Origin of the sequence: Neomoorella sulfitireducens (assembly GCF_024733845.1) — a bacterium.
Classification (GTDB): domain Bacteria; phylum Bacillota; class DSM-521; order Neomoorellales; family Neomoorellaceae; genus Neomoorella; species Neomoorella sulfitireducens.
The window spans coordinates 517,289-572,223 of record NZ_JANRHG010000001.1; the positions used below are offsets into that span (position 1 = coordinate 517,289).

Genomic DNA, 54,935 nt, shown 5'->3' on the forward strand with positions numbered 1-54,935 from the left:
AACTGGGACAGCTGGCTGGAACCGAAAAATTCCTTGATGGCCGCCACAACCGGCCGGATGTTAATCAACACCTGGGGTGTAATGACGTCCACATCCTGGATGGTCATTCGCTCCCGCACTACCCGTTCCATACGGGCGAGGCCAATGCGAAACTGGTTCTGGAGGAGCTCGCCGACGGAACGCAGGCGGCGGTTGCCCAGGTGGTCAATGTCGTCAGGCTTAACCTCGCCATCCATAAGTCGCAGCAGGTATTTGACGGCGTGGATAATATCCTCTTTTGTAAGGCAGCGTATATAATCCTGGCGGCCGTTGACTTCCCGGGTCAAAACACCATGACCCAGTTTTTTATTTAGTTTATAGCGGCCAACATTGCCCAGGTCATAGCGTTTGGGATCAAAAAATAAAGCCTCCAGCAGGTTCCTGGCACTCTCGACGGTCGGTGGCTCGCCCGGGCGCAGGCGTTTATAGATCTCCACCAGGGCTTCTTCTTCGGAATCGGTATTGTCTTTTTCCAGGGTATTCTGGATACGCGTATCAAAGTCAAAGAGCTCAAGGATCCTGGCATTGGTCGTATAGCCCAGGGCGCGCAGGAGGACGGTGGCCGGAATCTTACGGGTGCGGTCAATCCGGACATAGATGCTCTCTGTGTTATCGGTTTCAAACTCCAGCCAGGCGCCCCGGTTAGGAATAATGGTAGCACCGTATACTTTCGTGCCGCTGGCATCAATGCTTTCCGTATAATAGGCCCCCGGGGAACGAACTAGCTGGCTGACAATAACCCTTTCGGCACCGTTAATGATAAAGGTGCCCTTTTCCGTCATAATGGGGAAATCCCCCATAAATACTTCCTGTTCTTTGACTTCGCCGGTCTCTTTGTTGATTAGGCGCACTTTTACCCGGAGGGGGGCAGCATAGGTCATATCCCGCTCTTTACATTCTTCCTGGGAATACTTGGGCTCGCCCAGGGAATAATCAATGAACTCCAGGACCAGGTTGCCGGTAAAATCCTGGATCGGCGAAATGTCATGCAATATTTCCCGCAAACCCTCGTCAATGAACCACTGGTAAGAGTTACGTTGAATTTCAATCAGGTTTGGTAACTCCAGGGTTTCCTTAATCTTGGCAAAGGTCCAGCGTTCCCTGGTCCCGACTTTAACCGGATAAGTCAACTTCAGTCCCCCCCACAAGAAATTCAAAAGCAAGGTAATGGCAACCTCGCTTTTGACCTTTAAAGTTCCTGCTACCTATTATTGCCGTCCAAGGAAATCCTTAATCATACGGCGGCAAATTAATGGCATTTAATTATGATAGCATAAAAGACAACCGGCGTCAAGAAAAAATCAAAGCCAGGGGTAATCTTCTCCCTGGCTTTGATAACAGGCAAACTATTTTATTTCTACCGTGGCGCCGGCTTCCTCCAGTTTGGCTTTGATGCTTTCTGCTTCCTCTTTGCTGACCTTTTCTTTAACAGGCTTGGGAGCATTATCTACCAGGTCCTTGGCTTCCTTAAGTCCCAGGGCGGTAATTTCACGTACTACTTTAATGACATTAATCTTTTTGTCACCGGCGGACTTCAGGATGACGTCAAATTCCGTCTGCTCTTCTACCGGTGCTTCGGCCGGGGCAGCTGCTCCCGGAGCTACGGCCATTGCCACCGGTGCAGCAGCGCTAACGCCGAATTCTTCTTCCAGGGCTTTAACCAGTTCGGCGAGCTCCAGCACCGTCAAACCTTTAACGATTTCGATGATTTCCTGAACTTTGCTCATAATTGAGAGTCACTCCTTTAAAAATTGTTTTATGCTGCTTCTTCTTTCTTCTTGCGAATGGCCTCCAGAACATAGGCGAGATTACGGATATTTCCGGCCAGGACGTTGACTAGCCCCGCCAGGGGAGCCTGGAAGCCGCCCACCACTTTAGCCAGGAGCTGTTCGCGGGAGGGCAGGTCGGCCAGGGTTTTGATCTCGTCCGGACTAATGACCCGCCCCTGCAAAACCCCTGCTTTAATCTGGAAGGTTTTGCTGCCCCGCATTACTTCCGATAAGATCTTAGCAGGAGCGGCAGGGTCGTTTAAGCTAAAGGCCGCAGCAGTTGGCCCTTCAAGAAAAGGTTCCAGGCCCTCCAGCCCCAATTCCCGGGCCGCCCTGCGCGTGAGGGTATTTTTCACTACTTTAAACTCCACACCGGCTTCCCGCATTTGCCGGCGTAGCCGGGTCATGTCGGCTACATTCATGCCCCGGTAGTCGGCCAGGATGGTGACGATGGAGTTGCCCAGCTTTTCCTTGACTTCGGCCACTGCTGCCACCTTGGCTTCCCGCTGCTTGTTCATTGCCCCACCTCCATTTCAAAAAATAAAAGCCCCGCAGACATGCGAGGACAAAAGGCTAGAGTAACACAGCCGAATATGCTACCTCGGCAGGAAATATTAAGCCTAAAAGGCACCTGCTGTCTACGGTAAACAGGTTATTAAGTTGCCAGGCAAATGTATTTTACTTTACGGCCCGTACGGGGTTAACTTTTATTCCCGGGCCCATGGTCGTGGAAAGGCTGATGCTCTTTAAATACTGGCCCCTGGCCGCTGCCGGTTTGGCCCTTACCAGGGCTTCTATTAAGGCCTGGAAATTTTCTTTCAGCTTATCTTCCGCAAAACTGGCTTTGCCTATAGGTGCATGGACAATGGCCGTCTTGTCTACCCGGAATTCAATTTTACCGGCTTTTACTTCCTTAACGGCACGGGTCACGTCCATGGTTACCGTCCCCGCCTTGGGATTGGGCATCAATCCCCGCGGTCCTAAAATGCGGCCCAGCTTGCCTACGGTGCCCATCATATCCGGGGTGGCGATAGCCACATCAAAGTCGAGCCAGCCGCCCTGGATTTTTTCCACCAGGTCTTCGGCGCCAACAAAATCGGCCCCGGCTTCCTCTGCTTCCCTGGCTTTTTCTCCCTTGGCAAACACCAGCACCCGCCGGGTTTTGCCGGTACCGTTGGGCAGGACCACCGTCCCGCGCACCTGCTGGTCGGCGTGGCGGGGGTCGACCCCCAGTTTTACTGCCACTTCAACAGTTTCGTCGAATTTGGCGCTGGCCGTTTTCTTAACCAGGGCTATAGCTTCATCGGGTTCGTAAAGCTGATGCCTTTCAACAAGCTTGCCGATTTCGCGATATCTCTTACCATGCTTGGGCATATAATCTTTCCTCCTTGTGGTACAAGCGGATTGCTCCTCCCACCGGCTGCTATTTAAGCCTCTACTTCCACACCCATGCTGCGGGCCGTACCCTCAACCATGCGCATGGCAGCTTCAACGCTGGCGGCATTTAAATCCTTCATCTTTAGTTCGGCTATCTCTCTAACCTTTTCCCGGGAAATCTTACCGACTTTCTTGCGGTTGGGCTCCCCGGAAGCCGTCTCAATACCCAGGGCTTTTTTAATCAGGACGGCGGCCGGCGGCGTTTTGGTAATAAAAGTAAAGGAACGGTCTTCGTAAACAGTTATCTCTACCGGAATGATCAAACCTGCCTGGCCGGCAGTCCGGTCGTTAAACTCTTTAACGAAGGCCATAATGTTAACACCATGTTGGCCAAGGGCCGGTCCTACCGGTGGTGCCGGCGTTGCCTTGCCTGCCGGGACCTGGAGTTTAACAACTGCCGTGACTTTCTTGGCTTTTGGTGGCAACTTTAACACCTCCTTTAAACTATTTTCTCGATCTGGTTGATGTCCAGCTCAATAGGTGTTTCCCGGCCGAACATGGAAACCATAACCTTTATCTTACCCTTGTCGGGCTGGATTTCTTCTATCGAACCAATAAAGTTCTCAAAGGGGCCGCTGGTGACGCGGACGTTTTCGCCCACGGCCACGTCTATCCGCGGCCGCGGCTCTTCGACACCCATTTGCTGCAGTATTTGCTGGGCTTCTTCTTCCCGGAGGGGTATAGGCTTGTTCCCAGTACCCACAAAGCCGGTTACCCCCGGTGTGTTGCGGACCACATACCAGGAATCGTCGGTCAGGATCATTTCTACCATAACATAGCCGGGGTATATTTTCCGTTTTACGATTTTACGTTTGCCGTCCTTAACCTGGATCTCGTCTTCCATGGGCACTACTATCCGGAAGATCTTATCGCCCATGTTCATTGATTCGACGCGCTTTTCCAGGTTGGCTTTGACCTTATTTTCGTAACCGGAATAGGTGTGGATGACAAACCAGGCCTTATCCATAATAACCTCTACCGTAAGATCAGTTTGCCCAGGAGGAAGCTAAAGATAGAGTCAAAAAGCCACAATAAGGCCGCCACAATAAGCACCGAAACCAGTACTACTGCCGTATAAGTTACCAATTCCTTGCGGGTTGGCCAGTGAACCTTTTTTAACTCAGCCCATGCCCCCCGCAAAAATTTGCTTGTCTGCTCTTTGAGACCGGCTTTGTTGCTTACGGTCCTGGCCGCAGTTTTTGTAGCCATAGATAAAACCCGCCCTATTTCGTTTCTTTGTGTACGGTGTGCCTGCCGCAGTTACTGCAGTACTTTTTCAATTCCAGGCGATCGGGGTTATTCTTTTTATTTTTGCTGGTCATATAATTGCGTTGCTTGCACTCGGTACATGCCAGGGTAATTCCCACCCGCACTGACGTCCACCTCCGTCTATGATCAAAGTGGGGAGGGGAAGATCGCCCTCCGGCAAATCCCCCTTCCCACTCTTCCTGATATCTTTACCAGCCGCTATTTTCCCGGTTCGGATAAACACTTTTATTAGTGTGCCATAAATATAAAGCCCTGTCAATATCTATTATTCACTAATCCCGGTGACGACGCCGGCGCCCACGGTGCGGCCGCCCTCACGGATGGCAAACCGCAAGCCTTCTTCTATGGCTATGGGCGTAATGAGCTCGATGCTCATGCGGATGTTGTCCCCGGGCATGACCATCTCTACCCCTTCCGGCAGCTTCACTACCCCGGTCACGTCCGTCGTCCGGAAGTAGAACTGCGGCCGGTACCCGTTGAAGAAGGGTGTATGCCGCCCGCCTTCTTCTTTCGTCAGTACGTATACTTCCGCGTTGAATTTGGTGTGCGGTTTGATGGACCCGGGTTTGGCCAGTACCATTCCCCGCTCTACTTCTTTGCGCTCTACGCCCCGCAACAGCGTGCCGATGTTGTCCCCGGCTACCGCTTCGTCCAGGATCTTCCTGAACATCTCTACCCCGGTTACTACCGTCTTCCTTACCTGCTCCCTTAAGCCTATTATCTCTACTTCGTCGCCTACCTTTACTTTGCCTCGCTCTACCCTGCCAGTCGTCACCGTGCCCCGGCCGGTGATCGTGAATACGTCTTCTATCGGCATCAGGAAGGGTTTGTCGACATCCCGTTCCGGCGTGGGTACATAGTCGTCTACCGCGTCCATCAGTTCCCAGATCTTGCTGCACCATTCGCATTCCCGCTTGCCGCACCCGCATTCCATCGCTTTCAGGGCGCTGCCCTTGATAATCGGTATCTCGTCCCCAGGAAATTCGTATTCGCTTAAGAGTTCCCGTACTTCCATCTCTACCAGTTCAAGCAGCTCGGGGTCGTCGACCTGGTCGACCTTGTTCATGAATACTACAATGTATGGCACCCCTACCTGCCGCGCTAAAAGTATGTGTTCCCGGGTCTGCGGCATGGGGCCGTCCGCTGCCGATACTACTAATATCGCCCCGTCCATCTGCGCCGCCCCGGTGATCATGTTCTTGACGTAGTCGGCGTGACCGGGGCAGTCGACGTGGGCGTAGTGCCTCTTCTCCGTCTCGTACTCGACGTGGGCCGTGGCTATGGTGATGCCCCGTTCCCTCTCTTCCGGCGCTTTGTCGATCTGGTCGTACGCCGTCGGTACCGCTCCCCCAGCTTTCGCCAGGCAGAAGGTGATGGCTGCCGTCAAAGTCGTCTTGCCGTGGTCTACGTGCCCTATCGTCCCTACGTTGACGTGGGGTTTCTTGCGTTCAAATTTTTGCTTGGCCATGGGTCTTTTGCCTCCTCCTAAAGTAACTTTTTTATTAGCTTCTTTGTCCCGCGCCAGTCCACGCAGCCGGGCATGGCTGTTCGCAAGAGATATTTCTACATTGGTCAGCCTTTTCCTGCTTGTACCCTGTATATTATTACCTCGACACTGTAAAATAATTCCGGTGACAGTTTGTTTTTAACAGTAGAAAGGGTATTATAGATTTATATGGCTTGTATTCTATGAAGGGAAAGGTTATCCATGCCCGTTATTTTACTAATCTTTTTATCTGTTCTCCTTGGGGCCGGCGCCCAGGTATTATTTAAAATTGGTGTGCTGCAGCTGGATAACTTCAAGTTTGATTTCCCGGGGATTACCGGCTTGCTCTTTACCCCCTATATCTTAGGCGGCTTGGCGGCTTTTGCTGTTAGCTTTTTCCTCTGGTTAAAAGTCCTGGCTGAAGCCCCTTTAAGTTTTGCTTATCCCATGGCCAGCCTGGGGTATGTCTTTGTCTTCCTGTTCTCCTGGCTCTACCTGGGAGAAAGCCTGCCTGTCTTACGGGTCATTGGTCTGGCCTTGATTATCACTGGTATCTTTTTCATCGCCCACAGTTAAACCCGCCTTTACTCTTTTAACCCGCTCCTGTCCCTTTGTAAAGCAGGAAGCCGGCAAGAATATGTACAGAGGTGAATTTACTTTGCCTGATTTAGTCCCCGATCTCAAAAATATCAAGGCCCGCATCCGGCAACACCAAAGCGGGCTTCTGGATGCCCGCCTTTATGCTCAATCGGCCGTGTTTTTACCCCTGATAAAAGAAAGGGACGATTCCCTCTCCCTGCTTTTTGAAGTACGTTCCCGAAATTTAAAAACCCAGCCGGGGGAAATTTGTTTTCCCGGGGGGCAAATTAAAAAGGACGATTGCAGCCCCCAAGAAGCGGCTGTAAGGGAAACCTGTGAGGAACTGGGGCTGCGTGCAGAGGACCTGGAAATCTGGGGCAAACTCGATGTGCTTGTTACCCCGTTCCAGCAAGTTATCCATCCCATTGCCGGCCTGCTGCGCCGTGCCGCAGCTATAAATCCCAACCCCCAGGAAGTTGCGGAGGTCTTTACCATTCCCCTGATAAGCCTCTTTACCACCACCCCGGCTTATCACGAAGTACAGGTCAAAATACAGCCACCGGAAGACTTCCCTTTTGAAAAAATTCCCCGCGGGCGCAACTATCCCTGGCGCCAGGCAACCTGGCCGGAGCTTTTCTATGAATTTGAAGGCCGCGTCATCTGGGGTATGACGGCAAGGTTGCTGCATCATTTTCTGCAAATTATAAGTTAAGGGCGCCGCCTGGCGCCCTTCGCATTTGCCTGCTAGTTGCCAAAGAAGAGCAGGATGAGGATCAGGAACAGAAGTAAAGCCCAGCTGCCGGAGAAACCCGGTCCGAAAAAGTTACCCACTGTTATTCCTCCTTTCTCTAAAAAACTTACATGGCATCAGTTGCCGAAGAACAGCAAAATGAGGATCAGGAAAAGGATAAATGCCCAGCTGCCGCTGCCGAAAAAGCCGTCTGCCATCTTGTGGTCCTCCTCTCTTTTTTCTCCAGGCTTTACTTTAAATTATGCCATTGCCTGCCAGAAGGTTACATCCATGAAAAAACGCCCGGCATTAAACCCGGGCTAAACAAAGATAAATAAAGCTATTAGCAGGAACAGGAAAAGGAAAACCAGCCCGCCATCGGACAGGATATCCCTTACCTGGACTTCAGGCTGGCTCTGCACCTCAGCCATGGTGCCACCCCCTCGGAAAAAGATGGCCGGTCCCGACACGTTACCCCGGCGTGCAGACCCTTCAACCCCGGTCTTTAGTCCTTCTCTGGTAGTTTATGTTTTTCTTTCACCGGTGGTTACCAATAAAAAATCCCCCGCAAGTCAGGGGGAATGGATTAAAATCATACTCAAACATTAAAACGAAAGTTAATAATATCGCCGTCCTGGACGATGTAGTCCTTGCCTTCCAATCGGGCCAGGCCTTTCTCCTTTACTTTATTCATATCTCCCAGCCTTTCCAGATCGCTGAAATTCACCACTTCGGCGCGGATAAAGCCCCGCTCGATATCGCTATGAATCTTGCCGGCCGCAGCCCGGGCACTGGTTCCCTCTTTAATGGTCCAGGCGCGGACCTCATCTTCTCCGGCGGTGAGGAAGGAGATTAACCCCAGGCGGCGGTAGATGGCCCGCGCCAGGCGGTCGATACCCGGTTCGGTAATGCCCATTTCTTCCAGGAAAACCTCCCGGTCGCCCGGTTCCAGGCGGGCTATTTCGGCTTCGAGTTCGGCACAGAGTTTTAACACCGGTATACCCCGGACGCCGGCATAGGCCTCAACCCCTTCCTGGCCTTCATAACGGCCTGCCCGTAACTGTTCCTCGTCAATATTGACCACAATTATCATGGGCCTGGTTGTTAAAAAGCCCATATGCCTTAAAACCTGCCATTCTTCAGACGTAAGACCGGCTTCCAGCAAGGGCTTCTCAGCTTCCAGGGCTTCCCGGCAGCGCTGCAGTGCCCTTTGTTCGGCCAGCAGGTCGCCTTTTACTTTCTTACCGGAGGCAATGCGTTCCAGCCTGGTTTCAACCAGCTGCAGATCGGCCAGCAGGAGTTCGGTATTGATTGTCTCCAGGTCACGTACAGGATTGAGATTCCCCTCTACATGGAGCACGTCCGCCCGTCGGAAGGCCCGGACAACATGAATCAGGGCGTCTACCTCCCGCACGGCAGCAAGGAAGGCCGCCCCGCTGCCGCGGGTCAATCCCGGTACATCAATAACCTCCAGGGTGGCCGGGGTGACTTTGCGCGGGTGGTAAAGGGAGGCCAGGAAATCGAGGCGGGGGTCAGGAATGGGTGCGGTCCGGATATTGGTTTTCGTACGGCCGGCAAAGGCCGAGGTTTCGGCTCCGGCTTGAGTTAAAAGGTTGAATAACGTGGTTTTGCCTACCAGGGGCAGGCCAATGATACCGCAGGTCAGGGCCAACATTTTTCACCTCGTCCTAAGTATAACAAGTCCTGGAAGAAAATAAAAGGCCGGGACCCCTGATAAATAGGCCAGGAGGCCCGTCCTGTAAAGTGCAATTATTATAACGGGTACGACGGTACGGAGATAAGAGCCGGTCAGTGCGCTGTACCGGCCGGTACCTTAAGATTTACGCCGGCCTGGCTCTGTGGCGCTGTCCTGGTCCAGAACTCAATAAAAAAGGCCAGAAAAACACCTGCCATTAACCCTAGAACACCGGCTATGGCCATGTTAAGCATCTTCCGCGGTTTCACCGGTACCACCGGTTCCACGGCCGGGGCAATCACGCGAATCTGGGTGCTGGTATCGAGGGTGCCTGCAATGCGAGCATCTTCGCTGCGCGCCAGGAGGGCCTGGTAATTTTCCTGGAGGTTCTGCAGGCGCGCCTGGTAGCGCGCATCTATCACCTTTTTCTGGGCCAGTTCGCCCTGGATCGCCTGTAGTTCCTCTTCGGTGATAATTATGGCCTGTTGCAGGGCCGCCAGCTTTTCTTCTAGCCTGGCAACCTCCATATGATACTTGTTAATCTCAGTGGCCAGGGCGAGGTAAACGGGATTCGGCTCCTCGCTCTCCAGGGTTAAACCGGCCACCTCCTGCGCCGGCCGCCCGCTCTGCTCCCGGGCGAGATCCTGTAGCAGAGGTTCATCGGCAACCGCTTTGGTGGTTTTCAACGTGGGCGGTATGCCGTCCAGCTTGGCTTCCGCCGCCTTAAGGGCCTCTCGCGTGCTTCGCAGTTCCACCCGGGTCGTCAGTAAATCGGATTTAAAGGTAGTTAACTGCCGGATTTTATCCTCCTGTTCGGCTTCCAATTCCTTAACATTGTTGGGCTGGAGCAAAAACTGGCGGTATTCCTCGGTAACTGCGTTCAATTTTTCTTCTTCCTGCTTTAATTGCTCCTCAAGGGCCGCCGTAGATTGACCCAGACGCCCTGCCCGCAGGTCTTTGATGAAAGCAACAAATTCATCAGCGAGGGTATTTACCAGTTTACTGGCCTGACCCGGATCTGTATCGCTAATAGTTATCTCCAGCAGGTTAGTTCCTTTAGGATTTTGCACCTTGATGGCCTTTTGCAGCGCCGGAATGGAGTATTTTTCCCTGTCCAGTCCCAATTTCTCCTGGACGCGCTGGAGCAGCATGGGATTGGTTATTTGGTAGAGGTAGGTTTCCATGGAGACCTGCTGGCTGGCAGCAAGGGACTGTAACAGGGCCTCCAGGGGGCTGTTTCCCTGGGGAGGGTTATTTGACGAGAGCAGGCTGATTTGCAGTGTAGCCTTGGCTTCATAAACCGGGGGAAGAATAACAAAGCTTAATATACCGCTGGTGATGAGGGCTATAATAGTCGTGACAGCAACCAGCAATTTCCGTTTCAGCAGGACCTCTATCAATTCGCGTAAAGAGACCTCTTCTTCCATTGCTCAGGCTCCTTTTTATAGCATATATGTTATAAATACTTTCCGCTTAAAATTTTAAACCATACCGCCCCCGTCCTCACATGACTATATTACCATACTCTGGACATAAAAGAAAACCCCGGTTTCACCTCCGGGGATTCTGGAGCCCTAAACTCGGACTGAACCGGTACCTCTAAAACCGCTGCCAATTAACTGAAATGGTATATCCGGTACCATTACTATAGTTGCTTAAAAATCGTCGCTAATTAACTGGAGCGCTTCTGCCACCGAGGTGACACCATTCAAGACCAGCCTCCTGGCATCTTTCTCCAGGGAACACATCCCCCCGGCGCGGGCTGCTTGTAAAATCTCATCCGGACCGGCCTGTGTCTCCACCAGGCGCCTGATGGCCGGCGTGAGTACCAACACTTCGTGGACGGCCTGTCGGCCCCGGTACCCGGTATGGCGGCAGGAAGGACAACCGCGCCCCTGCCACAGCGGCGTTCCGACCGGCAGGCTCAAGGCACGGCCTTCGGGGTGTTCGTCTCCCAGGATGTAGCTCTCCCTGCATTCAGGGCATATTACCCGTACCAGCCGTTGTGAAACCACCCCGGTGACGGCGGCCGCAACCAGGTAGGGGTCCACACCCATGTCCATGAGCCTGGTCAGGGCGCCGGGCGCATCGCTGGTATGCAGGGTGGAAAACACCAGATGGCCGGTAACGGCGGCCCGCACGGCCATAGTGGCGGTTTCCTGGTCGCGGATCTCCCCCACCATGATAACGTTGGGATCCTGGCGCAAAAGCGCCCGTAACCCGCTCGAGAAGGTAAGCCCGGTGCGGGGATTGATGGCCGTCTGGCTGATGCCGGGCAGCAGGTATTCCACCGGCTCTTCCAGGGTGACGATATTGCGGCGGCGGTCGTTAATATGGTTGAGGGCTGCGTAAAGGGTGGTAGTTTTGCCGCTGCCTGTGGGTCCGGTCACCAATAGCAACCCGTGGGGCCGGGAGATGAGCCTTTTAAAGCGCTCCAGGTTGCAGGGCGAGAAACCCAGCTTATCCAGGTCCAGTACACCCTGGCGTGCATCCAGGAGACGGCAAACTACCTTCTCGCCCCAGATCGTCGGCATCGTCGCCACCCGCACGTCGACGGGAATGCCGTCCAGCTTGAGCTGGATCCGTCCGTCCTGGGGCAGGCGGTGCTCGGCAATGTCCAGGCGGGCCATAACCTTGAGGCGGGTTATCACCGGCCCATGGTTGGCCCGGGGAAGTGTTAAATCGTCCTGGAGAATGCCGTCGATGCGGAAACGCACCTCCAGGTTTTTTTCCTGGGGAGTAATGTGGATGTCGCTCGCCCCGGCAGCAATGGCCCGTTCCAGGATAGAATCTACCAGGCGGGCTACCGGTCCCCCGTCCGCCGCCGTTTGTTCGGCATCGCCCGCGGCCGTCCCTGCCTCCTGCGCTGACGGGATTACGGCCACAGTACTGTAGTACTTCTCAATAGCCCGCCGGATCTCTCCCTGCAGGGCCAGGACGGGGCTGGCCATAAGGCCGGTGGAGATAAAAATTTCATCCATAGCTGCCAGGTTCAGGGGATCGGCGGTGGCCACCACCAGGCGGTCGCCCTTCTTTTCCAGGGGTATTACCTGGTAGCGCCTGGCTACCTGGGAAGGCAGGAGGGCCAGGGCTTCCGCCGCCGGTTCTATTTCGGCCAGGGACACCCGCGCCACGCCCAGTTGCTCCTCAAGAAACCGTAACAATTGTTCTTCGCTGATAAGCCCGTGCTGCTGGAGTATTTCCCCCAGGCGCTGGCCCGTCTGCTTCTGCTGCTGCAGGGCTTTCTGTAGCTCGGCGGCACTTAGAATATGCCGTTCAATGAGCATTTCCCCCAGGCGTCGCTGTTCCGGCACCGGTACGCACCTCCTTCGCCCTTGCCGCACCCGTCCAGCGGAAAAGGCTTAACTGCAATTGCTGGGCCGTTGCCGGCCCGAAATCCAGGATGACCCCATCCACCCGCACCAGCCGGGGAAAATCCTCCAGGCGGCGCAGTAACTCCAGGGCGGCGCTGCCACTGCCCTCCAGGACAAAGGACGCCTTGCGGGTAGAATAGGTGGTAGCCATTTCCTCCGCGCCGAAACTGGCCTGGAAGATGCGCAGATCGCTGGCGGCTATGGCCGCAGCCAGTTCGTCAACCAGTATGTCCCAGCCAGGTTCACGGCCGAAGTAGGCATCCATGGCCGCTACCTGGGAGTTGAGATCCGCGGGCGGGACGGCCATGGTTTCCTTTTGTAACCTCGACCGGTATTCTTCCACCTGCAACCTGGTGGCGACAACGGCCGCCCGGGTTGCCTGCAGGGACTTATACGGAGGCCCTATAAGGTATTGCCAGCCCAGGTAAAAGAGCAGGGCTACCGCGGCGGCCGTCAACAGCCAGGCCTGGCGGCCAGCCTCCTGTTTATCCCTAGCCGTCCAGGCCAGGTGTAACCGGCGCATTATCATTACCTCCCGCGCTGCCGGGTCGAATTTCTATCGTCAATTCCAGGTATTCGCCCGGCATTCCCCGGGTGTTTTCCCCGGTAGCCGTTATCTCCACCAAACGGTATTCCCGGAAAGGCTCCTCCCGGCTTAAAGATTGGAGAAAAGGAACCATCGTCTTCAGGTCGGGAACAGCCACCCTGGCGGTCAGTACCTCTTTCTCCAGGGTAATCCCGCGCAGCTCCACCCCTGTTCTTGCCGCTAGCTCGTGCAGCCGGGCTAGATACGGTGACCAGGCTTCCCCTTTTAAGAGGGGTACCAGCTCCTGGCGCCGTCGCAGGTCGGCGGCAATATAGGCGCCAGCCATCCCCGCCTCCAGCTTTTCTTGCAACACCCGGGAGGCTGCCGCCAGGGCTGCTCCCTCGTTCCCGGCAGTTGCCAGGGAACGCAGGGTCATATACCACCCCGAAAGCAGGATGACTACGGCCAGCAGGAGCGCCAGGAACTGCTGCCGGTAGGTTCGCCAGGGGCTGGCCGGCAACAAATCGCGGTGAAAAAGGTTGAATTCAGGAACAGCCATCCCCTCACCTCCGGCGCCGGACCAGGCCCAGGGCTGTAGTCCAGCCGGCAGCCAGCTCCGTCGCAGCGCTGGCCGGCAGGGCAGGAGAAAGTTCTATGCCCTCCACCATAGTTAGATAGACCGGAGGTTCTGCCACCTGGTTCTCTAAGGTAACAGCAATTTCCGGGGGCAGCGGTATCCCGGTAACCAGGACCCGGATGGCCCCGGTCCGGTAAAACTCCTGCCGGCAAAACGCCAGGGAACGCTCCAGCTCAGGGGCTACGCCCGACCAGAACCCTGCCTCCCCGCCGGTAACGCCGTTGCCGGCGGGTAAAAAACGATGAAAACGCAGGATATTATCCAGGAAGAAACTGAACTGGGGTGAATCCCGGTTCAGGGAGAGGATGGCCGTCGCCCTGCGGCCGTCGTCCCGGTGACCGGTGGCCGCCCTGAGCAGGCAATAGGGCTCAATATCAATAACCCGCGGCGCCGTCCCCGCCAGTTTCAGGGCCAGCACCAGCTGCTGCAGGTTGGTACGCCGGGTGGCCACCGCCATAATCGCCTCGCCGGCGCCGGGCGGCAGGCGGTAATCAACCACCAGGTCTTCCAGGGGGATGGGGACTTCAGCAGCTACCTTATAGCGCACCGCCCGGGCCGTATCACGGGGTTTTAAGCCGGCCAGGCTAAAAGAACGCACAAAGAATTGCAGGCCGCTCAGGCATACCGCCACCCTTTCCCGGAAAAACCGTGCCGGCTGCAAAGCCGCCTTCAGGGCGGCGCCCAGGTCGGCCGGGTCGCGGACGATGCCATTTTGCACCGCTCCTGCCGGGGTCGGGCAGGAGCCATAGGAATCCACCCGCAGCCTGTCACCTTTTTTGTGCACCCGTACCCAGGTAGACTCCCGGCTGTCTATCACCAGCCCGATCATACCTCTCCCTCTTTCTCACGGCCCCGGCGGCCAGCTCATCTCCGTCCAGCCGGCTACGGCCAGGGGCCCGGACCCTTCGAAATAGAGGCCCGGGGCTATACTGTTCACTACCCCGGCGTCGTAAACCCCCTGGAGGCCGCCGTCAAGGTCTATAACCCGGGCCACCATGGCCCCTTCGAAACGGCTCAAATTCAGGCCGCTGATGGTGCCCCCCGCCACCCACACGCCCTCAACTTTGCCGCCGAGATTGGTCACCTCAATATTACCCCCCGCCAGGATGGTCAGGCGCCGTGTGCCGGAAAAGGTCAGGTTGGTAAGCTCAACATCTCCCGTGGCCACCAGGAACAGGTTGTTACGCCAGAGGGCATAAACCCGGGCGTTTCCCTCCACAAAGACCAGGCTGTCGCGGCCGGCAACAGTATAGATTTCTCTATAGGCGTCTTGACCCGCATCGTAGTAAGTGCCGAAGTCCCGGGCCGCCTGGCGGTAATAATCCAGGTTCACCAGGGGCCGCGCCACCGCGGCGGCGTCTTCCACCTGCAGGGGGGTGAACCCCCGGAAATCCCCGGGGTTGTTGCCGGTTGTACCGGCCGCCGTTACCTGGGGCGGCCCGCTGATCTCGATCAATCCGGCACCGGCGATTAATTCGGCCAGCGCCCGCAGAAAGGCATCTTCCTCGATCAGGTGCCGCAGGGTAATGGTATTCCCGGCATGGACGCGGCCCTCCAGGTCGATAAAGGAGGGAATATCGATTAACGGCGGCAGGGATACCTTGATTCCCAGCCCCTCCACCGTAATGGTGTCCCCGGCCAGCAGGAGGTAACTGAGGGCCCCGGGCACGGAAGCGGGTTTAAATGCGGCAGTGATGCTGAAAAGGGGCTTTCCGGCCACCAGGCCGGTGCTGGTAAGGCGGAAAACCCGGCTGCCGGCGTCCCACTGCCAGAAATCATAGCGGTACTCCCGGCCGGGAACCACCTCCTGGGCAAGGCCCAGGGGCGGTGTCCAGGTCACGTCCCGGCGCACCTCGGCCACCGCCCGTTCCAGGCCGGCTTCGGCCAGGTAGCGCGCCACCAGCTTATTTTCCTCCCGCTTTCCGGCCAGCCAGCGGTTGTTGGCTACCTGGAGCAGGGAGACGGCCAGGGCGGCCATCAGGGCCATGGCCGTCAGGGCCATGATAAGGGCCGAGCCTCGGTTATCCAGCACCCTGCAGCACGGGGAAACGCCGGTCCCGCGGCTGCCAGGCCCCGGGCCGGCAGCCGCCTCCCCTTCCAGGCGGGGCGGTAGAAACCGCGCGCCGCAAATGCTGTCGCTCCGGCCGGCCGGTGGCGCCGGGAGGTGGCGGCCGCCGGGACGGTAATAGCTCTCCCTCTCGGGAACCCCTGTGGTCATAATCCTGCTGCCAGAACCTCCCCGCCCCTTTTTAAAGACAATCCCCCTGTATATCCACGCCCGGGTGTTGGCCGGGGACACAGCCTTTTTTATCTCCTTTTACCTGCGCCCGCCATCGGTTGCCGTCAGGGTAAGGGTGACCCCTCCCCGCCGGGCGGTGAGGTCCAGGCTGACGCTGCCCCCGTCCCCGCCCCGGAAACCCCCGGCCACCACCTTTTCCAGCCAGACCTCCCGGCCGTTCTCACGCTGGGCCAGGAGCTGCAAGCTCCCGTCCCCGGCTGGGGCCAGGGTGAGGGTCACCGCCAGCCCGTTACCTTCCAGCACCAGGGTGCGGCCCCCGTCCCTTACCGTCGCCAGGGGGTGCTGCCGCACCTCGCGGCCGAAACGGTCCAGGGCCAGGGACATTTGCTCCTGGAGGTAAATGCTGTCCGTCCCGGTGGTAAAGGCTTTCAAACCTTCCTGGAGCAACCCCGTCAAGGGCAGGAGGACCAGGGCCGCGATGGCCAGGGTTACAACTACCTCCAGCAGGGTAAAACCCACCTGCCGCTTCACCGGAGATCACCCCGCTTGGCGAAGAGGGTGTCCAGGGTGAGGGACTGCATCCCCGCGCGTCCCGGCCAACTCACTGTTATCGCCAGCCTTAAAAGGGTGGCCGGCGGGACCCGGGGCGGGTCGCCCCCCGCCAGCCACTGGCCCTTAACCTGGCGGGTGAAGGGCCGCCCCTCCAGTTCGTGGGAAGTCTCTTCCAGGGTGAAAACGTCGCTGCCGGCAACTTCCGGGGGCGGGAGGTAGGGCCGGCCGTCCACCTGCAGCTCCAGCATGCCCTCCACCCCCAGGGCCTTCAGTTCCTCCAGCCGCTCCCGGGCCAGGCCGGCGGCCAGCAGGGAGTCCCTTGCCGCCCCGGTAAGGCGCAGGCCGCTGCCGAAAAGGCCGCTCAGGGCCACCAGGCCCACCGCCAGGATGGCCAGGGCCGCCAGGACCTCCAGGAGGCTGAAGCCGGCCCGGGCCGAAAGCGGCCGCCGCCCGGGAGGGGCGCCCTTACCTGGCCCTGCCTTCGCTGCCGGGCCAAAAACTCTTGCCACCCTAATGCCCATGCTTGCTTATCCCTGTCTCCCAGAAAAGATTATTTAAGGTGTATAGCTTACAACTCCATTTGTTGATAGGATATAATTATCGGAATCTTTGATTTTAGAAGGATTGGTACTGATATAATTTTTATTGTATAATTCGCCAATCCAATCAGTAATACCATCGTTGGGATACTTGCCATTATCAAAATGGTACCTTTCCACCGCCGCCTGCAGCATCTGGACGTTGGCCTCAATTGTCTTCTGGGTTGCTTCGTCCCGGGAGCTGGCAACCCGCGGCACGACCAGGCCGGCCAGGATACCGATGAGGGCGATGACCGCCAGCAGTTCCAGCAGGGTAAAGCCCTTGTTGTTGCCCAGAACCCGGCACCGTAAAAAACGTCGCATCTTCATGAAATATTCCTCCTTTTGCTTTTCCTCACACCAGGGTTACGGCATCGAACATGGGCAGGATTATGGCCGCCACCATCAGGCCCACTACCGCCGCCATCATGAGCACCAGCAGCGGCTCCAGCAACGCCGAGAGCCGGGCCAGGACGGCGTCCGTCTCCTGCTCCAGAAAGGTGGCCATCCGGTCCAGCATTTCCACCAGGTGGCCCGTTTCCTCTCCTACCTGCAGCATCTGGATAAACATGGGTGCAAACAGCCCGGACCGCTCCAGGGGTAAGGCCATGCTCCCGCCCTCGCGCACGGCCTCCCGCGCCGCGGCAACGGCGCGACCCAGATGGCGGTTGCCTACCACCTCCCGCCCTATATCCAGCGCTTCCAGGACCGGTATGCCCCCGGCCACCAGGGTGGCCAGGGTACGGCCAAAGCGCGCCGTAAGCAACTGCAAATTGATGCCGCCCAGCACCGGCAGGCGCAGGGCCAGGAGATCCCGCATCTCCTGGAAGCCCTCCCGGCGGCAAAGAAGGTTTAACAGAACCGGGGCAATCAGGAGCAACATCAGTAAAAGGGTGGCGCGGTTACGGCAAAAGTCGGCCAACCCCAGGAGCAAGCGGGTAGGAGCCGGCAACGTTCCACCCATACTGGCAAAGAGCTCTGCAAAGCGGGGTAAGACCCCCACCACCAGGAAGACGGCGATGCCGGCGGCGGCGCACCCGACCACCAGGGGATAGGCCATCGCCCCTTTAAGGCTCGTGTAGACCTTGTGCTCGCGTTCGTAGTGGTCGGCGAGGCGCTTTAACACCTCTTCCAGAGACCCGCCGGCTTCGCCGGCCCGGATCATACTGCTGTACAGGCGCGGTATAAGGGGCTGGTGCCTGGCCAGGGCCTGCCAGAAAAAGAGACCATGGTGCAGATCCTGCACCACCTGCCTGAGAATACCGGCCAGGGTACGGTTCCTGCTCTGGCGGGCCATGGTCTCCAGGGCGTTGATAATCGGTACCCCGGCTCCGATCATCCCGGCCAGTTGACGGGAGAAGAGGGCCAGTTGCGCCCGCGGCAGGCAGGCGGGTACCAGCCTGCCCAGCCCTGCACCCGGCGCTGTCTTACCCGGTGCCAGCCGCAACACCACCAGGCCGCGGTTATTCAACAGGGCCAGGGCTTCCCTGGCATCGCCGGCCTCCAGTTGTCCCTGCTGCCGTCGCCCGGTACCGTCCCGGGCCTGATAAGAGAAACGCACCAACCTTCACTCCCGCCAGGAACCGGCACTCGTGTTCCCGGATATTTCTATGAAGTCTGCCCCGTTCATAGCCTCTGCGGTTATTTTCATTTTGCCACGGGAAACGTTCATATGACCAGTTACCCTGGTCATATGAACGGTCACTTTTTTAAGCCGGTAGAGCGCAGTAACTCCAGCGCCCTGGCCGCCAGGCCGGCCGCCACCCGCGCCGGCAGGATTACCTCACCCCGGATTACATCCCGTATAGAGGCAACCATCTGCGCCGCCCCGGTATCTTTGAAAAGAAAACCGTCAACGCCTGCGGCCAGGGCATTAAGGACGTAGTCTTCATCCTCAAAGGAACTCAACATGATTATCCTGGTAAGGGGAGATTTTTCCTTCAGGAGCTTCACGCTGGCTAGACCGCCCATCGCCGGCAGGCCCGTGTCCATCAGCACCACGTCGGGCGCCTGCATCCGGACCATGGTCATGGCTTCCCGCCCGTCACGGGCGACACCGACAACTTCCACATCCTCCTCCAGGTCCAGGATGGTCTTCAGGCCATCCCGTATCAGCGCATCACTTTCGGCAACCACTACCCTGATTTTTTTCATGGGCCTTTTCCTCCCTGAAAAAGAGGTGGGAAGCGAGAGGTTGGAGACGGGCGGCATCCGGGAACTGGCAACGCCCGTTCCTGCCTGTTTGCCTCTTATTTCTCCAATTCATCGCTGGTGCGGGCGCGAAGGGGCCCTTCCGGGGCCAGCAGAAAAGGGGCGGGGCAATGACCCCCGACCCCCGGGCTCTTGCCCGGTAAATTACTCCTCCGTACCACACCACAAGAATTAAGAATTATCGCTTTTAGATGGAGGTATTATAAATAAAAAAAGGTCATATGACCAGTTACCCCGGTCACATGACCTGTCATAATGAGGACAGGAAGACTGAAGCCTACCCTAGAGGCAGGATAATCTCCAGGCGACACCCTGCCCCGGGCCGCGCGGAAATAGACATTTCCCCCTCAAGTTCCTTCACCCTTTCCCGCATGGAGGTAAGGCCGAAACCGGGGTGAATTTCCTCCGCCCCTTTACCGTAATCCTGGAGCAGGAAGCGGGCCGTGCCGTTTTCCTCCGTCAGGGAGAAGTAAAAGGAGCGGCTGCCACCGTGCCGGATGCCGTTGGTGAGGCCTTCCTGGAGCGCCCGGTAGAGGACATACCGCCGCACCGGGTCCAGTTGCGGCAGGGGGTCAATGCGGTAGTCGATGGTTACGCCTGTGTTTTTAACTACATCCCGGATAAGGGTTTCCAGGTCCGGGACGCCCCCCGTCACGCCGCTCCCCCGCAACAAGCGCAGGGAACGGCGGATGTCGTCCAGGCCTTTACGGAGCTGTTCCTGGCACTGCTCCAGCTTCGGCTCTACCAGGCTGGCGTCCTTCTGCAATAGCCTCTTGCCGGCTTCGATTTGCACCAGCACGGAGGTCAGGGTATGCCCCACCGTATCGTGGATCTCCCGGGCGATGCGGTTTCTTTCCTCCAGCCTGGACTTCTCCACAAGGGCGTCCAGGGTTTCTTTCTGCAGGCGGGCCAGGCTCTCCGTCCGCTCGCGTACTTTTTCTTCCAGGGTGGCGTTCACCTGCTGCAGGCTGCGGTACAGGGCAGCGTTTTCGACGGCGATGGCGATCTGGGCTGCCAGGAGCTGCAGGGCTTCCACCCGGCCGGGATGAAAGCAGCCGGCGGTGATACTGTTTTCCAGGTAAAGGAGGCCTACCGGCCGTCCCTGACGCACGATGGGCAGGCAAAGTACGGACAGGGGGTCCCGGCCGGCCAGGGCGGGGTCGCTGCCGAACACGGGGTCGCAGGCCGCGTTGTCCAGCACGATAGTCTCGCCGCCGGTAAAGGCCCGGTCGATAATGGACCGGGGCAACATCCCGGCAAGCTCCAGGGGCAGGGACGGCAGGACCTCCACCTCGATCCCTTCCCTGCCGGTCACGGCCCTGGCCTCAAGGTATAACTGTCCTTCCCGCTGCATCAGGAAGGCACCCCGGTTGGCACCGGCGTTCTGCATGGTTATTTCCATCATTTGCGGCAGCAAGTCTTCCAGGACGATTGTTCCGGAGAGGACCTGGGCGGCGCGGTAAACCGCCCGCATATCTACGGTTTCTGCCAGGTTACGGCCTGCTTCCCCGAACCTGCCGCCCGGCTTTTCGTCCGGCGCAGCCCCTTCCCCTGCCAGCCAGGGATAGCGGGAGCGAAGCTGCTCCGTTTTTACCCTCGCCCCCCAGGTGCTATAACCCGCATAGGCGTCGCGTATGTATTTCCGGGCCAGGCCTGTTTTCCCCCTGGCAAAGTAAAAACGGGCCGCGCACTCGCTGGCAATGGCAGCATTCTGGACAAACCCGTTGGCCTGTGCCGACCGGGCGGCCTCCTCGTATAGCTGGGCAGCCCTGTCGTCCTGCCGGCGTATCCGGGCAATCTCCGCTGCGATTAAAAGGTATTTATGCTCGAAATTAGCCGGGCAGCGTCGCGCCCACTGCTGCATTTGCCGTTGTTTACGCATTAATAACAGCCGGTAAACCGCTTTTTCCCTCACCGGGAGGGAATGATATACCGCCGTCACCGTCAGGCAATAATAGAAGGCATGGTCGGCCAGGTAGACTTCGCCAAAGTACAGTTTGGTCAGGCGTTCAGCTTCCTTTAAAAGGGGTAAGGCTTGCTGGTAATACCCGAGAAGATAGTAAACCTGGTTCTTGCAAAGATAGTAATCAAAGAATTCTTTGGCCCTGATCTGGTAACCCGTATCCCCGCGAATAAAACTTTCTTCATCGAAGGTGTTGTCACTGAAGGTATCCGGGCTGCGCGTTAAACCCTGCAGGTTGAGAACCATTTGCCGGTATATGGTCAGGAAGCAGGCAAAATAGGGGTCTTTTACCTTTGCCGCCAGCTGGAAATAATCCCGGATTTGTTTCTCCAGTTCCTCCAGGGGCACACCCCGGAAGTGCCTGGAAACAAGCATAAAGGTCATGGCGTACCCGGCATAAGTAAAGTCGCGGGCATCCAGGCTGCCCTCCCTGGCCTTTTCCAGGAACAATTCCCCCTGCCGGGTGTGTTCCAGCCACGGGAGGAAAAAAGCCCCATATAAAAAATTGACGATATATTTATCGGTAGGGGTGCCGTACCGCTCCGCCAATGCCAGGGCTGTTTTCCCCAGGGCGACTCCGGTGGCAAAATCTTTCAGGCGGATAATACTGACCATAGCCAGGATCATGTAACCGGAGCTGGAGTGGGTAAAATGACCGTGCTGTAAAGAAAGCTGGCAGATCTTCAGGCTGATGGCGAAAAGCAGGTCCTCGTTATTATTGTAGGCATAGGGGGAAAGGGCGAGGAGGAGGTTCAAAACCGCCTGGACTTCCTCGCCCCGGGCCGGTGCCAGGTTAATAATCTGCTCAATCCCTACTTTTTTAATCAGCCTTCTTACTTTGATTAACTCCCGGATTATATAGGGCATCTTCGGTTTGGCGGGCAGGTAACACCCCAGCTCCCTTAAACCTTCTAATCCTACCTCCAGGGCACGGGCATCAAAATCGTTTTTGGTAGCATATAGAATAGCGATCAAACGCAACTGCGTCCTGTCCAACTTGCTCCGGGCTTTGGCCAGCAACTCCCGGTACAGTTCCCCCCCTTCGTTATAATGACCGCAGAGGTACTGGCATTCCAGGTACTCCCGGTACAGCTGGAAAGTCAAAGAATAATGGCTTTCCCAGGAGTTATCCCCCAGCAACGTTAAGCCTGTATGCAAGTAGTTCCGGGCGGAAGTAAAAGCCGAAGCCTGTTTGGCCTTCTGCCCGGCCAGGAGATTATATTCAGCACCGCGTATCCAGGCATTCTCCTGTCGCAATATATCTATACCCAGGTTCAAATGGTTGACAGCCGTAAAAAAGGCTACCGGGTCGGAATCTTCCCCGGCTTGCGGTCGTTCTTCCTCTCCTGCCAGCAGGAAACACCCCAGGCGATAGTGGAGGAACTTTTTTTCCTCCTCGGAATTCATGAGATAGGCCGCCTGGTGCACCCGGTCGTGGACGAAATTATAAGCCTGGCCCCCGGCTTCCTGGATCAACCTCTCCCGGAGGCAGTCACGCAAGCCCCCGGCAACAAGGGCGGCGGGTTGTCCGGCAACTTCCGCCAGCAGGGGTACGGTAAAAGTATTGCCGATACAGGCAGCCCATCGCAGCAGGTCCTTGCTCGTACCGGGCAACCGCCCGATCTTCTCCACCAGGAAACTGATAATGTCGGCAGCAATCTCTGTTTTTTCTATTTGCCTCAGGTCCCACTGCCAGCCGCCACCCGGGCGCGACGTGATTAATCCCTTTTGGTACATGGTCTGGAGCAACTCCCTGACAAATAGGGGGTTGCCGCCGGCCTTTTGGTAGATAAACTCGCCGAGGGGCCGTACTTCTCCGCCGGGGCAGGAAAGACTGGCGGCAATAAAATCTTCCACCTCCCCGGGTACAAGGGGGGATAGCCTGATGGTTGTCAACCGCTTTCCTTTGTGTTCCAGATCCCGGAGGGTAGTCCTGAAGATATGACCCGGGGTTATTTCCTCCTCGCGATAGGTACCTATAAACAGCAGGTGGCGGACCTCGTGTTCCAGGAAAGTTGCTTCCAGGAGTTGTAGCGTTCCGGGGTCAGCCCATTGCAAGTCGTCCAGGAAAAGTACTAAGGGTGCATCTTGGCGGGCGAACACCTGAAGCAATTGAGCAAAGGCATAGAAAAGGCGTTCCCTGGCCTCCAGGCTGGAACCGGGCGTCACTGCAGGCCGCTCCCCTACCAGCCATCCCAGGGACGGCAGTAACGTTGTGATCAGGGAAGCATTGGCCCCCAGCCGGGCGTTGATCTGCTCCTGCCAGCCCCTTAATTCTTCCGGGCTCCGGCCTGCCAACAGCTGCAACAACTCCTCTAAGGATGCTACAACCGGGCTATAGGGGACCTCCTTCGTTAAGGACTGGCATTTCCCGCTGATAAAAAAACCCGGTTTTCCCCGGACCTGGCCTGCCAACTGCCGGACCAGCCTCGTCTTGCCGATTCCTCCCGGACCGGCAATCAAAACGATCTCGCCCGGGCCGCGGCCAACCCTTTCCAGGGCCTCCTGCAGGAGGCCCAGTTCCTTTCCCCGGCCGTAAAATGCGTCTGAAAGTTTAAAGGTGAAGGGGGAATCATATTCGCCAAGCTTAAAGGTAGTAATGGCACCCTTCTCTTCCCATTCTGCCAGGCACCGCCTTAAATCCCTTTCCAGACCCGCGACGCTCTGGTACCTGCGGTCGGGATCCCGGGCCAGGCATCTCATGATTATATCGGAAATCACAGCCGGAACGGTGGCCGGCATTTCCCGGGGGGGCTTAATCTCACCCGCCACCAGGGCATGAAACCATTCCAGAGGGTCCGCGGCGGCAACGGGTAAGCAACCGGTTGCCATTTCATAGAGGATGACCCCCAGGGAGTAGATGTCGGTACGCCGGTCAATGGGGCGGTTGAGACGCCCGGTTTGTTCCGGTGAGAGATAGGCAAAGGACTGCCTGGCGGGGAAAGGATAGGGGGCTTGCTCCCTGGCGGTTGTGCCTGCCATAAAGGCGCGGCTGCAATCAATCAAGTACAGGTCGTTCCGGGCCTTATCCAGAAGCAGGATGTCCCGGTTAAGGTCGCCGTGGATCAGATCCTGCCGGTGCAGGCGGGCGATTATCCCGGCTAGCCTTGCCGCCAGAGGCAGAAAGGTCCCCACAGGTAAACCCCGGGCTGTCGCATACCGCCGCAGGGGGACCAGATCCCCCACAGCGGCTACCAGTCCGGGGCTAGGGGGGCCGGTATGTATCTCTTCAAAACACAGACAGCCGTCCGGGTGCAGCAGGTGGATAATTTCCACTTCCCGCCGCAGGCGTCCCGCGGCTTCTTCCGGAGAGGCTGCACCGGCCAGCATCTTAAGTAAAACCGGCTTCAAAGTCCTGCTGTCCCTAGCCAGGCAAGTGAAACAATATTCGGTCTCGTACAACGTTTCCTGAAGTTCGTAACCCGGTTTAACAACCATCAAGCTTTCACCTGCCCGGTTGATGATTGAGCTTTATATGAGGGAACTGTTTCGCCAGAATGGCAACAGCCGTTTTCCGATCGCTGGTACCGATCTTTTCGTAGATAACGCTGATATAGTTTTTTACCGTTCCCTCGGTCAGTTGCAGTTGCCTGGCAATCTGCCTGTTGTTGAGGCCGGACACCATCAGGGCAGCCACTTCTTGTTCACGGGCGGAAAGGGTAGGGTCGCCTGCTTTTTGTTCCGCTTTTTTCCCCATGTTATTTGCCAGTTCCAGGAACCCGGCCACCCGGGTGGCCAGCTTGCCGGCCACCCGGGCCGGGAGGATTAGCTGGCCCCGGTAGGCGTTGCGTATGGCTGCAAGCAACTGGTCCGCCTGGATGTCTTTTAAAAGGTACCCGTCGGCGCCGTAGGCCAGGGCATTGATTATATAGTCTTCGTCGTCGAAGGTAGTGAGCATAATCACTTTCACGGGCGGGAAATGCTCTTTAATTAACCTGACACATTCCACCCCGTCCATCACCGGCATGCGGACGTCCAGCAACACCACGTCCGGCATTAACTCCTGCACCATAACCCATGTTTCCTGCCCGTTGGCGGTAGCGCCTACCACTTCCATATCTACTTCCAGGTCGATTATCGTTTTCAGGCCGTCGCGCATCAGGGCCTGGTCGTCGGCAACGATTATCCTGATTTTTCCTTTGTCCATAATTGCATACCTCCCGGGCCAGGAGATGCTCTTCCTTGCGGCGGCGACGTCGCCTTTTTACGGCCAGGCTACAGAATCTAACTGCACATAATTATATTGAAATTATACTTTCGCGTATAAGTTAAAAATTCCTTTAAAGCCGGCAACTGTTTTTGTAAAATTCACAGGTAGAAAAATAAAAAAGAACCGGTACCTTTCCGGTTCGCAAATATGGTTTCTTTGGAGCCCATAACCGGGATTGAACCGGTGACCTCCGCCTTACCAAGGCGACGCTCTACCGACTGAGCTATATGGGCATGGTTGCGGGGGATGGACTTGAACCATCGACCTTCGGGTTATGAGCCCGACGAGCTACCAGCTGCTCCACCCCGCATTATGGATGTGGGATGTGTGATCCCACTTCTCACTTCTCTAATGGTGGAGGGGGCTGGATTTGAACCAGCGAAGGCTGCGCCAGCAGATTTACAGTCTGCCCCCTTTGGCCAACTCGGGAACCCCTCCATATTCCTTTTCAGACGCAAAAGTAATTATAACATCATGCTTTGAAAGCGTCAAGCCTTTTTAAACGGTAATTATTGGCTGCTATCCCTTCGTTCCAGGTAACGCTCCAGCTTGCGCTTTACCCGCTGGAGGGCGTTATCAATAGATTTAACATGGCGTTTCAAGTCCACGGCGATTTCCTGGTAAGATTTTCCCTCCAGGTAGGACATTAATACTTTCCACTCCAGGGAGCTTAAAATCTCGCCCATTTTTTCTTCAATATCAACGAATTCTTCCTGGCTGATGATTAATTCTTCCGGATCGGTAATTTTAGAACCCGAGATAATGTCCAGCAGGGTGCGGTCGGAATCTTCATCATAAATGGGTTTATTGAGGGAAACATAAGAGTTCAGGGGGATGTGCTTTTGCCGTGTAGCCGTTTTAATGGCGGTGATAATCTGCCGGGTAATACACAGCTCGGCAAAGGCACGGAAGGATGATAATTTGTCGCCGCGAAAATCGCGGATGGCTTTATAAAGGCCGATCATCCCTTCCTGGACGATATCCTCCCGGTCGGCGCCAATGAGGAAATAGGACCGGGCTTTCGCCCGGACAAAATTGCGGTACTTATTAATCAAATATTCCTGGGCTACTTCATCACCTTCCTGGGCCAGGTAAACAATATCTTCATCCCCGAGAACTTCGTAAGGTTGCCACATTTCCTGCTGTACATTAACACTCATGCCAACGCCTCCAACCTTCCAAGACATAATAACATAAGGAGGCCATATATCTTGTCCAATAACATCAATAATTATACAAGAAACCCATCTTAACCGCAAGAGTTAACTGCTGCCTACCGGCGCCGCCAGTTCTGAAGTATTTCAAGGGTGTCTTCCCGAAGGCGCCCATCGATGGAATTTCTCTGGATACCTTTCTGCTTCTCCCTATCCATCTCCCGGCGGGCGTTTTCAATGTATGCCTTTAACTCGGCAACCGGCAGGCGAAGGGCCCCACCTCCCAGGATCATGCTCTGCTCGGCCGCGTCGGAAGTGGCTACATAAACCCGGCCCCCTGTATCCAGGGTCCTTACAAGTTTCTCGATAACGGCATCAGCAGTTTCTCCCTCCGGGCTATAAATAATTTCGACACCGCCGATTTTTTCCTTTTTTTCTACTGCCCCGGAGACCCGATGGGCATCAAAAACGACTATTACCCGCCCTCCCCAGTAAGCCTGGTAATTGATCAACTCTGCTATTAGTTTATCGCGGGCATGGGCAAAACTTGACTCTTCTTTAAGCCTGACTAAATCCGGCCAGCTGTATAAAAAATTATAGCCGTCGACGATGAGCACGTCAGCCACAGGTTCACCCCGTCTCAATCCGTACTGCAATACCTCTGGCGTACTACCTCGTACATCAAGACCGTTGCTGCGGCGGCCACATTCAAAGAGTTAATCTTCCCACGTACAGGCAGCTTCACGGTAAAATCACACTTGGACCTGACCAGGGGAGAAAGCCCCTGGCCTTCGCCGCCCAGGACCAGTACCAGGGGTACGGTAAAATCACTGGCAAAGGCCTCCCTTATGCCGTCAGCCTCGGCCCCGATGACCCACAGACCCTCCTGCTTCAGCTTAACTATAGCCTGGGCCAGGTTGGCCACCCTGGCGACCGGAACATATTCAAGGGCCCCGGCAGCAGCCCGGGCTACAGCCGGGGTCAGTCCTGCCGTGCGCCGCCGCGGGATAATGAGGCCATGGGCGCCGGCCGTTTCTGCCGAGCGTAAAATGGCCCCCAAATTATGGGGATCTTCCACCTGATCCAGCATGATTAAAAAAGGTGGCTCGCCTTTTTCCCGCGCCAGGGACAGGAGGTCCTCCATCTCGACATAGCCCCTGGCCGCAGCCAGGGCTACCACTCCCTGGTGCCGGTCACCTGCCATTCTGTCCAGGGCCGCCCTGTCCACCCGCTGAACAGGGACGCCCTGGCTCCGGGCCAGGGCGAGGATCTCGCCCACTACCCTGCCTTCCAGCCTGCTGGCCACTAAAATTTTATGCAAGTTCCTGCCGGCCCGCAGGGCTTCTCTGACCGGGTTACGGCCGGCAATGATATCGTCCACTAACTTTCCTCCCTGGTCCGAGCAGCCGGTGCCCGGCCGCAGCTCATAGTGCCTTCATGGCAGACGCCCTCCGTCTCGCAGTCGGGCCCGGCGTGGCTAAAAATAAGAGGGGCAACCCTTCGCACCTGTTCCCTCATTTTCAAGGCCAGTTCCCGTATTTCCCACTGGGCCCGGTTACAGCAACGCAGGCGGAAAAAATTAAACAAACTGCGGGCATTAAAGGTGCAAACCAGCTTGGTCTCGCAGGCATTGGGTAACAAGTAGCGGGCATCTTCCCGGGGAACCAGCTCCTGTATTTCATGATATGCCTTTTGTAAGGTCCGCATGCATTCCTGATAGCGTACCAGGGCTTCGGGTACGGCGGCGACGCTGGGAGGAATTATATAGGTAAAATTATCTTCATTGACATAACGCTGGGACTTCTGGGAATAAGAAGCTATGCGGTGCCTCACCAGCTGGTGGGATAGAACGCGGCTGACCCCCTCGATTGCAAAGGTAAAGGTAATATGCTCCAGGGGGGATTCATGGCCCATGGATATTAGCAGGCGCAGCAGCCTCTCTACTTCGTCTTTTTCCATGGCATCCAACAGCCGGCCCGCCCCGTGGGGGGAATAACAAAGTCGAGCGGCAGCAGCGACCAGGCGCTCCGGCTCCGGTGTATGGCTGATAAGTTCAACGTGCATTTTATTCCTCTCCCCGTTCTGTTTCCGCCAGCTCAAAAATGAGACGGGTCAGCTCGTCCAGCCTCTGCCACTCACCCTTCAGGTACAGGTAACCGAAGAGGCTTTCCAGGGCCGTGCTGGAATGGTATTCCTCCGGGACGGCGCTGCGGGGTAGGTGCCCCGGCCGGGCATTTCGCCCCCGGCGCAGGATGTCCTTTTCCACGGCCGTCAAATGGGCCTCCAGGGCCGGTACCAGCCTGGCCTGGCCAGCAGCCCGGACGAAACCCACGGCTTCCCGGTGCAGCTGTTCCAGCCTGGCGGGACCACGGCGCACCAGGTAGGTGCGAACCAGGAGTTCATACACGGCATCACCGACATAGGCGAGAACCAGGGGCGAAAGGCCGGCAACAGGATCCATTGCCTCCCCCCTAACTTTTCTTCCAACGGGTTCCACGGGGCGTATCTTCCAGGATTATCCCCAGATCTTTGAGGCGGTCGCGGATGGCGTCGGCCGTAGCCCAGTCCCTGCGCTGCCTGGCTTCCTGGCGAATACTTAAAATAATGTCCATCAGGCCATCCAGCAGGTTATCATCCGCCTGCTGCCGGGGACTGCCAAAAAGGCCCAGGACATTTTCGCCCAGTTCTTCAAAAACCGTGGCTGCCTTGCTAACAACCCCGGCCTCCTGACCGGTCATCCCGGCCAAATAGGTATTGATTTCCCGGGCCAGGTCATACAAAACCGCCAGGGCCCGGGCTGTATTGAAATCGTCGTCCAGGGCGGCCATAAACTCCCGCCGCAGTTCTTCAATCCTGCCGGCCAGGACGGCACCATCTGCGCCGTTGCCAGTAGAACTGTTGCTAGGTGACAGGTGGCAGCGCGCCTCCCTTAAAAGCCGGCGCGTATTTTCCAGGCGTTCGAGCCCTTTCTCGGCCGCCAGGAGCCCGGTGTCGTCAAAATCTATGGGGCTGCGGTAATGGGTTGCAAGTAAAAACAGGCGTACGGCCAGGGGACGGAAACGGCTGGTAATATCCCTCACGAGGAAAAAATTCCCTTTTGACTTGGACATCTTTTCCTGGTTGACGGTAATAAAACCGTTGTGGAGCCAGAAACGGGCAAAGGGACAGCCTGTCCCGGCCTCTGCCTGGGCGATTTCGTTCTCATGATGGGGGAAAATGAGGTCGGCGCCGCCGCCGTGGATATCAAAACCCGGTCCCAGGTACTTCAAGGCCATGGTAGAGCACTCGATATGCCAGCCCGGCCGGCCCGGTCCCCAGGGGCTGTCCCAGGCCGGTTCGCCGGGACTGGCTGCCTTCCACAGGGCAAAATCCAGGGGGTTGCGTTTGGCAGTATTGACCTCCACCCGGGCACCGGCCCGCATCTCTCCAGGGGTACGTTTAGACAGGCGCCCGTAGGCAGGAAATTTTTCTACTTCAAAATAGACGTCTCCCCCGGCTTCATAGGCAAAACCGCGGCGTATAAGCTCTTCAATGGTGGCGATTATGTCGTCGATATGCTGGCTTACCCGGGGATAAAGGGAGGCCCGCTTAACATTCAAGGCATCGGCGTCACGGAAAAACTCTTCAATATAACGTTCGGCTAAACTTAATGCCCCTACTCCTTCTTCCCGGGCCCGGTTGATAACCTTGTCATCGATGTCAGTGAAATTCTGGACATAAAGGACGTCATAATTGCGGTATTCCAGATAACGGCGTAAGGTGTCAAATACTACCAGAGGCCGGGCATTGCCCAGGTGGATATAGTTGTAAGTAGTCGGCCCGCAAACATACATCCTAACCCGGCCCGGCTCAGACGGAGTGAACTCTTCCTTTCGGCCCGTCAGTGTATTGTACAGGTAGATGCTCATCCTTGCTGGCCTCCAGTTCTTCAATCCTTCGCTCCAGACGTTGGATCTGCCGCTGCAGGCAAAGGAGCATTTCGGCAACCGGATCCGGCAGTTCGTCGTGACGGAGGTCGATTTCGCTTACCTCGGCATCGGCAATTTTACGGCCGTTACGCACTACTACCTTGCCAGGTATACCAACCACAGTGCAGTTGGCGGGCACGTCACGCAGAACTACAGAACCGGCACCTATTTTGACATTGTCGCCAATGGTAATATTCCCTAACACCTTGGCCCCGGCGCTGATGACGACATTGTTGCCGATGGTAGGATGGCGCTTGCCCTTTTCTTTGCCGGTCCCCCCCAGGGTAACTCCCTGGTACATGGTGACATTGTTGCCTACTTCCGCCGTTTCGCCGATGACCACTCCCATCCCGTGATCGATAAAAATACCTTCCCCCAGTTTGGCTCCGGGATGGATTTCAATCCCGGTCAGGAAGCGGTTGATCTGGGATATAAACCTTGCCAGCAGCTTCATGCCGCGTCCGTAAAAGAAATGAGCAATACGGTGGAGGAGCAGGGCATGAAAACCGGGATAACACAGGATAACCTCCAGGATGCTCCTGGCTGCCGGGTCCCGCTGGAATATAACTTCAATATCCCTTTTTAGCTGCCGCCACAAAGCTAGCAACCTCCCCCTGTAATACAAAAGCCTTTCATCCCTCCAGGGACGAAAGGCCGCGGTTCCACCCTGTTTGGAGAATCGTTCTCCCCCCTCAGCGGGCAATATAATGCCCTGGCCAGTAACGGTGCCCGCCGGCAGGACCTACTTCAATTTCAGACCAGCAGCTCCCAGGAGCACTTCAGCGCCCGGTATCCGGGTCCACTTCCAGCCAATGGTGGTCCCTCTCTGGCGGCCCTGATGCGCCTACTCTCCCTGCTCATTGCCATTACCAGTATAAAATTCAAGTCAGAAACATTATAAACCCGGACATTCATCACTGTCAAGTAACAGGACCGTAGCCTGGGCGGCAATGCCTTCGCCCCGCCCGGTAAAACCCAGGCCCTCGGTCGTGGTAGCCTTAATACCGATCCTGTCTTTTTGTACTTCCAGGGCTCCGGCTATCCTCTCCCGCATGGCGTCAATATAGGAGGACAACTTGGGCCTTTCGGCAATGATAATGGTATCCGCATTGCCCAGCCGGTACCCCGCCTGTTTGACCATACGATAAACCTCTTGCAGGAGAGCCAGGCTGTCGGCGTCTTTATAGCGGGGATCTCCCGGGGGAAAATACCTGCCGATATCCCCCAGGGCCGCTCCTCCCAGGAGGGCGTCGGCCAGGGCATGGAGTAAAACATCGGCATCTGAATGGCCTTCCAGGCCCAGGGAATAAGGAATTTCGATCCCTCCCAGGACCAGGCGCCGGCCAGGAACCAAACGGTGGACATCAAAGCCGCAGCCGACTCGCATTAATTGTCACCTGCCATGAGTGCCCGGGCCAGGACCATGTCGCCCGGGGTGGTAATCTTAATATTTATTTCTTCTCCCGGTACCAGCTTCACCGGAAAACCCGCCCTTTCCACCAGGGTTGCATCGTCGGTGGCCTGCCAGCCGTTGATTTCAGCCTTCCGGTAGGCTGCTGCCAGCCAGTCCCGGCGGAATACCTGGGGGGTTTGTACGGTCCACAGTCCCCGGCGTTCCAGGGTAGCAGTAACCAGGTCCTCAGTATTACCCCTCTTAATGGTTTCTTTGACCGGCAGGGCCGCAATGGCCGCCCCGGTATCCCGGGCGGCGGCAATTACCCGCTCCAATAGAGCCGGGCTTAAAAAAGGCCGTGCACCATCATGCACGGCCACCCATTCCGCTCCCGGCGCTATAGCTTTAAGGCCGGCGGCAATGGAATCCTGCCGTTCCTTGCCACCGCCTACTATTTGCCTTACCTTCAGATAAGGAGCTGCGTTAACTACCTGCCGGCACAGAGAAATATCTTCCGGCCGGGTTACGACAATGACTTCATCTACCAGGGAAGAGGCCTCGGCGACCGCCAGGATGTAGGCCAGTAAAGGTTTTCCTCCCAGGGGTAAAAAGACCTTATTGCTGCCGGCACCCAGCCGCCGTCCCTGGCCGGCAGCGGCCACAATCAGGCTCAGGAAAGGCACTGGTACTCACCACGCTCCAGGGCCTGGTGATTGGAACCCATTTTACGTTCCTGCCCCTTGGGCCGGGCAAAGATCATCCGGCCAGCTGCCGTTTGCAGGACACTTGTCACCAAAACGGCAACGGTCTGGCCAATGTAGCGGCGACCGTTTTCGACCACGATCATGGTACCGTCGTCCAGGTAAGCCACCCCCTGGCCAATCTCTTTGCCGTCCTTGATAACCTGGACGGTCATCTCTTCCCCCGGCAAGACAACGGGTTTGACGGCATTGGCCAGCTCGTTGATATTCAATACACGCACTCCCTGGAGTTCGGCCACCTTATTCAGGTTAAAATCATTGGTCAGGATTGGGGCGGACAATTTCTGGGCCAGGCGAACCAATTTGCTGTCCACCTCCGCCAGTTCTTCAAAATCAATTTCCAGGACCTTTACGTTTACACCCATTTCCTTGCGGATCTTATTGAGGATATCAAGGCCCCGGCGGCCGCGGTTGCGTTTTAACAGGTCGGAAGAATCGGCTATGTGCCGCAATTCTTCTAAAACGAAGGAGGGGATAATCATGGTCCCTTCAATAAACCCGCTTTTAATTATATCGGCAATACGGCCGTCGATGATCACGCTGGTATCAAGAATTTTAGCTCCCGGTTTCCCGCCGTCAGCCTTGCCTTTTTCCCGGTCCTTGCCTCCGAAGCGAGGAATAAGATTAAATATGCCCCAGATTTCATCTTTACGTTTAGTGCCCAGGCTCCAGCCCAGGTAGCCGAGGAAGAGGCTGCCGGCCATAGGAATGTATGGTCCAACCAGCGGCAGGTGAAAAAAGGAGGCACCTAATAAATTAGCTATTATAAGTCCAAAAATAAGTCCCAGGGAACCGCTGATTATTTCCTGGACCGGTAGCCGCTGCAACCTCCCTTCCAGCCAGCGCGTCGATTGGGTGACAAAAATAATCAAACGCCGGGCCAGGTTATAACCGATTAAAGCTGCAATCAAGGTCGCCAGGGCCAGGAGGGTAAAACGCAGCCCCGGTAAAAGCCTGGTGCCCCAGCTCTGCTGCCAGAAGTCTATCCCCAGCTGGGAGGCATAAAAACCTGCGGCACCCGCCACCAGGGCTATGGCAACCCGTAAAAGGCGGTATAACATGCTTTCACCTTCTTTTGATCTTTACTTTTCAATTTTTCCTCACCCCACCCCATCTTATACCATCGAAACCATCAGGCCAAAAGTTTTTCCAGCAGGGCTTCTACCTGCTTTTTTTCATAATTGCGGGCCAGGGCCAGTTCACTGATTAAAATCTGGCGGGCATTTTCTAACATTTTACGTTCACCGGTAGACAGCCCCTTATCCTGCTCCCGCCTGGCCAGGAGGCTTACTACTTCAGCCACCCGGCATATATTCCCGCTGCGCAATTTCTCCAGGTTATCCCGGTAGCGGTGATTCCAATTGGTCCCGGAATTGCCCCCGGTACTCTTCTCTTTAAGGATCTTGATTACTTCCTTAACCCCTTCTTCGTCCACAACTTCCCTTAAACCTGCTGCCTTTTCACTCTCCAGGGGTAACATTACCTTGATGTCCCCCAGGGGGAAGCGCATGATATAGTACTTTTTCTTCTGGCCCAGTACCTCCCTTTCCTCAATGGCCTCGATAATTCCGGCCCCGTGCATAGGATAAACGACTTTATCGCCGACTTGAAACATTCTTTACCCCCCTCCAGCAGAGAATGGGAAGTTAATTAAAACATGATCTAAGCGGTTAACCCTATTTCCAGGGCTTCTGCCACCGACCGTACATCATATATTTCGCAATCGTCTTCCTTTATGAGACGGCTCTTATTGCCGGCAGGAATAAGAAACCGCCTGAAACCGAGCCTTGCCGCTTCTTCTATACGCCTCTCAACCTGGCTTACCGCCCTTACTTCGCCTGCCAGGCCTACCTCCCCTAATACTAAAGTTTCGGCCTCAACCGGCCGGTCTTTAAAACCGGAAGCTATAGCCAGGCAAATTCCCAGGTCGGCTGCCGGTTCATTAACGGTAATGCCGCCGGCGACGTTAAGATAAATATCATAACTGCCCAGGTGTAATCCCGCTCTTTTTTCCAGAACCGCTGTAAGCAGCAGCACACGATTGAAATCAACTCCTGTAGCCAGCCGCCGGGGGTTGCCGAAGGTGGTCGGGCTTACCAGGGCCTGGATTTCCAGGAGCAGGGGGCGGGTTCCTTCCATACAGGCTACCACGCTGGAACCGGCAACGCCTGCCGGGCGTTCGGCCAGGAGCAATTCCGATGGGTTGAGGACTTCTTTAAGTCCCCCGCCAACCATCTCAAAAATCCCGATTTCATTGGTAGAACCAAAACGATTTTTAGCAGCGCGCAGGACCCGGTAAGCCTGGTAGCGTTCTCCCTCAAGGTAAAGGACGGTGTCAACCAGGTGCTCCAGGACCCTGGGACCTGCTAAGAAGCCTTCTTTGGTAACATGGCCGACCAGGATAACGGCCGGCCCGCTATCTTTGGCCAGGCGCAGGAAACGTGCCGCGCATTCCCTTACCTGGGATACGCTTCCTGGCGCCGCCTGGACAGACGGCAGGAACATGGTCTGAATAGAGTCGACTATAACCGTTACCGGATTCAGGCTTTCGATGCCGGCAATAATGGCTTCTACATTCGTTTCGGCCAGAAAATAAATCTCCCCGTTCAGGGCCTCGAGGCGCTGCGCCCTCAGCCTCACCTGTCCGGGGGATTCTTCCCCGGAGACATAAAGAATCTTGCCGTACCTGGCAGCCAGCTTCTGGGCGACCTGGAGGAGTAATGTCGACTTGCCAATACCCGGCGCCCCGCCGACCACGATTAAAGAACCCGGCACCAGCCCGCCCCCCAGCACCCGGTCCCATTCGCCCAAAGTACTTAGCAAACGCTCGCCAGTAATATCAGAAACCTCTACCAGGAGGGATGGATGTGCCTTCAGTCCTACGAGGCTCATTCCTTCCAGGGGTACCGGTTCGGCTACCAGGCTATTCCAGCTGCCGCAGCCCGGGCAGCGGCCTAAAAAACTCAAGCTTTCATAACCGCATTGCTGGCATATAAAACGCTCTTTTCTTTTCGCCAGGAAGATCACCTCCTCCAGGCATTATACACCAATCGCCCGCCGTTGGGAAGCATTACCATCGGTGGCCTTTTCTTCCTGAATTACCCGGTAATACGGGAATTTACATGTAGATGCGCCTGCCGCCTTTATTTCGTATTCTATTCTCTTTTAAGCTTACCAAAAAATTATTAGAAAAACATTAGAATTCTTTTGCCACCAGGCTTTTTCCATCATTTGGTATGATTTTTATTTATAATACATACATATAAGCTCCTGTGACGGGCACAATATAACCAGCAGGGTCGGTTAGGGCCGAGCCAAGAAAATTATCGGGTCGGCAAAGGGCTCGGTAATTTTCGGCCAAAGGTCACCAGCAGGTCAAAGGGCTTGCTGGTCGCCGGCGGGCAGAGCAGCAATTGTTCGTCACGGCTTGCCGTTAGTCCGAAGGATTAATGGCAGGTCGGTAAGGATGATTGCTGTTCGAGCTAAGATAATCATAGTTGCCGCATGCTTTTTCTGATCAAAAAGCCCGGGGTTTCTAAAGGTCGAGAGATCTTTAGGGGCTTCACAGGTAGCTATGATTGTCGAGCAAAGGTTTTTGTAGTTGCCGTAATGGTCGGTGGCAGCCGAAAGGTTGTCGCTGGCTATGCAGGTAGCTGCAGTAGCCGGAGTTAAGGTTCTAACCGGCTCTTTAAAATGAAGGCCCTCCTTCGAGGAGTGGCCTTCATTTTACTTAAAAAAGTGGCCCAGATTACCTGGGCTAAAGGAATATATATTTAAAGGAGGTCAGAGGACACTTAAGCTGGATGGTGTTTATGTTGTTTAATGATATTATAACTCATTCCTGTTAAGAATCAATAAGGGGTATGTTAAGTTTACATTAATTTTAGGTTTTATTATCCTTATCCTTGCTCCCTCTATCAACTGCTACCGGTAAAGTAAAAAAGAAGCGGCTGCCCTGCCCCGGTTTGCTGGTGACACCAACATTACCGCCATGGGCTTCAATAATATGCTTGACAATGGCCAGCCCCAGGCCGGTTCCCCCCATTTCCCTGGAGCGGGCTTTATCAACCCGGTAAAAGCGTTCAAAAACACGGGGCAAGCTCTCTGCCGGTATGCCTATACCTGTATCCTCAACTTCCACCCGAAGACCCCTGTCTTCTAAGTCGGCCCGCACCTTTACCTTGCCCCCAGCCGGGGTATACTTTATACCATTATCAATTAAATTTAGCAAAACCTGCCTTAAATAATTCTCCCCAATGGCCAGAGGTGGGAGATCTTCCGGTATCTCTATTTCCAGGGAAACTCCTTTTTCCTGTGCCAGGGGATTTACGGTAGCCAGCACCCCTTCCAGGGCCGGCTTTAGCTGCGCCGTGCCGGAGCGAAGCTTTCTCGGGCTGTTCTCCAGACTCGAAAGGGCCAGGAGATCCTCGATTAGCTGCTGCAGGCGCCGGGCTTCTTTATTGATAATACCCAGGAAACGGCGACTAACCCGGGGATCTTCCAGGGCCCCTTCCAGCAACGTCTCTACAAAACCCCGGATTGACGTCAAGGGTGTGCGCAGTTCGTGGGAAACATTGGCCACAAATTCCGTCCGCATCTGTTCCAGGCGGCGGATATTAGTTACATCACGAAAGATAAGGGCTACTCCCACTACCCGTTTTTGAGCACTTACTATAGGGGCTCCATAAATATTAAAATACTGGCTGGTAGCAGGAAACAGGCGGGTTTCTATTTCCAGGGGTACACCGCTGGCCAGGATTTCTTTAACCAGCTTATCAACCTCGTAATTCCGTATTATCTCCAGTAAATATTTATGCTCGACTTCGCCTCCCTTTTTACCAAATACAACCTCGGCCGCCGGATTTAAAAGGATTACCCGTCCAACCTGATCTACGGTTACCAGGGCATCCCTCATGCTGGCTATGATAGCCTGCATTTTATTCTTTTCTTCAGCTATTTCCCGGAAATTATTTCTTATTGTTTCCACCATGACATTGAGATGGTGAATTAACAATCCTATCTCATCATTTCGCTGGAAGTCAATCCGCTGCTCCAGATCACCGCCGGCAATTTTCTGCATTAAGGGTAACAGGGACCGCAGGGGCATGACTATTTCCCTGGACAGGATAATAGTGCCGATAGTCATTACCGCCACAACCGCCATCATTACCAGTAATAACTGCCCTTCCAAACCGGCTCCCGGCATGCCGGTTGGTGATAACGACATTTCCTGGAAATTAATGATGGACTGTCGCAGGTAAAGATAAGCAGCCGCCAGGGTCAAGTAGAGAAGGGCTAAAAAATTTCCGGCTATCTTCCAGCTTAAGGAACGCATGGCCCTCACCACCAACAAAAGTTATGTAAGCAAACATGGGGCTACGGCTACAACTTGCGGGTCAAACTGGCTGCCGCTACCCCGGTTCAAAATAGCCAGTGCTTCTTCAGGAGTTCTGGTAGGCTGGTAGGGCCGTAATGAAGTCATGGCGTCAAAGGCATCGGCCAGGGCAATTATACGTGCCCCCAGGGGAATTTCTCCACCCTGCAGGCCGTAAGGGTAACCTTTGCCGTCGTAACGTTCGTGATGGAGGCCGGCATCACGGGCTAAATCTTTCAAACCTGAAACACTCGTTAATAAATCTATCGTCCGCACCGGATGCTGGCGTACTATTTTTATTTCCCTGGTATCAAGGGGGCCGGGTTTATCCAGAATAGCCCGGGGAACGGCAATTTTACCAAAATCATGCAGGAGGCCTGCGATCTCTAAACGCCCTGTTTCTTCTTCGCTGAAGCCAAGACAGCGGGCCAATTTCACAACGTACCCGGCCACCCGCTGGGAATGTCCGGCCGTATAAGTATGCTTGGTATCAATAATCCTGGCAAAAAGATTGATGGTAATTTTCATCGGCTCATTTACATTAAATTTTACAGGCGGGAGGTTCAATATTAAACGAAACATTTTTAACTCAAGGGCAGCATTGGTGGCTACTTCCGCAAAAAGAAATTCCTGCATCAGGCTATCGAGGACAGCCGGCAATTCCGGAGGGAAAGCTCCCTGTACCTTGCGTTCCATAGCCTTTTTTACTGCCGGCCAGTCGCTACCCGGGTTGGTACGCAGGGCGAGATCAAAATGGTCAGCTAACCCCAGCAGCAGGGCTCCGGGAACAATGGCTCCCCCTTTCAGGCCGCGGGGAAAGCCGGAGCCATCCCAGTGTTCATGGTGGTCCCGGATCATGGCCGCTACTTCCTCGCCCAAACCGGGAATCGCTGCTACCATGGCGGCCCCCTTACGAGGGTGTTCCCTGATTTCAGGGTTCAGTTCGGCGCCGGCTCTGGTAACGAGATGGACCAGGTGATCATCCAGGCCTATACCTCCCAGGTCATGGAGGAGGCCGGCGTAAAAAACCTGGGTGGACTGTTCAGGCAGTACCTTTTGCGCCAGTTCCCTGGCCACCAGGGCTACCCGCCAGGCATGGTATAGCTTTGTTTCTTCTTCAACATCCAGGATTGTGGACAGGGCTACTACCAGTTCGCAAAAAGATCGATCGGCAGGGCAACCCACTGCGGCTCTCCCCCTTATAAAAAAATCGCCCTTTATTTATTTATAAAGAGCGATTGCCTCAGGCCTTCTATAGCTTTACCGGGCTTCTTTGTTTACTACCATATTCAGGGCAGCTATAAGACTATCAATATCAATGCCGTGGGCCCTTGCTCCTTGCTCGATATTTTCAAAGCGCGCTGCCGCACATCCCAGACAACCCATTCCATGTTCCATAAAAACCGGGACGGTCTGCGGGTACTTGCTGACTACTTCGGTAATGCTCATTTCTTTAGTAATAGCGGCCACAAAATTCACCTCCTCAACTTTCTATCATCCCATTATGGGTATAATTATAAACGGTAAAGTACCCTTTGTAAAGAAAAGGAGAAAAAAGTGCCTTCTTACCCCCTTTCTCCGGTAACGGTTAAGATATAAAGGGCCGGAGAACAACGCCCCCGGTACAAATAATAAATGGCCGTCCCCGTGAGTGAGGCCGGCCATATTGCCATCTCGTCTCTGCTGGCGGGAGTGTGTGGGAATCGAACCCACCGCGCCCGGGAGCTCCGCGCGCCGGCTGGATTTGAAGTCCAGGCAGGCCACCAGGCCCGATCCACCCCCACGCTATTATACGCCTGGCGGCAGGCCAAGTCAAGGCAGCCTCCCCGGGCCTCAGGGCTAGCCACCAAGATAAGCCTTTTTGACGTCTTCACTGCTGATCAACTCGGCCGCGCTGCCCGTAAGGGTAATCCGTCCCGTTTCTAAAACATACCCGCGATGGGCTACACTCAGGGCCATGTTGGCGTTCTGCTCTACCAGTAAAATCGTGGTTCCTTGTTCGTTAATTTCTTTGATGATATTAAAAATTTCCTGCACCAGGATGGGTGCCAGGCCCATGGAGGGCTCGTCCAGGAGCAAGAGCTTTGGCCTGGACATTAAGGCCCGGCCGATGGCCAGCATCTGTTGTTCGCCGCCGCTTAAGGTACCGGCCATTTGTTTTTGCCGTTCCCGCAGGCGGGGAAAACGCCGGAAAACCTCCTGAATACTTTTTTTCATCCCTTCCCGGCTACGGTGTAAGTAGGCGCCCAGCTCGAGGTTTTCCATCACAGTGAGGTTGGGAAAAATCCGCCTGCCTTCAGGTACATGGGAAATACCTTTCTTTACAATTGCCTGGGCCGGCAGGCCGTTGATGACCTCGCCATTGTAGGTGATGGTGCCGCTCTGGGGTCGCAAAAGGCCGGAAATGGTTTTCAGGGTAGTGCTTTTACCGGCACCGTTAGCCCCGATAAGGGTAACAATTTCACCTTCGTTGACTTCAAGGGTAATGCCTTTCAGGGCATGGATGGCGCCGTAATAAACATTAAGATTTTCCACCTTGAGGAGCAACACCGTTCACCTCTTGTCCCAGGTAAGCCTCAATTACCCGCTCGTTATTGCGAATGGCCTCCGGCGGTCCCTCGGCGATAACCTGGCCATAGTCCAGGACGTAGATGCGCTCGCAAATACCCATTACCAGTGACATATCGTGTTCTATTAATAAAATAGTAAGGTCAAACTCCTGCCTTACCCAGTTGATCAGGGCCATTAATTCTTTTGTTTCCTGGGGGTTCATTCCCGCTGCCGGTTCATCCAGCAAAAGAAGCCTGGGGCGGGCTGCCAGGGCCCGGGCAATCTCTAACCGGCGCTGTTCGCCATAGGGCAGATTTTTCGCCTTTTCATTCTGGTAGGATTCCAGTTTAAATATCCGCATGAGTTCTTTACTGCGGGACAGGATCTCTGCCTCACCCCTGTGGTATGAGGGAAGGCGTAAAACGGCGTCAATTACACGGTAACGGCTGTGCCAGTGATAAGCAATACGAATGTTATCAAGGACATGCAATTCGCCAAAAAGGCGGATGTTCTGAAAGGTCCTGGCAATTCCCCGCTGGGTAATCTGGTAGGGCTTTAAGCCGACCAGGCTCCGGCCGTTAAAAATAATTTCGCCCCTGGTGGGATGGTAAACGCCGGTCAGCAGGTTGAAAATCGTGGTTTTTCCCGCCCCGTTGGGGCCAATCAAACCCACCAACTCTCCCGGCTCTAAATGCAGGTCTACATTGGCTACCGCCATCAGGCCGCCAAAAGAAATAGTCAGACCCCTAGTTTCCAGCAGAGCCACCGGCTTCACCTCGTTTCGGCATCCAGCGGTCAAGGGTAAATTCCCCGGTGCCCATCAAGCCCTGGGGACGAAAAACCATGATAACAATGAGCAGGAGGGCGTAAATAACCATCCTCAAAACAGCCAGGTCCTGAAGGGCGGCATTAGTAATGGTAATGCCTGCCGCAGCAATAATGGAGCCCGTAATGCTCCCCAGGCCGCCAAAAACCACCATTACCAGAATATCAAAGGAGCGGAAAAAGGTAAAAGTAGTAGGCTGGATGAGATAAAAATAGTGGGCATAGAGGGCTCCGGCAATACCGGCAAAAAAAGCACCCATGGCGAAGGCCAGGACTTTATAGTAAGTAGTGTTAATGCCCATGGTTTCAGCGGCAATTTCGTTTTCCCGGATGGCAATACAGGCCCGCCCGTGGGTAGAATTAATAAAATTTACGGTGACTATGATAGTAACGACCATCATCAGGTAGACCCAGGTCCAGTTGGTCAAGCGCGGGATACCAATCATCCCTGCCGCGCCGCCGATGTAGTTGATATTATTGGCCAGTCCCTTGATAATTTCCCCAAAGCCAAGGGTAGCGATGGCCAGGTAATCGCCTTTCAGTCGCAGGGTGGGCAACCCGATAATTAGCCCTGCTATCGCCGCTGCTACCGCCCCGGCTATAATGGCCAGCAAAAAGGGCTGGTGCAGCTTCAGGGTCAAGACGGCAGCTACATACGCGCCCACGGCCATAAAGCCGGCATGTCCCAGGGCCAGCTGTCCGGTGAAGCCGACAATTAGATTTAAGCTAACCGCCAGGATAATGTTGATCCCCAGCATCATCAAATTAATTTCCTGGAACTTGCTGATCATGCCGGTGGATAGAAGGCTGGCAATGATAAAGTACACCAGGAGCGCGCCGGCCAGGGCAAAAAAATTCTTCCTGCTAAACTGCACCTTGGTCACCTACACCTTCTCCGTATTATTCCTGCCCAGCAGACCGGCCGGTTTGAGCAGCAAAATTAAAATCAAAAGGATAAAGACGATGGGATCCCGCATTTTACTGCTCCAGTAACCACTGACCATTGTTTCAAAGACGCCCAAGGCAAAGCCGCCCAGCATGGCACCGGGAATGAGGCCGATACCCCCGATTACGGCCGCCACAAAAGCCTTTAATCCGGGCATAATGCCCATTAAGGGCTGGATGGTATTATAATAGAGGCCCAGGAGAATACCGGCCACAGCTGCAAAGGCCGAGCCCAGGGCAAAGGTAACGGAAATAGTTTCGTCAACATTGATACCCATCAACCTGGCGGCATCCCGGTCGTAAGAGACGGCCCGCATGGCCTTGCCGGTCCACGTATAATGGACAATATATTGCAGGATAATCATCATCACCACAGTTACAGCCAGGATTAACAACTGGAGGGTAGTGGCCGTTAGCTGTATACCCAGGAACGATAAAGGTAATTGTTTGTTGGTAATTGTACCGACCGGGTAGGAACGAATATCAGTGCCAAGGATCATTAAACCCCCGTTTTCCAGTAAAAGGGACATACCGATGGCTGTGATCAGGGCCGCCAGGCGGGGAGCATTGCGTAAAGGCTTGTACGCCACCCGTTCAATTATGACCCCCAGAAGGCTCGCCCCAGCCATGGCAATAATGAAGGCCCACCAGATGTTTAACTTTAAATAAACCACGGCAAAAAAGCCGATATAAGCCCCAACCATCAAAATATCGCCGTGGGCAAAATTAATTAGCTGGATAATACCATAAACCATGGTGTAGCCCAGGGCAATCAGGGCGTAAATACTTCCCAGGGATAAGCCGTTAATTACCTGCTGGAGAAACCCGGCCACAGCTGCCAACTCCTGTCTCCGGCCTGAATAAAGTCCAATGAGGGGGTGATGGCCCCCCCATTGGACTTATTTATCCAGAATTTATTCTGTCGGTTTGATTTTAGCCTTCAAGGTCTGCTTGCCATCGACCAGCGCGATGATGGCAATTTCCTTAACTGGGTTGTGGTTAGCATCAAAACCGAGCTTGCCGGTAACACCCTCAAAATCTTTGGTATCCGCCAGGGCCTGCCTGATTGCTTCCGGTTCAGCTTTACCGGCCCGATTGATGGCATCGGCTATAAGGTAGGCCGCATCGTAGCCAAGGGCGGCAAAGGCGTCAGGCTCGGCACCGTATTTTTCTTTGTATGCCTTAACAAAGGCCTGGACTTTGGGGTTGGGATCGTTGGACGAGTAATGATTGGTAAAATAAGTGTCCTTCAAATTGTCAGCCCCGCCGGCAAATTCGGCCAGTTTGGGCGAATCCCAGCCGTCTGCACCCAGCATGGGTACATTAATTCCCAGCTCCCGGGCCTGGCTGACAATTTTACCGACTTGCTCATAATAGGCGGGTACGTAAATTAGATCGGCGCCGGCTTCTTTAAAACGCGTCAATGCCGGGCGGAAATCCTGGTCGCCCTGGTTAAAGCTTTCTTCAGCTACAACCTGGCCGCCCCTTTTGGTGAACTCTGTTTTAAAGACCTGGTATAACCCCTTGCTGTAGTCATTGGTATTGTCATAAAGAATGGCTGCCTTTTTGGCCCCTAAATCTTTGGCGGCAAATTCTGCCCCTACAATAGCCTGCGGTGGATCGGTAAAGCAGATGCGGAAGATATAGTCGCGAACCTTTTTAGTCTGGGGATCAACGGTAACATCAGGGTTGGTTGCTGAAGTGGTAAGTAAAGGTACTTTATTATCGGTAGCTACCGGCACTGCGGCCAGGGTGTTACCTGTAGTGGCCGGCCCTAGGAGGGCTACTACCTTGTTTTCCGTGATTAACTTGGCGGCGACACTCATGGATTCTTCTTTCTTGCTGCCGTTATCCAGGACTATGGGTTTAATCTTTTTACCGCCCAGGACACCACCCTTGCTGTTGATCTCTTCAAAGGCCAGCATGATCGCATTCTTGGTGTTGGTGCCGTAGGTGGCTACGTCGCCAGAAAGTTCGTAGTTAACACCAATGTTGATTTCGTCGCTGCCAGCTGCAGTTCCCTGCTGGCTGCTACCCGATTTGCTCTGGCCGCAACCGGCGATTAAAGCTATTGCCAGGAGCAAAATGAGGGAAAGCAGGGCGACTTTTTTAATCCTCCCCATTTTCAAGAACCTCCTCCGGTTTTTTGCCGTTGACAGGCACATTTTAAATTATTATAAACCTGTCCTCGAAGAACTGTCAATCAGCAATAAGTATTCGCTTGTCCCCCTGGCGCCGGGTAATTTTTATCCGGTCCAGGTACTCTAAAAAGGGCAAAACATACTTGCGAGAACTCCCCAGGGCATCCCTTACTTCAGCCAAGCCAAAGGGGCCGGCAAGGCCCAGCTTTTTTACCTCCGCCACGGCATCCTCAAAGGCCTCCCGGTGCCAGTAAAACTCATCGTTGATTTTTACCAGAACCCCTTCCCGCATCAGGTAGTGAAGGAACTCCTCCAATTCTGCCCCTGTCAGGTTGTAAGCAGATGCCACTTCATTATAGGACGGGGGCTGCCAGCGTGCCTGGCGATAAAGTCCCGTCACGGCCTGTAAAAGTTCTTCCTGCCGGGGACTTAATTCCGGGTTAAAACCAGAGAGGGCCACGGTACTTGCCGTAAGCTGGATGCGGCCTTCCCGGGACCACCGTTCTAGCAAAGCCTGAAAAACCCGCGCCGGCAGGCGGGAAAAATAACGGGAGCGCAATTCTTCCTTTGCCAGGCCGGGCCGCAGGGGATAGTGGCGGTGAAAATCGGCCAGGGCCCGGGCCGCCTCCTGCCACCATGCCGCCATGCGTTCATTACTCACGGCGTATAGGCTATTATCCCCGGCAAGCAAGGTCAGCTGCCCCGCGGTGGCCATATCCTGTAACAACTCTTTTGTTTCTTGAAGTGTCAAGGATGCCCTGGTTGCTGCCTCCTGCCAGTCCAGGCCGTCACATTGCTCGCGGACAACCTGGAACAGGATTTCCCGGGGCGAGCCTTCCAGGCGTTTCGCCAGGGACGCCAGGACAGAAGGTTCAAAACGGCGATGCCTGGGAGGGTCGGGATCGATGATCAACCCGCCGCCTATGGTCTGCATGGGCGAATAACTGCGCAGGATAAAGCGGTCGCCCCGCATAGCTACCACCGGCTCCTCCATGAGAAGCTGGACAAAGGCTTCTTCGCCGCCCTTTAATTCGTTTCGATCAAGGAGAACGATTCTCCCCAAAACTTCGGCCGTACCAAGGTAAAAACGGATACGGCTGCGGTTGGCCAGGGTGCGGGCCCCTGCTATAAGCTTAAGCCTCGCGTCAAGGCGCCGGGTGGGACGCAAAAGACCCGGCGTTAGGAGGGTACTGCCGCGGTGAATGGTCTCCTTTTCTATGCCGGCTAAATTTACAGCTACTCGCTGCCCGGCCAGGGCTGCTTGAACATTCCGCCCGTGGACCTGGAGGTTGCGGACTTTGGCCTTTATACCCTCCGGCTGGACCTCCAGATCGTCGCCCGCCTTGATGGTCCCGGACCAGAGGGTTCCGGTAACAACCGTGCCAAAACCGGTAATGGAAAAAACCCGGTCGATAGGAAGCCTCACACCACCCTTTGCCGGCCGTGAAGGGGTTTTTGCGGCCAGGGCATCAAGTTGGGTCAAAAGTTCGGGGATCCCTTTCCCGGTCAGGGCAGAAACGGCTATGATTGGAGCGTCTGCCAGCACCGTTCCCTGGACGGCCTGGCGTATCTCTTCCCGCACCAGTTCCAGCCACTCGGCATCAACCAGGTCAATTTTGGTGAGCACGATGATACCCTGCTTTACCTGCAGCAGGTCGATGATGGCCAGGTGTTCCCTGGTCTGGGGCATAACGCCTTCGTCGGCCGCCACCACCAGCATGACCAGGTCCATACCGCCGACTCCGGCCAGCATCTGGCGGATAAAACGTTCATGGCCGGGGACATCCACCAGGCCCAGCTGGCGGCCACTGGGTAAAATCAAGGGTGCAAACCCAAGCTCAATAGATATACCTCGCTCCTTTTCTTCCTTGAGGCGGTCGGTATCAAAACCCGTTAAGGCCCTGACCAGTACTGTCTTGCCGTGGTCCACGTGCCCTGCTGTACCCACAATTATGTAGTCCACCAAACATGCGCTCCTCCGGAGGAATCTCCAAAATTAAGGGATTATCAGTTAGCTTGCTGAACGCTTTTTCATGTTTCCCTGGAGGGATCGTTAATACCATCAAGTGCTTCTACCATGGCGCGGGCCAGCTCTTCGCTTTCACCGGGTAGAAGGGTGCGGACGTCGAGGATTAAGGTATCTTCCTGGAGCCGCACCAGTACCGGCGGATTAGTTTGCCGCAGGCGACCGGCGAGTTCTTCTACCGTAACCCCTGCCGGGATAACGGTTACGCACCAGGAAGGCAATTCGATCAGGGGCAAAGAGCCGCCGCCGGCCTGGGAAGCGATCTCCTTTATGCCTATCCTGGCCCGGGATCCCACGGCTAATGCAAGCAGGGAATGTAAACGCTTCGCTCGTCGCCGCAAATCTTCCGGCCGGGCTACCAGGGCGGCCAGGGTGGGTACCTCCTTGATCGCCAGGTCCGGATTGCGATAAGCCCGCAGGGTAGCCTCCAGGGCGGCCAGGGTCATTTTGTCAACCCGCAGGGCGCGGGTTAACGGATGACGGGCTATAACGTCCACCAGTTCCCGGCGGCCCAGGATAATTCCCGCCTGGGGACCGCCCAGCAGCTTGTCCCCGCTGAAAGTTAAAAGATCTACGCCCTGCTTGATTTCGAACTGGACGGTTGGCTCCCCGCCAATGCCGTAGCTTTGCAGGTCCACCAGGAAACCGCTCCCCAGGTCCTCCATCACGGGTACCTGCAGGCGCCGGCCAAGGTCAACCAGTTCGGCCGTCGTCACCTCGTGAGTAAAACCCCGGATACGATAATTACTCGGGTGAACCTTGAGAAGCAGGGCTGTATCAGGACCCGCGGCCGCCTCGTAGTCCCGCAGGTAGGTTTTATTGGTAGTGCCCACTTCCACCAGCCTGGTGCCGCTCTGGGCCATAACCTCCGGTATCCGGAAAGAGCCGCCGATTTCCACCAGCTGGCCCCGGGAAATAATGGTTTCCCTGCCGGCTGCCAGGGCGGCAAGGCTTAAGTATACGGCAGCAGCATTGTTGTTGACTACCAGGGCTGCTTCGGCACCTGTTAATTCCCGGAGCAAACCGGATACATGGTCATAACGATTTCCCCGCCGGCCTGTCTCCAGGTTTAATTCCAGGTTGGTATAGCGCCTGGCTGCCATCAAAGCCGCCTCAGCTGCAGCCCGGCTCAAAACAGCCCGGCCCAGGTTGGTATGTAAAACAACCCCGGTAGCATTTATGACTGCTTGCAGGTTACTGCGGTTGCAGGCTTCATACCTGGCCCTTATTTCCATGACCAATTCTTCTATGCCTGGTGGCTCAACCCCCGTTGACCGTATTCTCTTGCGCCAGCCCATTAGAACCTGGCGGGTAAAGGCAACCACAAGGTTGCGGTTTTCCCGGGATAACTCCTGTAGTAGCGGGTGCCGCAGGAGCTGGTCAACCGCCGGTAATTGTCGCAAAAGGTTCTTACTTTGTTCCATGTCCTCTTGTTTTACAATCCTCCGGATATCACCGAGATAAGCGGCATTACATTACTAAGGATATTATATCCACAAGTTAAAAAATGTGGAACCGCTACAGGGACCAGTTCCGTGCAAAGTTTTCCGTTTTAAGTTATAAACCAGGGCTACCGGTTAGAAAATATATATTAAGAGAACTTGCCGAAGGAGGTTTTTCTATGAGTATTGGTCCATGGCGCCCCTGGCAGGGACTGGCGGGTATCCGCGAAGCCATGCTGAGTAACTTGATGCCGGGTATCTGGGAAATCGGGCCGCGCTTTGATATCTACCAAACAGAAGGGGAAGTGGTAGCTACCGCGGAATTACCTGGTTTAACTTCCAAGGATGATGTAGAGATTACCGCCACAGAAGACACCCTCGCCATCCGGGGTGAAATTCGCCGCAATGACGTGAAGGAAGGACAGGATTATCATCGTGCCGAACGTTTTTACGGTACCTTTGCCCGTACCGTCAGCCTGCCGGCAAGGGTAGAACCGGAAAAAGCGACGGCAACTTACAAAAACGGCATCCTGGAGATTCGCCTGCCCAAGGCTGAAAACCAGCGCCAGCGGCAGATTCCAATCAGTATCCACTAGGGTTTAAAAAAATTCAATTTCTCCGGCATAGACAGGGGCTGTTCGATAACTGACCCCTCAGGTAAATATTCACGTTTTTCTCCCTCAATCAAAAGCTGCACCCTATCAATCTCCGGAAACTGGGTTAACGTGAAGAGAAGAGAATTAAGGAAGGATATTTCAGCCGTACTGCCCCCACCATAGCCTATTACCTCTCGGCTGAAATCTACAGTAGCCAGCCCGTTTTCAATTTTAAATTCCAGAAGCCTGGTGCCGGGCCAGACGGTTCGTACCAGCCCGCTGTCCGGCGGCGGCCCGGCCAGCAGGGCCAGCACAGCCGCCCGGGGCAGATTACTACCATCTGCTCCGGGTGGTAATGCTACTGTAACCGGCACCAGAAATTTAACAGTGGCGTCATTGAAGTAGACCTGAACGCCCTCCTGGTTTTCTCTTTTTAAGAGGTTGTTAACTATTGCCGGTCTTGTAAGGGGCATGTCAAGTCTCAAGCCCCCAACCTCGGATACCGGCTGCCCTTCAACCAGAACCTGTACATAGCGCGTATTATCCAGGCCGGTCAGGGTTAAAACCAGGGCATTAATAGCCCTCTCTGCCTGTTGTTTATCCTGTAACTGCAACAATTCTTTTGTTAAGTCCACATATACCGTCTGCTGGTCGTCTAAAATATAAATATCCCGCAGCTTGACGCCATCGGGCATTACTCCCTTTAAATCCTCCACCCGGGGGCCGGCGAGAAGTTTTTCCACGGCTACTTTCGCTACTTCCCGGGTGGGCGTAAAAGTAACCGTCACCGGCACCAGGTAAGAACCATCCCCGGTCAAATAATATACTAAGACCTGGTGTAATTCGCTGTCACCTAATAAAGGACGTCTTTCCTTGGCAATCTTGCCGTTCATGTTCCTGTCGGCAGGTTTAGCGTTGCTAAAACATCCACCATTAAGCACGACGAGAACTAGAAGAAGTATTACCAGTACTGTATATGACCACCCCCGGCTTCTTTTTTCCGGGTGGTCTGTCTTCATAATCCTTCACTCCTCCAGAGGTTTGGTTTTAAAGATTTTTTCGACAAACATAAACCAGAATCCTGCCTATCATGAATTTTAAAAACGGCATGTTACTGCCAAAAGCAACAAAAACAGCCCCAAATAACCGAAAAAAGGATAAATCCAGCTTATCAAGTTAATAAAACCCCAACCGGCCAGGGGGAAGGCAAGGACCAGGATGGCCAGCGCGGCCTGCCAGGTTGTAAGGAAAGGCATTTGCCCTAGCCTTGTAGCCAACCCGTAAAGATTACTTGCTGCCGTAGTCACTAAAGCCAACCAGAGGGCCAGGATATAAGCATGCATCAATCCGGGTTGTAATCCGGCCACCAGGTAAAGTAAAGGTATCTCCGACTGCAAACCGGCAGGGCTCAAACGACCGAGGGCATTTACCAGCAAATAGGCCAGGATTCCTAAAAAAAGCCCACCCGTTCCCGCCCCGAGGACGCCCTTACAGGAAGAAGGCAGGGAGGTCAATAAAACGGTAATTCCCACCATATTATACGTAACATAAAGGCAAGCATTAATTATCCAGTTATTGCTGATTAGCCCCACCGGCGGTGGAGGTGATAAGTTATAAAACGGTTCCGGCCGGGAAAAAACAGCCGCCAGGGCAGCTGCAGTTATAATAATTATCATGAACGGTACCAGGAGGGCATTTACAAGCAAGAGACCTCGGCCTTTGCCCAGGCTGGCCAGGAAGGCCAGCAAGCCGCAGGCCAGGACCCCGATTACGGGCGCAAGGCCAAAATGCTCCTTCACCAAAGCCCCTGACCCCGCCAGCATAATGGCCAGGCCGCCAAAGAGGAAAGTTCCTGTGGCGAGGTCGGCAGGTTTTACCCACTTGCCCAGGAGCACTACCAGAAAATCACCGTAAGAATTCGTGTGCCATTTCAACGCCAGGCGGCGTACCTGGGCGGTAGCCAGGGTTAACAGCATCGCCATTAAAACCACTGCCGCCGGGGCCGGCGGCCCCAGGGTGACGAAAAACCGGACTAGTTCCTGGCCGGAAGCAAACCCGGCGCCGACCATAGTCCCTACGACAGCTACTGCTAATGCCAGTTCATCTCGAAGGTTCATGGCCGCCCTCCCGCAATCTTTGTACATTAATATGACGGGAGGGGCGTCCAATAGTATAAAAAAGCCGCTTCCGGCATATACTCTAGGCACAAGGTTTCTCAGGAGGCAAGGTATGGCTCTATTACCTTTTTTCACCTCTAATCAAGCTGACTCAATGCCGCCTGCGAAGATCAAATATTACTACCAGGACCCTTTGGCGGTTGAAAAATTAAGCCAGACCCTGGCCGGTCACCTGCAGGAGCTCAATCCCGATGGCAAACAGCCCCTGGTCGTGGTTTGTATTGGAACCGATCGTTCAACAGGCGATTGCCTGGGACCTCTGGTAGGTACCAATCTTTCGCTGATGCACGATTTGCCCTTTGCCGTATACGGGACCCTTGATGAACCTGTTCATGCCAGCAACCTGACTGAGAAGCTGGACTATATTCGGGCCCATCACCGCGATCCGATTATCATCGCCGTAGACGCCTGCCTGGGCCAGGCTGAAAATGTCGGCGCCATTACCCTGGCCCCGGGTGCTTTAAAACCCGGTGCCGGGGTCAATAAAAATCTACCTGCTGTGGGAGACATTCATTTTACCGGCATTGTCAACGTCGGGGGCTATATGGAATATTTTGTTCTCCAGAATACCCGCTTGTCCATCGTCATGCGTATGGCCCAGCAGATAGCCAGCTCCATTTACCAGGGGGTATGCCTGGTTTACAAGCATCGCAATATTGCCGTAGCTCGCGGCCTGCAGTAGGATTAAAAATTAATCTTACATTTCTTTAAAATATTTTCTACCTCATCGTCTGAAACCTGGTTGAAATCTTCATAGAACTGGCCGACGGCGTAAAAAGGCACCGGCGTTGCCAGGCAGATTAAATCGTCTACTAAAGGCCGCAGGCGCTCCAACGTCTCCGGCGGGGCTACCGGCACGGCCAGGACCAGCCTGCGGGGCCCGGCCTTTTTTATTGACAGGAGGGCTGCCTCAACGGTCAGGCCAGTGGCGATGCCGTCATCTACTACAATAACTACCCTTCCGGTGATTTCCAGCTCCCCGGTGCGATACCGGTAAGCCTCCAGCCGCCTCTTGATTTCTGCCATTTCTTTCTCGATTAGGGCTTTAAGATCGGCCGGAGCCAGGTTCAACGAGCTCATGAGGTTTTCGTTATATAACACTGTACCGTCCGGCGCCACTGCAGCTACGGCCAGCTCCGGATTGCCGGGCAGGCCCACCTTCCGGGGAATTATTATGTCCAGTTCGCCTGCCAGTTCTGTAACGATGGGTGCGGCTACTAACACCCCTCCCCTGGGTATGGCCAGCACCAGGGGGTGCCAGCCCCGGTATTCGTGCAAGGCCCTGGCCAGCCGGCAGCCGGCCTCGTGGCGGTTTTTAAAAATCATGTAATTCTAACCCCCGGGTAAGAGAAGTAATAATAGCTTTTCCCTTGCATATAGCTATGTATTCTCCCGGCCGTAAGCACAGCAATTCAAGGGGGGCTGCCCGCCTAACCCTGGAAAAGCTCATTCCACGCTAGGCATCCGCCGGTAGCGGCATCTGGCAGTGTCCCTGGAGCAAACCACCGGGTTCGACAATTAACCGCGCCGTTTGAACGTCGCCCTCTACTTTACCTGTCGAGGCAATTTCCAGTTGACCTGTAGCGGCCACATCACCTTTAATGGTTCCCACCACCAGCAGGTTGCGCCCCCTGACCGTGGCTACCACTTTACCACTTTCCCCGACTACCAGGTCACCCTCGGTACTTACCTCACCTTCAAAATCACCATCGATGCGGACAGCTCCTTCCGCTACCAGTTTCCCGGTTATTTTAGCTCCCTTACCAATGACCGTGTCTACCGTTGCCGCAACATTATCATTCTTTCTCCCCAGCACTTCCGCCACCCTCTTCTCCGGTAAGATATTTTAAGGGGTCCTGCAGTTCGCCATTCAACTTCACTTGAAAGTGCAGGTGGGGCCCGGTACTGCGGCCGCTGCTGCCCACCCTGGCAATAGGCTGGCCCCTCGCCACCTGTTCTCCTGTTTTAACTAAGAGTTCTGAATTATGACCGTACATGCTGGTCAAACCATAGCCGTGGTCGATAATAATGGCACGCCCGTAGACCGGCATCCATCCCGCGAAAACAACCTGGCCATTGCCGGCAGCCTGGACCTCCGCGCCATAGACAGCAGCAATATCAATACCGTCATGAAATTCTTCCCGCCGGCCAAAGGGGGAATCCCGGTAACCAAAGGGGGAAGAAACAGGCCCCGATACCGGCCAGTGCGAGGGCAGGGCTGCCAGATAAGCCAGGTGCTGCTCCATTTCCCTGGCCAGTTCTATTAGCTTAACCTCCTGGCGAGGAGTGTCCCGGGCGACGTTTTTTAGGATAGAACGTACCTGCTCTAATGTCTGTTCCTGTTCTCCCGGTCTTAAACGACCGCCCCGGGAAGCTGTGCTGGGACGCCCCCCGCCACCCTGTCCCAGGCCGAGCAAAGACCTTACCCGGGCATCCAGTTCGTCGATTTCCTTGATCTTTTCCTGCAAAGCCCTGGCCTGTTCCTCCAGCTGCAGAATTTGGGCAGCCTGCCTGGCATTAATCTGGTCAATAGCTCTAAGCTCGGCAACCCTTTTTTGCAGGTGGTATACTGCTCCTAAAGCAACAATAAAGGCTATGATAAGCATTATGGCCAGTATGATTGCGACCTGGAACAACCACGCCGGGAGATAAAAACGAAAAATTCTTCGCCCTTCCGGTACAAGCATTAACGTAAAATAACGATCACGCCGGATACCCTGCAACCCCGGTTCCTCCTAACTGGCTGCCTCTTCCGGGTTTAGAAGACCCAGGGCCATGGCCAGGGCTTTTTCTTCCTCTTCGCTCAAGCGGTAGGTAGAACGCCCGTTATAAACGGGTTTGATAAAAACACGGGTTTCGTCGCGGGCATAAAGACTCGTGAGGATAAAACCATTGGCTTCCCGGCTGAGGAGGGCCAGGGCAAAGCTTAAATCACTTCCCGTATCCGGGAAAGCATTAAAGCGAATCAACCCTATGCGGCTAAAACTTTTGTCCAGACCCACCTGGAGGTCGGCTACCTTTTCCTGCACCTGGTCAAGGACCTTCTTTACATGTCCCAGGTCCTGAAAACGCTCCAGGACGGCAGTCAGGTCGTGACCTTCACCGGTTTCAACCAGGCGCTTAATGCGTCCCTCCAGGCGCCTTATTTCAGCACGGTTATACCAGAGAAAAAGGATGATTATGAACTGCAGGAGGGCCAATCCCAGGAGTATGGGAATATTATAGGGTGCCAGTAAAGAAGTAAGTACCGCCAAGGTAAAATCCTCCCTGCTAAATTACAGCAAAGGATTTATTTCCACATAAAATGCCATTTTCCTGTTGGTAAATTTCTTTTTCTTACCGGACCATTTTAGAATTAATTTTGCATGCGGCAGGATTTACCGCAGTCCGTAGAGAAAATTTTAAACCTAAAAATTAAGGCGTGGTGATTTAAATGTTGTCCCCAGATTTAGCTGTCAAACTGGAACTTCTGCAAAAAAAATTAACAGAAATGGGAGCTATTGTGGTAGCATATTCCGGCGGCGTCGACAGCAGCCTCTTAATCAAGGTAGCAAGTTTGACCCCGGCCAGGGTCCTGGCAGTTACCGCCGCTTCACCTACTTATCCCCGGGAGGAAATAGAAGCCGCTGCCCGGCTGGCACAGGAACTCGGGGTCCGGCATATGGTAATAAATACCGGTGAAATGGAAAACCCCGCCTTCACTGCTAACCCACCGGAACGCTGTTACCACTGTAAAAAGGAACTTTATGCCAGACTCCGGGAGCTAGCCCGGGAAAATGGTCTGAAAACAATCGTTGACGGAGCCAATGCCGATGATAGCGGTGATTTCCGTCCCGGTATCCAGGCGGCTGCAGAGTTCGGCATCCGCAGCCCCCTGCAGGAAGTAAAACTGACCAAAGCGGAAATCCGCCAGTTGGCCAGATATCTGGACTTGCCCAACTGGGATAAGCCCTCCATGGCCTGCCTTTCCTCCCGCATCCCTTATGGACAGGCCATCACGCCGGAAAAGCTGGGACAGGTCGCTGCAGCCGAAGCTTTTTTGCGTCAGCTGGGGCTGCGGGAAATCCGGGTACGCCACCACGGTCCCATTGCCCGCCTGGAGGTAAGCCCTTCTGCTTTTACCCTCCTCATTGATGCAAAAATCAGGGAAAAGCTGGTTAACCATCTTCACAAACTCGGGTTTACTTATATTACCCTTGATTTAGAAGGCTTCCGCAGCGGCAGCATGAATGCCGTTTTAAGCCCTGAAGAACGGGCATTAAAGCCCAATTCGTAGATTATGGGGGAT

Annotated in this window: 56 protein-coding genes, 4 tRNA genes and 2 other annotated features (1 of these 62 cut by a window edge); of the genes, 5 read left to right on the forward strand and 55 right to left on the reverse strand. The window is 55.0% G+C overall.

Features of this window, described 5'->3' with window-relative positions:
* From rpoB to tuf, 9 genes are all read right to left on the reverse strand, one after another.
* On the reverse strand, window positions 1-1,169 hold the beginning of the coding sequence (gene rpoB / locus NWF31_RS02510; protein ID WP_258358917.1) for a DNA-directed RNA polymerase subunit beta. It extends 2,278 nt beyond the left edge of the window; the window shows 1,169 of its 3,447 coding nt (coding positions 1-1,169); its start codon is at window positions 1,167-1,169; the stop codon falls past the left edge of the window.
* A 216-nt stretch (window positions 1,170-1,385) separates the two neighbouring features.
* Window positions 1,386-1,766, reverse strand: a complete 381-nt coding sequence (gene rplL / locus NWF31_RS02515; protein WP_258358918.1) for a 50S ribosomal protein L7/L12 — start codon at window positions 1,764-1,766, stop codon at window positions 1,386-1,388.
* A 29-nt stretch (window positions 1,767-1,795) separates the two neighbouring features.
* Window positions 1,796-2,326 carry a 50S ribosomal protein L10 gene (gene rplJ, locus NWF31_RS02520; RefSeq protein WP_258358919.1) on the reverse strand — a complete coding sequence of 177 codons (531 nt, stop codon included), beginning with the start codon at window positions 2,324-2,326 and terminating at the stop codon, window positions 1,796-1,798.
* Between the two features lie 13 nt (window positions 2,327-2,339).
* Window positions 2,340-2,470 (reverse strand) — a sequence feature (ribosomal protein L10 leader region).
* Between the two features lie 16 nt (window positions 2,471-2,486).
* On the reverse strand, window positions 2,487-3,182 hold the full coding sequence (gene rplA, locus NWF31_RS02525; protein ID WP_258358920.1) for a 50S ribosomal protein L1: 696 nt from the start codon (window positions 3,180-3,182) through the stop codon (window positions 2,487-2,489).
* Window positions 3,183-3,235: 53 nt separating this feature from the next.
* Window positions 3,236-3,670: a 50S ribosomal protein L11 gene (gene rplK / locus NWF31_RS02530; RefSeq protein WP_258358921.1), complete on the reverse strand. Its 435-nt coding sequence runs from the start codon at window positions 3,668-3,670 to the stop codon at window positions 3,236-3,238.
* Window positions 3,671-3,684: 14 nt separating this feature from the next.
* Window positions 3,685-4,212, reverse strand: a complete 528-nt coding sequence (nusG, locus tag NWF31_RS02535) for a transcription termination/antitermination protein NusG (RefSeq protein ID WP_258358922.1) — start codon at window positions 4,210-4,212, stop codon at window positions 3,685-3,687.
* Window positions 4,213-4,220: 8 nt separating this feature from the next.
* Window positions 4,221-4,454 (reverse strand): preprotein translocase subunit SecE, encoded by a 234-nt coding sequence (gene secE, locus NWF31_RS02540; RefSeq protein ID WP_258358923.1) that lies wholly within the window; start codon window positions 4,452-4,454, stop codon window positions 4,221-4,223.
* Window positions 4,455-4,468: 14 nt separating this feature from the next.
* Window positions 4,469-4,618 (reverse strand): 50S ribosomal protein L33, encoded by a 150-nt coding sequence (gene rpmG / locus NWF31_RS02545; protein WP_258358924.1) that lies wholly within the window; start codon window positions 4,616-4,618, stop codon window positions 4,469-4,471.
* 161 nt (window positions 4,619-4,779) lie between these two features.
* Window positions 4,780-5,982 carry an elongation factor Tu gene (tuf, locus tag NWF31_RS02550; protein ID WP_258358911.1) on the reverse strand — a complete coding sequence of 401 codons (1,203 nt, stop codon included), beginning with the start codon at window positions 5,980-5,982 and terminating at the stop codon, window positions 4,780-4,782.
* Between the two features lie 240 nt (window positions 5,983-6,222).
* Between tuf and NWF31_RS02555 the strand changes: the two genes are divergently transcribed.
* Complete coding sequence (locus NWF31_RS02555) at window positions 6,223-6,576, forward strand: SMR family transporter (protein WP_258358925.1); 354 nt, start codon at window positions 6,223-6,225, stop codon at window positions 6,574-6,576.
* Window positions 6,577-6,658: 82 nt separating this feature from the next.
* Window positions 6,659-7,291, forward strand: a complete 633-nt coding sequence (locus NWF31_RS02560) for an NUDIX hydrolase (RefSeq protein ID WP_258358926.1) — start codon at window positions 6,659-6,661, stop codon at window positions 7,289-7,291.
* Window positions 7,292-7,907: 616 nt separating this feature from the next.
* Here NWF31_RS02560 and ychF read toward each other — a convergent pair.
* From ychF to selA, 40 genes are all read right to left on the reverse strand, one after another.
* Window positions 7,908-8,984 carry a redox-regulated ATPase YchF gene (gene ychF / locus NWF31_RS02565; protein WP_258358927.1) on the reverse strand — a complete coding sequence of 359 codons (1,077 nt, stop codon included), beginning with the start codon at window positions 8,982-8,984 and terminating at the stop codon, window positions 7,908-7,910.
* Window positions 8,985-9,118: 134 nt separating this feature from the next.
* Entirely contained in the window at window positions 9,119-10,432 is a 1,314-nt protein-coding gene (locus NWF31_RS14725; protein WP_258358928.1) for a GumC family protein, read from the reverse strand.
* Window positions 10,433-10,660: 228 nt separating this feature from the next.
* Complete coding sequence (locus NWF31_RS02575) at window positions 10,661-12,319, reverse strand: GspE/PulE family protein (protein WP_258358929.1); 1,659 nt, start codon at window positions 12,317-12,319, stop codon at window positions 10,661-10,663.
* A complete protein-coding gene (locus NWF31_RS02580) occupies window positions 12,282-12,902 on the reverse strand; it encodes a hypothetical protein (protein ID WP_258358930.1) in 621 nt (206 codons plus the stop codon). The genes NWF31_RS02575 and NWF31_RS02580 overlap by 38 nt, the downstream gene beginning before the upstream one ends.
* Window positions 12,871-13,464, reverse strand: a complete 594-nt coding sequence (locus tag NWF31_RS02585; protein ID WP_258358931.1) for a hypothetical protein — start codon at window positions 13,462-13,464, stop codon at window positions 12,871-12,873. Before NWF31_RS02585 ends, NWF31_RS02580 begins: the two co-directional genes overlap by 32 nt.
* A gap of 4 nt (window positions 13,465-13,468) precedes the next feature.
* The gene (gene pilM, locus NWF31_RS02590; RefSeq protein ID WP_258358932.1) at window positions 13,469-14,371 is read right to left on the reverse strand and encodes a type IV pilus biogenesis protein PilM; all 903 of its coding nucleotides are present in this window, start codon (window positions 14,369-14,371) and stop codon (window positions 13,469-13,471) included.
* 15 nt (window positions 14,372-14,386) lie between these two features.
* The gene (locus NWF31_RS02595) at window positions 14,387-15,841 is read right to left on the reverse strand and encodes a hypothetical protein (protein WP_258358933.1); all 1,455 of its coding nucleotides are present in this window, start codon (window positions 15,839-15,841) and stop codon (window positions 14,387-14,389) included.
* Window positions 15,842-15,859: 18 nt separating this feature from the next.
* Window positions 15,860-16,312: a PilW family protein gene (locus NWF31_RS02600; RefSeq protein WP_258358934.1), complete on the reverse strand. Its 453-nt coding sequence runs from the start codon at window positions 16,310-16,312 to the stop codon at window positions 15,860-15,862.
* Complete coding sequence (locus tag NWF31_RS02605) at window positions 16,309-16,854, reverse strand: type IV pilus modification PilV family protein (protein ID WP_258358935.1); 546 nt, start codon at window positions 16,852-16,854, stop codon at window positions 16,309-16,311. The genes NWF31_RS02600 and NWF31_RS02605 overlap by 4 nt, the downstream gene beginning before the upstream one ends.
* Window positions 16,855-16,887: 33 nt before the next feature.
* Window positions 16,888-17,241, reverse strand: coding sequence for a competence type IV pilus major pilin ComGC (locus tag NWF31_RS02610; protein WP_258358936.1), 354 nt, complete (start codon window positions 17,239-17,241; stop codon window positions 16,888-16,890).
* 25 nt (window positions 17,242-17,266) lie between these two features.
* Entirely contained in the window at window positions 17,267-18,472 is a 1,206-nt protein-coding gene (locus NWF31_RS02615; protein ID WP_258358937.1) for a type II secretion system F family protein, read from the reverse strand.
* A gap of 140 nt (window positions 18,473-18,612) precedes the next feature.
* Complete coding sequence (locus tag NWF31_RS02620; protein ID WP_258358938.1) at window positions 18,613-19,065, reverse strand: response regulator; 453 nt, start codon at window positions 19,063-19,065, stop codon at window positions 18,613-18,615.
* 334 nt (window positions 19,066-19,399) lie between these two features.
* The gene (locus tag NWF31_RS02625) at window positions 19,400-24,523 is read right to left on the reverse strand and encodes an AAA family ATPase (protein WP_258358985.1); all 5,124 of its coding nucleotides are present in this window, start codon (window positions 24,521-24,523) and stop codon (window positions 19,400-19,402) included.
* A gap of 7 nt (window positions 24,524-24,530) precedes the next feature.
* A complete protein-coding gene (locus NWF31_RS02630) occupies window positions 24,531-25,232 on the reverse strand; it encodes a response regulator (RefSeq protein ID WP_258358939.1) in 702 nt (233 codons plus the stop codon).
* A 220-nt stretch (window positions 25,233-25,452) separates the two neighbouring features.
* Window positions 25,453-25,528: transfer RNA gene (locus tag NWF31_RS02635), tRNA-Thr, on the reverse strand.
* Window position 25,529: 1 nt separating this feature from the next.
* A tRNA-Met gene (locus NWF31_RS02640) sits at window positions 25,530-25,605 on the reverse strand.
* A gap of 42 nt (window positions 25,606-25,647) precedes the next feature.
* Window positions 25,648-25,733, reverse strand: a tRNA-Tyr gene (locus tag NWF31_RS02645).
* A 71-nt stretch (window positions 25,734-25,804) separates the two neighbouring features.
* Complete coding sequence (gene sigH / locus NWF31_RS02650) at window positions 25,805-26,455, reverse strand: RNA polymerase sporulation sigma factor SigH (RefSeq protein WP_258358940.1); 651 nt, start codon at window positions 26,453-26,455, stop codon at window positions 25,805-25,807.
* Between the two features lie 113 nt (window positions 26,456-26,568).
* Complete coding sequence (locus tag NWF31_RS02655) at window positions 26,569-27,075, reverse strand: NYN domain-containing protein (protein WP_258358941.1); 507 nt, start codon at window positions 27,073-27,075, stop codon at window positions 26,569-26,571.
* 14 nt (window positions 27,076-27,089) lie between these two features.
* The gene (rlmB, locus tag NWF31_RS02660; protein ID WP_258358942.1) at window positions 27,090-27,830 is read right to left on the reverse strand and encodes a 23S rRNA (guanosine(2251)-2'-O)-methyltransferase RlmB; all 741 of its coding nucleotides are present in this window, start codon (window positions 27,828-27,830) and stop codon (window positions 27,090-27,092) included.
* Window positions 27,830-28,513, reverse strand: coding sequence for an FAD-dependent thymidylate synthase (gene thyX / locus NWF31_RS02665; RefSeq protein WP_258358943.1), 684 nt, complete (start codon window positions 28,511-28,513; stop codon window positions 27,830-27,832). Before thyX ends, rlmB begins: the two co-directional genes overlap by 1 nt.
* Window position 28,514: 1 nt before the next feature.
* Window positions 28,515-28,910: a Mini-ribonuclease 3 gene (locus NWF31_RS02670; RefSeq protein WP_258358944.1), complete on the reverse strand. Its 396-nt coding sequence runs from the start codon at window positions 28,908-28,910 to the stop codon at window positions 28,515-28,517.
* 10 nt (window positions 28,911-28,920) lie between these two features.
* Entirely contained in the window at window positions 28,921-30,351 is a 1,431-nt protein-coding gene (gene cysS / locus NWF31_RS02675) for a cysteine--tRNA ligase (RefSeq protein ID WP_258358986.1), read from the reverse strand.
* Window positions 30,299-31,015 carry a serine O-acetyltransferase gene (cysE, locus tag NWF31_RS02680; protein WP_258358945.1) on the reverse strand — a complete coding sequence of 239 codons (717 nt, stop codon included), beginning with the start codon at window positions 31,013-31,015 and terminating at the stop codon, window positions 30,299-30,301. Before cysE ends, cysS begins: the two co-directional genes overlap by 53 nt.
* A gap of 41 nt (window positions 31,016-31,056) precedes the next feature.
* Window positions 31,057-31,287, reverse strand: a binding site (T-box leader).
* 25 nt (window positions 31,288-31,312) lie between these two features.
* Window positions 31,313-31,804, reverse strand: a complete 492-nt coding sequence (ispF, locus tag NWF31_RS02685; protein ID WP_258358946.1) for a 2-C-methyl-D-erythritol 2,4-cyclodiphosphate synthase — start codon at window positions 31,802-31,804, stop codon at window positions 31,313-31,315.
* Window positions 31,804-32,493: a 2-C-methyl-D-erythritol 4-phosphate cytidylyltransferase gene (ispD, locus tag NWF31_RS02690; protein ID WP_258358947.1), complete on the reverse strand. Its 690-nt coding sequence runs from the start codon at window positions 32,491-32,493 to the stop codon at window positions 31,804-31,806. The genes ispF and ispD overlap by 1 nt, the downstream gene beginning before the upstream one ends.
* A complete protein-coding gene (locus tag NWF31_RS02695; protein WP_258358948.1) occupies window positions 32,481-33,632 on the reverse strand; it encodes a PIN/TRAM domain-containing protein in 1,152 nt (383 codons plus the stop codon). The genes ispD and NWF31_RS02695 overlap by 13 nt, the downstream gene beginning before the upstream one ends.
* A gap of 71 nt (window positions 33,633-33,703) precedes the next feature.
* On the reverse strand, window positions 33,704-34,186 hold the full coding sequence (locus NWF31_RS02700; protein ID WP_258358949.1) for a CarD family transcriptional regulator: 483 nt from the start codon (window positions 34,184-34,186) through the stop codon (window positions 33,704-33,706).
* A 47-nt stretch (window positions 34,187-34,233) separates the two neighbouring features.
* On the reverse strand, window positions 34,234-35,589 hold the full coding sequence (gene radA, locus NWF31_RS02705; RefSeq protein WP_277998769.1) for a DNA repair protein RadA: 1,356 nt from the start codon (window positions 35,587-35,589) through the stop codon (window positions 34,234-34,236).
* Window positions 35,590-36,454: 865 nt separating this feature from the next.
* The gene (pnpS, locus tag NWF31_RS02710; protein WP_258358951.1) at window positions 36,455-37,906 is read right to left on the reverse strand and encodes a two-component system histidine kinase PnpS; all 1,452 of its coding nucleotides are present in this window, start codon (window positions 37,904-37,906) and stop codon (window positions 36,455-36,457) included.
* A 21-nt stretch (window positions 37,907-37,927) separates the two neighbouring features.
* A complete protein-coding gene (locus NWF31_RS02715; protein ID WP_258358952.1) occupies window positions 37,928-39,130 on the reverse strand; it encodes an HD-GYP domain-containing protein in 1,203 nt (400 codons plus the stop codon).
* 75 nt (window positions 39,131-39,205) lie between these two features.
* Window positions 39,206-39,394: a DUF1858 domain-containing protein gene (locus tag NWF31_RS02720; protein ID WP_277998771.1), complete on the reverse strand. Its 189-nt coding sequence runs from the start codon at window positions 39,392-39,394 to the stop codon at window positions 39,206-39,208.
* A 235-nt stretch (window positions 39,395-39,629) separates the two neighbouring features.
* Window positions 39,630-39,727, reverse strand: a tRNA-Sec gene (locus NWF31_RS02725).
* A gap of 57 nt (window positions 39,728-39,784) precedes the next feature.
* Window positions 39,785-40,492 carry an ABC transporter ATP-binding protein gene (locus NWF31_RS02730; RefSeq protein WP_258358987.1) on the reverse strand — a complete coding sequence of 236 codons (708 nt, stop codon included), beginning with the start codon at window positions 40,490-40,492 and terminating at the stop codon, window positions 39,785-39,787.
* Window positions 40,467-41,261: an ABC transporter ATP-binding protein gene (locus NWF31_RS02735; RefSeq protein WP_340674336.1), complete on the reverse strand. Its 795-nt coding sequence runs from the start codon at window positions 41,259-41,261 to the stop codon at window positions 40,467-40,469. The genes NWF31_RS02730 and NWF31_RS02735 overlap by 26 nt, the downstream gene beginning before the upstream one ends.
* The gene (locus tag NWF31_RS02740) at window positions 41,242-42,204 is read right to left on the reverse strand and encodes a branched-chain amino acid ABC transporter permease (protein ID WP_340674337.1); all 963 of its coding nucleotides are present in this window, start codon (window positions 42,202-42,204) and stop codon (window positions 41,242-41,244) included. The genes NWF31_RS02735 and NWF31_RS02740 overlap by 20 nt, the downstream gene beginning before the upstream one ends.
* On the reverse strand, window positions 42,205-43,098 hold the full coding sequence (locus tag NWF31_RS02745) for a branched-chain amino acid ABC transporter permease (protein WP_258358954.1): 894 nt from the start codon (window positions 43,096-43,098) through the stop codon (window positions 42,205-42,207).
* A gap of 81 nt (window positions 43,099-43,179) precedes the next feature.
* A complete protein-coding gene (locus NWF31_RS02750) occupies window positions 43,180-44,388 on the reverse strand; it encodes an ABC transporter substrate-binding protein (RefSeq protein WP_258358955.1) in 1,209 nt (402 codons plus the stop codon).
* Window positions 44,389-44,464: 76 nt separating this feature from the next.
* The gene (gene selB / locus NWF31_RS02755; protein ID WP_258358956.1) at window positions 44,465-46,369 is read right to left on the reverse strand and encodes a selenocysteine-specific translation elongation factor; all 1,905 of its coding nucleotides are present in this window, start codon (window positions 46,367-46,369) and stop codon (window positions 44,465-44,467) included.
* A 68-nt stretch (window positions 46,370-46,437) separates the two neighbouring features.
* A complete protein-coding gene (selA, locus tag NWF31_RS02760) occupies window positions 46,438-47,856 on the reverse strand; it encodes an L-seryl-tRNA(Sec) selenium transferase (RefSeq protein WP_258358957.1) in 1,419 nt (472 codons plus the stop codon).
* Window positions 47,857-48,053: 197 nt separating this feature from the next.
* Here selA and NWF31_RS02765 point away from each other — a divergent pair, with 197 nt between their 5' ends.
* The gene (locus NWF31_RS02765; RefSeq protein ID WP_258358958.1) at window positions 48,054-48,470 is read left to right on the forward strand and encodes an Hsp20/alpha crystallin family protein; all 417 of its coding nucleotides are present in this window, start codon (window positions 48,054-48,056) and stop codon (window positions 48,468-48,470) included.
* Here the strand turns inward: NWF31_RS02765 and NWF31_RS02770 are convergent.
* Window positions 48,467-49,489, reverse strand: coding sequence for a GerMN domain-containing protein (locus tag NWF31_RS02770; protein ID WP_258358959.1), 1,023 nt, complete (start codon window positions 49,487-49,489; stop codon window positions 48,467-48,469). The two genes, NWF31_RS02765 and NWF31_RS02770, sit on opposite strands and share 4 nt — an antisense overlap.
* Before the next feature lie 78 nt (window positions 49,490-49,567).
* The gene (locus tag NWF31_RS02775) at window positions 49,568-50,587 is read right to left on the reverse strand and encodes a YkvI family membrane protein (RefSeq protein ID WP_258358960.1); all 1,020 of its coding nucleotides are present in this window, start codon (window positions 50,585-50,587) and stop codon (window positions 49,568-49,570) included.
* A 112-nt stretch (window positions 50,588-50,699) separates the two neighbouring features.
* On the opposite strand from NWF31_RS02775, the gene yyaC reads away from it, so the two are divergent.
* On the forward strand, window positions 50,700-51,329 hold the full coding sequence (gene yyaC / locus NWF31_RS02780; protein ID WP_258358961.1) for a spore protease YyaC: 630 nt from the start codon (window positions 50,700-50,702) through the stop codon (window positions 51,327-51,329).
* Window positions 51,330-51,331: 2 nt separating this feature from the next.
* Here the strand turns inward: yyaC and NWF31_RS02785 are convergent, their stop codons facing one another.
* From NWF31_RS02785 to NWF31_RS02800, 4 genes are all read right to left on the reverse strand, one after another.
* Complete coding sequence (locus NWF31_RS02785) at window positions 51,332-51,973, reverse strand: phosphoribosyltransferase (RefSeq protein ID WP_258358962.1); 642 nt, start codon at window positions 51,971-51,973, stop codon at window positions 51,332-51,334.
* Between the two features lie 130 nt (window positions 51,974-52,103).
* Window positions 52,104-52,463 carry a bactofilin family protein gene (locus NWF31_RS02790; RefSeq protein ID WP_258358963.1) on the reverse strand — a complete coding sequence of 120 codons (360 nt, stop codon included), beginning with the start codon at window positions 52,461-52,463 and terminating at the stop codon, window positions 52,104-52,106.
* Window positions 52,444-53,370, reverse strand: a complete 927-nt coding sequence (locus NWF31_RS02795) for a M23 family metallopeptidase (RefSeq protein WP_258358964.1) — start codon at window positions 53,368-53,370, stop codon at window positions 52,444-52,446. Before NWF31_RS02795 ends, NWF31_RS02790 begins: the two co-directional genes overlap by 20 nt.
* Before the next feature lie 12 nt (window positions 53,371-53,382).
* Complete coding sequence (locus NWF31_RS02800; RefSeq protein ID WP_258358965.1) at window positions 53,383-53,901, reverse strand: DUF4446 family protein; 519 nt, start codon at window positions 53,899-53,901, stop codon at window positions 53,383-53,385.
* Between the two features lie 179 nt (window positions 53,902-54,080).
* On the opposite strand from NWF31_RS02800, the gene larE reads away from it, so the two are divergent.
* The gene (gene larE / locus NWF31_RS02805) at window positions 54,081-54,923 is read left to right on the forward strand and encodes an ATP-dependent sacrificial sulfur transferase LarE (protein ID WP_258358966.1); all 843 of its coding nucleotides are present in this window, start codon (window positions 54,081-54,083) and stop codon (window positions 54,921-54,923) included.
* Window positions 54,924-54,935: the final 12 nt, after the last annotated feature.

Coding starts and splice junctions, on each gene's coding strand:
- NWF31_RS02625 (WP_258358985.1), bottom strand. CDS start 24,523: ATGGTTGTTAAACCGGGTTACGAACTTCAGGAAACGTTGTACGAGACC.
- NWF31_RS02580 (WP_258358930.1), bottom strand. CDS start 12,902: ATGCGCCGGTTACACCTGGCCTGGACGGCTAGGGATAAACAGGAGGCT.
- NWF31_RS02555 (WP_258358925.1), top strand. CDS start 6,223: ATGCCCGTTATTTTACTAATCTTTTTATCTGTTCTCCTTGGGGCCGGC.
- NWF31_RS02610 (WP_258358936.1), bottom strand. CDS start 17,241: ATGAAGATGCGACGTTTTTTACGGTGCCGGGTTCTGGGCAACAACAAG.
- pnpS (WP_258358951.1), bottom strand. CDS start 37,906: ATGCGTTCCTTAAGCTGGAAGATAGCCGGAAATTTTTTAGCCCTTCTC.
- larE (WP_258358966.1), top strand. CDS start 54,081: ATGTTGTCCCCAGATTTAGCTGTCAAACTGGAACTTCTGCAAAAAAAA.
- NWF31_RS02670 (WP_258358944.1), bottom strand. CDS start 28,910: ATGGATCCTGTTGCCGGCCTTTCGCCCCTGGTTCTCGCCTATGTCGGT.
- NWF31_RS02695 (WP_258358948.1), bottom strand. CDS start 33,632: ATGTTATACCGCCTTTTACGGGTTGCCATAGCCCTGGTGGCGGGTGCC.
- NWF31_RS02785 (WP_258358962.1), bottom strand. CDS start 51,973: ATGATTTTTAAAAACCGCCACGAGGCCGGCTGCCGGCTGGCCAGGGCC.
- NWF31_RS02750 (WP_258358955.1), bottom strand. CDS start 44,388: ATGGGGAGGATTAAAAAAGTCGCCCTGCTTTCCCTCATTTTGCTCCTG.
- rplJ (WP_258358919.1), bottom strand. CDS start 2,326: ATGAACAAGCAGCGGGAAGCCAAGGTGGCAGCAGTGGCCGAAGTCAAG.
- yyaC (WP_258358961.1), top strand. CDS start 50,700: ATGGCTCTATTACCTTTTTTCACCTCTAATCAAGCTGACTCAATGCCG.
- NWF31_RS02605 (WP_258358935.1), bottom strand. CDS start 16,854: ATGGGCATTAGGGTGGCAAGAGTTTTTGGCCCGGCAGCGAAGGCAGGG.
- NWF31_RS02585 (WP_258358931.1), bottom strand. CDS start 13,464: ATGGCTGTTCCTGAATTCAACCTTTTTCACCGCGATTTGTTGCCGGCC.
- NWF31_RS02770 (WP_258358959.1), bottom strand. CDS start 49,489: ATGAAGACAGACCACCCGGAAAAAAGAAGCCGGGGGTGGTCATATACA.
- NWF31_RS02700 (WP_258358949.1), bottom strand. CDS start 34,186: ATGTTTCAAGTCGGCGATAAAGTCGTTTATCCTATGCACGGGGCCGGA.
- rplA (WP_258358920.1), bottom strand. CDS start 3,182: ATGCCCAAGCATGGTAAGAGATATCGCGAAATCGGCAAGCTTGTTGAA.
- NWF31_RS02720 (WP_277998771.1), bottom strand. CDS start 39,394: ATGAGCATTACCGAAGTAGTCAGCAAGTACCCGCAGACCGTCCCGGTT.
- ispF (WP_258358946.1), bottom strand. CDS start 31,804: ATGCGAGTCGGCTGCGGCTTTGATGTCCACCGTTTGGTTCCTGGCCGG.
- pilM (WP_258358932.1), bottom strand. CDS start 14,371: ATGATCGGGCTGGTGATAGACAGCCGGGAGTCTACCTGGGTACGGGTG.
- NWF31_RS02765 (WP_258358958.1), top strand. CDS start 48,054: ATGAGTATTGGTCCATGGCGCCCCTGGCAGGGACTGGCGGGTATCCGC.
- secE (WP_258358923.1), bottom strand. CDS start 4,454: ATGGCTACAAAAACTGCGGCCAGGACCGTAAGCAACAAAGCCGGTCTC.
- NWF31_RS14725 (WP_258358928.1), bottom strand. CDS start 10,432: ATGGAAGAAGAGGTCTCTTTACGCGAATTGATAGAGGTCCTGCTGAAA.
- NWF31_RS02775 (WP_258358960.1), bottom strand. CDS start 50,587: ATGAACCTTCGAGATGAACTGGCATTAGCAGTAGCTGTCGTAGGGACT.
- thyX (WP_258358943.1), bottom strand. CDS start 28,513: ATGCACGTTGAACTTATCAGCCATACACCGGAGCCGGAGCGCCTGGTC.
- NWF31_RS02630 (WP_258358939.1), bottom strand. CDS start 25,232: ATGGACAAAGGAAAAATCAGGATAATCGTTGCCGACGACCAGGCCCTG.
- sigH (WP_258358940.1), bottom strand. CDS start 26,455: ATGAGTGTTAATGTACAGCAGGAAATGTGGCAACCTTACGAAGTTCTC.
- nusG (WP_258358922.1), bottom strand. CDS start 4,212: ATGGATAAGGCCTGGTTTGTCATCCACACCTATTCCGGTTACGAAAAT.
- NWF31_RS02620 (WP_258358938.1), bottom strand. CDS start 19,065: ATGAAAAAAATCAGGGTAGTGGTTGCCGAAAGTGATGCGCTGATACGG.
- selA (WP_258358957.1), bottom strand. CDS start 47,856: ATGGAACAAAGTAAGAACCTTTTGCGACAATTACCGGCGGTTGACCAG.
- rplL (WP_258358918.1), bottom strand. CDS start 1,766: ATGAGCAAAGTTCAGGAAATCATCGAAATCGTTAAAGGTTTGACGGTG.
- ychF (WP_258358927.1), bottom strand. CDS start 8,984: ATGTTGGCCCTGACCTGCGGTATCATTGGCCTGCCCCTGGTAGGCAAA.
- tuf (WP_258358911.1), bottom strand. CDS start 5,982: ATGGCCAAGCAAAAATTTGAACGCAAGAAACCCCACGTCAACGTAGGG.